At 71.6% G+C, this 56,035-nt stretch carries 55 protein-coding genes, 2 pseudogenes and 1 riboswitch (1 of these 58 only partly in view); of the genes and pseudogenes, 30 read left to right on the top strand and 27 right to left on the bottom strand.

Translation table 11 applies throughout. The features are described 5' to 3' along the window. From ABTY61_RS32930 to ABTY61_RS32905, 6 genes are all read left to right on the top strand, one after another. Positions 1-161: the end of a ribonuclease domain-containing protein gene (locus ABTY61_RS32930; RefSeq protein WP_350508801.1), read on the top strand. Its footprint begins 226 nt before the window's first position; only the last 161 of its 387 coding nucleotides appear in the window; its start codon lies off the left edge, out of view; it ends in the stop codon at positions 159-161. A gap of 201 nt (positions 162-362) precedes the next feature. After that, positions 363-713 (top strand): 5-carboxymethyl-2-hydroxymuconate Delta-isomerase, encoded by a 351-nt coding sequence (locus ABTY61_RS32925; RefSeq protein ID WP_350508800.1) that lies wholly within the window; start codon positions 363-365, stop codon positions 711-713. Positions 714-926: 213 nt separating this feature from the next. Further along, entirely contained in the window at positions 927-1,475 is a 549-nt protein-coding gene (locus ABTY61_RS32920; protein ID WP_350508799.1) for a hypothetical protein, read from the top strand. Positions 1,476-1,545: 70 nt separating this feature from the next. Further along, on the top strand, positions 1,546-2,061 hold the full coding sequence (locus ABTY61_RS32915) for a hypothetical protein (RefSeq protein WP_350508798.1): 516 nt from the start codon (positions 1,546-1,548) through the stop codon (positions 2,059-2,061). Further along, the gene (locus ABTY61_RS32910; protein WP_350508797.1) at positions 2,061-3,254 is read left to right on the top strand and encodes an MAB_1171c family putative transporter; all 1,194 of its coding nucleotides are present in this window, start codon (positions 2,061-2,063) and stop codon (positions 3,252-3,254) included. The genes ABTY61_RS32915 and ABTY61_RS32910 overlap by 1 nt, the downstream gene beginning before the upstream one ends. Positions 3,255-3,796: 542 nt before the next feature. Beyond that, positions 3,797-5,434, top strand: a complete 1,638-nt coding sequence (locus ABTY61_RS32905) for a multicopper oxidase family protein (RefSeq protein ID WP_350508796.1) — start codon at positions 3,797-3,799, stop codon at positions 5,432-5,434. Between the two features lie 238 nt (positions 5,435-5,672). On the opposite strand, the gene ABTY61_RS32900 is transcribed toward ABTY61_RS32905, so the two are convergent. Beyond that, positions 5,673-6,209: a hypothetical protein gene (locus ABTY61_RS32900; RefSeq protein WP_350508795.1), complete on the bottom strand. Its 537-nt coding sequence runs from the start codon at positions 6,207-6,209 to the stop codon at positions 5,673-5,675. A gap of 407 nt (positions 6,210-6,616) precedes the next feature. Here ABTY61_RS32900 and ABTY61_RS32895 point away from each other — a divergent pair, with 407 nt between their 5' ends. Together ABTY61_RS32895 and ABTY61_RS32890 are read left to right on the top strand one after the other, a co-directional pair. Continuing rightward, complete coding sequence (locus ABTY61_RS32895) at positions 6,617-7,096, top strand: flavin reductase family protein (RefSeq protein ID WP_350508794.1); 480 nt, start codon at positions 6,617-6,619, stop codon at positions 7,094-7,096. A 43-nt stretch (positions 7,097-7,139) separates the two neighbouring features. Then, positions 7,140-7,661: a DUF6328 family protein gene (locus ABTY61_RS32890; protein ID WP_350508793.1), complete on the top strand. Its 522-nt coding sequence runs from the start codon at positions 7,140-7,142 to the stop codon at positions 7,659-7,661. A 150-nt stretch (positions 7,662-7,811) separates the two neighbouring features. Here the strand turns inward: ABTY61_RS32890 and ABTY61_RS32885 are convergent, their stop codons facing one another. Beyond that, positions 7,812-8,729, bottom strand: a complete 918-nt coding sequence (locus ABTY61_RS32885) for a LysR family transcriptional regulator (RefSeq protein ID WP_350508792.1) — start codon at positions 8,727-8,729, stop codon at positions 7,812-7,814. A gap of 133 nt (positions 8,730-8,862) precedes the next feature. Between ABTY61_RS32885 and ABTY61_RS32880 the strand changes: the two genes are divergently transcribed. Together ABTY61_RS32880 and ABTY61_RS32875 are read left to right on the top strand one after the other, a co-directional pair. Further along, complete coding sequence (locus tag ABTY61_RS32880; RefSeq protein ID WP_350508791.1) at positions 8,863-9,696, top strand: inositol monophosphatase family protein; 834 nt, start codon at positions 8,863-8,865, stop codon at positions 9,694-9,696. 35 nt (positions 9,697-9,731) lie between these two features. Next, entirely contained in the window at positions 9,732-10,373 is a 642-nt protein-coding gene (locus ABTY61_RS32875) for an NADPH-dependent F420 reductase (protein ID WP_350508790.1), read from the top strand. Between the two features lie 379 nt (positions 10,374-10,752). Here the strand turns inward: ABTY61_RS32875 and ABTY61_RS32870 are convergent, their stop codons facing one another. Further along, on the bottom strand, positions 10,753-11,118 hold the full coding sequence (locus ABTY61_RS32870; RefSeq protein ID WP_350508789.1) for a hypothetical protein: 366 nt from the start codon (positions 11,116-11,118) through the stop codon (positions 10,753-10,755). A 122-nt stretch (positions 11,119-11,240) separates the two neighbouring features. Here ABTY61_RS32870 and ABTY61_RS32865 point away from each other — a divergent pair. Next, positions 11,241-11,330 (top strand): annotated as a pseudogene (locus ABTY61_RS32865) (IS5 family transposase); the annotation flags it as partial. Between the two features lie 224 nt (positions 11,331-11,554). Here ABTY61_RS32865 and ABTY61_RS32860 read toward each other — a convergent pair. Further along, positions 11,555-11,755, bottom strand: a complete 201-nt coding sequence (locus tag ABTY61_RS32860; RefSeq protein ID WP_350508809.1) for a cold-shock protein — start codon at positions 11,753-11,755, stop codon at positions 11,555-11,557. A 386-nt stretch (positions 11,756-12,141) separates the two neighbouring features. After that, the gene (locus ABTY61_RS32855; protein ID WP_350508788.1) at positions 12,142-12,990 is read right to left on the bottom strand and encodes a LysR family transcriptional regulator; all 849 of its coding nucleotides are present in this window, start codon (positions 12,988-12,990) and stop codon (positions 12,142-12,144) included. A gap of 157 nt (positions 12,991-13,147) precedes the next feature. On the opposite strand from ABTY61_RS32855, the gene ABTY61_RS32850 reads away from it, so the two are divergent. The 3 genes and pseudogenes from ABTY61_RS32850 to ABTY61_RS32840 form a co-directional block, all read left to right on the top strand. Beyond that, positions 13,148-13,891, top strand: coding sequence for an NADPH-dependent F420 reductase (locus ABTY61_RS32850; RefSeq protein WP_350508787.1), 744 nt, complete (start codon positions 13,148-13,150; stop codon positions 13,889-13,891). Positions 13,892-14,306: 415 nt separating this feature from the next. Then, complete coding sequence (locus tag ABTY61_RS32845; RefSeq protein WP_350508786.1) at positions 14,307-15,272, top strand: helix-turn-helix transcriptional regulator; 966 nt, start codon at positions 14,307-14,309, stop codon at positions 15,270-15,272. Between the two features lie 31 nt (positions 15,273-15,303). Next, positions 15,304-16,362, top strand: a pseudogene (locus ABTY61_RS32840) (phosphoketolase family protein); the annotation flags it as partial. Between the two features lie 74 nt (positions 16,363-16,436). Here the strand turns inward: ABTY61_RS32840 and ABTY61_RS32835 are convergent. Then, positions 16,437-16,922, bottom strand: coding sequence for an FBP domain-containing protein (locus ABTY61_RS32835; protein WP_350508785.1), 486 nt, complete (start codon positions 16,920-16,922; stop codon positions 16,437-16,439). A 71-nt stretch (positions 16,923-16,993) separates the two neighbouring features. Here ABTY61_RS32835 and ABTY61_RS32830 point away from each other — a divergent pair, with 71 nt between their 5' ends. From ABTY61_RS32830 to ABTY61_RS32820, 3 genes are all read left to right on the top strand, one after another. Further along, positions 16,994-17,605: a TetR/AcrR family transcriptional regulator gene (locus ABTY61_RS32830; protein WP_350508784.1), complete on the top strand. Its 612-nt coding sequence runs from the start codon at positions 16,994-16,996 to the stop codon at positions 17,603-17,605. Positions 17,606-18,256: 651 nt separating this feature from the next. Beyond that, positions 18,257-18,802, top strand: a complete 546-nt coding sequence (locus tag ABTY61_RS32825) for a hypothetical protein (protein ID WP_350508783.1) — start codon at positions 18,257-18,259, stop codon at positions 18,800-18,802. Between the two features lie 32 nt (positions 18,803-18,834). After that, positions 18,835-18,999 (top strand): hypothetical protein, encoded by a 165-nt coding sequence (locus ABTY61_RS32820; protein ID WP_350508782.1) that lies wholly within the window; start codon positions 18,835-18,837, stop codon positions 18,997-18,999. Positions 19,000-19,219: 220 nt separating this feature from the next. Here ABTY61_RS32820 and ABTY61_RS32815 read toward each other — a convergent pair whose 3' ends face one another. From ABTY61_RS32815 to ABTY61_RS32770, 10 genes are all read right to left on the bottom strand, one after another. Next, complete coding sequence (locus ABTY61_RS32815; RefSeq protein ID WP_350508781.1) at positions 19,220-20,794, bottom strand: MFS transporter; 1,575 nt, start codon at positions 20,792-20,794, stop codon at positions 19,220-19,222. 81 nt (positions 20,795-20,875) lie between these two features. After that, entirely contained in the window at positions 20,876-21,346 is a 471-nt protein-coding gene (locus ABTY61_RS32810) for a MarR family winged helix-turn-helix transcriptional regulator (protein ID WP_350508780.1), read from the bottom strand. Between the two features lie 41 nt (positions 21,347-21,387). Next, positions 21,388-22,029: a CoA transferase subunit B gene (locus ABTY61_RS32805; protein ID WP_350508779.1), complete on the bottom strand. Its 642-nt coding sequence runs from the start codon at positions 22,027-22,029 to the stop codon at positions 21,388-21,390. Next, positions 22,026-22,781 carry a CoA transferase subunit A gene (locus ABTY61_RS32800; RefSeq protein WP_350508778.1) on the bottom strand — a complete coding sequence of 252 codons (756 nt, stop codon included), beginning with the start codon at positions 22,779-22,781 and terminating at the stop codon, positions 22,026-22,028. Before ABTY61_RS32800 ends, ABTY61_RS32805 begins: the two co-directional genes overlap by 4 nt. A gap of 61 nt (positions 22,782-22,842) precedes the next feature. Continuing rightward, on the bottom strand, positions 22,843-23,808 hold the full coding sequence (locus tag ABTY61_RS32795) for a fumarylacetoacetate hydrolase family protein (RefSeq protein ID WP_350508777.1): 966 nt from the start codon (positions 23,806-23,808) through the stop codon (positions 22,843-22,845). A gap of 139 nt (positions 23,809-23,947) precedes the next feature. Next, the gene (locus tag ABTY61_RS32790) at positions 23,948-24,895 is read right to left on the bottom strand and encodes a VOC family protein (RefSeq protein WP_350508776.1); all 948 of its coding nucleotides are present in this window, start codon (positions 24,893-24,895) and stop codon (positions 23,948-23,950) included. Beyond that, the gene (locus ABTY61_RS32785; RefSeq protein WP_350508775.1) at positions 24,892-25,908 is read right to left on the bottom strand and encodes an amidohydrolase family protein; all 1,017 of its coding nucleotides are present in this window, start codon (positions 25,906-25,908) and stop codon (positions 24,892-24,894) included. Before ABTY61_RS32785 ends, ABTY61_RS32790 begins: the two co-directional genes overlap by 4 nt. Then, positions 25,905-27,047, bottom strand: coding sequence for an FAD-dependent oxidoreductase (locus ABTY61_RS32780; RefSeq protein WP_350508774.1), 1,143 nt, complete (start codon positions 27,045-27,047; stop codon positions 25,905-25,907). The genes ABTY61_RS32785 and ABTY61_RS32780 overlap by 4 nt, the downstream gene beginning before the upstream one ends. Before the next feature lie 155 nt (positions 27,048-27,202). Further along, on the bottom strand, positions 27,203-28,168 hold the full coding sequence (locus ABTY61_RS32775) for a cyclase family protein (protein WP_350508773.1): 966 nt from the start codon (positions 28,166-28,168) through the stop codon (positions 27,203-27,205). Further along, positions 28,165-29,166, bottom strand: coding sequence for a fumarylacetoacetate hydrolase family protein (locus ABTY61_RS32770; RefSeq protein ID WP_350508772.1), 1,002 nt, complete (start codon positions 29,164-29,166; stop codon positions 28,165-28,167). The genes ABTY61_RS32775 and ABTY61_RS32770 overlap by 4 nt, the downstream gene beginning before the upstream one ends. Positions 29,167-29,285: 119 nt before the next feature. Between ABTY61_RS32770 and ABTY61_RS32765 the strand changes: the two genes are divergently transcribed. After that, positions 29,286-30,212 (top strand): LysR family transcriptional regulator, encoded by a 927-nt coding sequence (locus ABTY61_RS32765; protein WP_350508771.1) that lies wholly within the window; start codon positions 29,286-29,288, stop codon positions 30,210-30,212. A 483-nt stretch (positions 30,213-30,695) separates the two neighbouring features. Here the strand turns inward: ABTY61_RS32765 and ABTY61_RS32760 are convergent, their stop codons facing one another. Further along, positions 30,696-31,889 carry a ricin-type beta-trefoil lectin domain protein gene (locus tag ABTY61_RS32760; RefSeq protein WP_350508770.1) on the bottom strand — a complete coding sequence of 398 codons (1,194 nt, stop codon included), beginning with the start codon at positions 31,887-31,889 and terminating at the stop codon, positions 30,696-30,698. 441 nt (positions 31,890-32,330) lie between these two features. On the opposite strand from ABTY61_RS32760, the gene ABTY61_RS32755 reads away from it, so the two are divergent. Beyond that, complete coding sequence (locus ABTY61_RS32755; protein WP_350508769.1) at positions 32,331-33,599, top strand: ATP-binding protein; 1,269 nt, start codon at positions 32,331-32,333, stop codon at positions 33,597-33,599. A gap of 242 nt (positions 33,600-33,841) precedes the next feature. Here ABTY61_RS32755 and ABTY61_RS32750 read toward each other — a convergent pair whose 3' ends face one another. Then, positions 33,842-34,960: a DUF5954 family protein gene (locus tag ABTY61_RS32750; RefSeq protein ID WP_350508768.1), complete on the bottom strand. Its 1,119-nt coding sequence runs from the start codon at positions 34,958-34,960 to the stop codon at positions 33,842-33,844. 183 nt (positions 34,961-35,143) lie between these two features. Between ABTY61_RS32750 and rpsR the strand changes: the two genes are divergently transcribed. Both rpsR and ABTY61_RS32740 read left to right on the top strand, forming a co-directional pair. Then, positions 35,144-35,398 (top strand): 30S ribosomal protein S18, encoded by a 255-nt coding sequence (rpsR, locus tag ABTY61_RS32745; RefSeq protein WP_350508808.1) that lies wholly within the window; start codon positions 35,144-35,146, stop codon positions 35,396-35,398. Next, positions 35,395-36,633, top strand: coding sequence for a GTP-binding protein (locus ABTY61_RS32740; RefSeq protein WP_350508767.1), 1,239 nt, complete (start codon positions 35,395-35,397; stop codon positions 36,631-36,633). Before rpsR ends, ABTY61_RS32740 begins: the two co-directional genes overlap by 4 nt. A 168-nt stretch (positions 36,634-36,801) precedes the next feature. Here ABTY61_RS32740 and ABTY61_RS32735 read toward each other — a convergent pair whose 3' ends face one another. Next, positions 36,802-37,533 carry an SDR family oxidoreductase gene (locus tag ABTY61_RS32735; protein ID WP_350508766.1) on the bottom strand — a complete coding sequence of 244 codons (732 nt, stop codon included), beginning with the start codon at positions 37,531-37,533 and terminating at the stop codon, positions 36,802-36,804. A gap of 95 nt (positions 37,534-37,628) precedes the next feature. Here ABTY61_RS32735 and ABTY61_RS32730 point away from each other — a divergent pair, with 95 nt between their 5' ends. The 3 genes from ABTY61_RS32730 (at position 37,629) to ABTY61_RS32720 (ending at position 41,889) form a co-directional block, all read left to right on the top strand. Continuing rightward, positions 37,629-38,480: a LysR family transcriptional regulator gene (locus ABTY61_RS32730; RefSeq protein WP_350508765.1), complete on the top strand. Its 852-nt coding sequence runs from the start codon at positions 37,629-37,631 to the stop codon at positions 38,478-38,480. A 278-nt stretch (positions 38,481-38,758) separates the two neighbouring features. Further along, a riboswitch (M-box (ykoK) riboswitch) is annotated at positions 38,759-38,935 on the top strand. A 278-nt stretch (positions 38,936-39,213) separates the two neighbouring features. Then, positions 39,214-40,008 carry an MgtC/SapB family protein gene (locus ABTY61_RS32725; protein WP_350508764.1) on the top strand — a complete coding sequence of 265 codons (795 nt, stop codon included), beginning with the start codon at positions 39,214-39,216 and terminating at the stop codon, positions 40,006-40,008. 84 nt (positions 40,009-40,092) lie between these two features. Continuing rightward, complete coding sequence (locus tag ABTY61_RS32720; protein WP_350508763.1) at positions 40,093-41,889, top strand: NRAMP family divalent metal transporter; 1,797 nt, start codon at positions 40,093-40,095, stop codon at positions 41,887-41,889. Between the two features lie 102 nt (positions 41,890-41,991). On the opposite strand, the gene ABTY61_RS32715 is transcribed toward ABTY61_RS32720, so the two are convergent. Then, positions 41,992-42,741, bottom strand: coding sequence for a TetR/AcrR family transcriptional regulator (locus tag ABTY61_RS32715; protein ID WP_350508762.1), 750 nt, complete (start codon positions 42,739-42,741; stop codon positions 41,992-41,994). A gap of 132 nt (positions 42,742-42,873) precedes the next feature. Between ABTY61_RS32715 and ABTY61_RS32710 the strand changes: the two genes are divergently transcribed. The 3 genes from ABTY61_RS32710 (at position 42,874) to ABTY61_RS32700 (ending at position 45,369) form a co-directional block, all read left to right on the top strand. Beyond that, positions 42,874-43,599 carry a hypothetical protein gene (locus ABTY61_RS32710; protein WP_350508761.1) on the top strand — a complete coding sequence of 242 codons (726 nt, stop codon included), beginning with the start codon at positions 42,874-42,876 and terminating at the stop codon, positions 43,597-43,599. Next, entirely contained in the window at positions 43,599-44,981 is a 1,383-nt protein-coding gene (locus ABTY61_RS32705) for an alkaline phosphatase family protein (protein WP_350508760.1), read from the top strand. The genes ABTY61_RS32710 and ABTY61_RS32705 overlap by 1 nt, the downstream gene beginning before the upstream one ends. A 166-nt stretch (positions 44,982-45,147) precedes the next feature. After that, positions 45,148-45,369, top strand: a complete 222-nt coding sequence (locus tag ABTY61_RS32700; RefSeq protein WP_350508759.1) for a hypothetical protein — start codon at positions 45,148-45,150, stop codon at positions 45,367-45,369. Positions 45,370-45,528: 159 nt separating this feature from the next. Here ABTY61_RS32700 and ABTY61_RS32695 read toward each other — a convergent pair whose 3' ends face one another. Further along, positions 45,529-45,822 (bottom strand): hypothetical protein, encoded by a 294-nt coding sequence (locus ABTY61_RS32695; protein WP_350508758.1) that lies wholly within the window; start codon positions 45,820-45,822, stop codon positions 45,529-45,531. 396 nt (positions 45,823-46,218) lie between these two features. Between ABTY61_RS32695 and ABTY61_RS32690 the strand changes: the two genes are divergently transcribed. Both ABTY61_RS32690 and ABTY61_RS32685 read left to right on the top strand, forming a co-directional pair. Next, complete coding sequence (locus ABTY61_RS32690) at positions 46,219-48,900, top strand: glycosyl hydrolase (RefSeq protein ID WP_350508807.1); 2,682 nt, start codon at positions 46,219-46,221, stop codon at positions 48,898-48,900. Positions 48,901-49,032: 132 nt separating this feature from the next. Beyond that, the gene (locus ABTY61_RS32685; protein WP_350508757.1) at positions 49,033-49,608 is read left to right on the top strand and encodes a helix-turn-helix domain-containing protein; all 576 of its coding nucleotides are present in this window, start codon (positions 49,033-49,035) and stop codon (positions 49,606-49,608) included. An 18-nt stretch (positions 49,609-49,626) separates the two neighbouring features. Here ABTY61_RS32685 and ABTY61_RS32680 read toward each other — a convergent pair whose 3' ends face one another. From ABTY61_RS32680 to ABTY61_RS32655, 6 genes are all read right to left on the bottom strand, one after another. Beyond that, positions 49,627-50,514 carry a dihydrodipicolinate synthase family protein gene (locus ABTY61_RS32680; RefSeq protein WP_350508756.1) on the bottom strand — a complete coding sequence of 296 codons (888 nt, stop codon included), beginning with the start codon at positions 50,512-50,514 and terminating at the stop codon, positions 49,627-49,629. Between the two features lies 1 nt (position 50,515). Beyond that, the gene (locus ABTY61_RS32675; RefSeq protein WP_350508755.1) at positions 50,516-51,316 is read right to left on the bottom strand and encodes an aldolase; all 801 of its coding nucleotides are present in this window, start codon (positions 51,314-51,316) and stop codon (positions 50,516-50,518) included. 152 nt (positions 51,317-51,468) lie between these two features. Continuing rightward, positions 51,469-51,933 carry a hypothetical protein gene (locus ABTY61_RS32670; RefSeq protein ID WP_350508754.1) on the bottom strand — a complete coding sequence of 155 codons (465 nt, stop codon included), beginning with the start codon at positions 51,931-51,933 and terminating at the stop codon, positions 51,469-51,471. Continuing rightward, positions 51,930-53,042, bottom strand: a complete 1,113-nt coding sequence (locus ABTY61_RS32665) for a molybdopterin-dependent oxidoreductase (protein WP_350508806.1) — start codon at positions 53,040-53,042, stop codon at positions 51,930-51,932. The genes ABTY61_RS32670 and ABTY61_RS32665 overlap by 4 nt, the downstream gene beginning before the upstream one ends. Before the next feature lie 195 nt (positions 53,043-53,237). Then, positions 53,238-53,699 carry a MarR family winged helix-turn-helix transcriptional regulator gene (locus ABTY61_RS32660; protein ID WP_350508753.1) on the bottom strand — a complete coding sequence of 154 codons (462 nt, stop codon included), beginning with the start codon at positions 53,697-53,699 and terminating at the stop codon, positions 53,238-53,240. 74 nt (positions 53,700-53,773) lie between these two features. Further along, positions 53,774-54,487 (bottom strand): GbsR/MarR family transcriptional regulator, encoded by a 714-nt coding sequence (locus ABTY61_RS32655; protein WP_350508752.1) that lies wholly within the window; start codon positions 54,485-54,487, stop codon positions 53,774-53,776. A 243-nt stretch (positions 54,488-54,730) separates the two neighbouring features. Between ABTY61_RS32655 and ABTY61_RS32650 the strand changes: the two genes are divergently transcribed. Continuing rightward, positions 54,731-55,951 carry a serine hydrolase domain-containing protein gene (locus tag ABTY61_RS32650; RefSeq protein WP_350508751.1) on the top strand — a complete coding sequence of 407 codons (1,221 nt, stop codon included), beginning with the start codon at positions 54,731-54,733 and terminating at the stop codon, positions 55,949-55,951. Positions 55,952-56,035 lie beyond the last annotated feature (84 nt).

Genomic DNA, 56,035 nt, shown 5'->3' with positions numbered 1-56,035 from the left:
TGCCGTCCCAGCGGTACGGCTACTACCACGAGTACACCGTGGTGACCCCGGGCGCGCCGACCCGTGGCACCCGCCGGATCGTCACCGGGCAGCGCTCGCAGGAGGACTACTACACCGGTGACCACTACGCGACCTTCCGCCTGATCGACTTCGGCTGCTGACTCCAACCGTCGTCCCGCTTCCGCTTCCGCTTCCTCTTCGGGCCCCGGCCGCGCGCCGGGGTCCGTTGCCGCTCCGGGGCGGTGCCGTCGCCGTTCCGGGGTCCCTTGCCGCTCGGTTGCCGTTCCGGGGCCGCGCCCGGCCGGGCGGGGGACCGGCGCGATAGGGTCGGCGCTGCCCACCCGTGCACCCCGGAGGACCTCGTGCCGCAGATCCTGGTCGACCACTCGGCCGAACTCGCCCTCGACCGGTCCGGCCTGGCAGCCGAACTGCACAAGGCGGTCACCGAGGTGATCGACACCACGGTGCCGGAGTGCAAGACCCTGTTCCGCCCGGCCCCGCACCACACCGTCGGTGACGGCACGAGCGGCGAGGCCGTGGTGCTGGTGGAGTTGAAGATCCTGGCGGGCCGGAGCACCGCGCAGCGGGCCGAACTCACCGCCCGGGTGCTCGAGGTGCTGCGCTCGCACGTCGCCGGGCCGGCCGCGATCGGCGTCCAGGTCACCGAACTCGACCGCGACACCTACCGGTTCGTCCACCACCCCGGCCGCTGACGCCCCACTGCGCCGCCCGCTGACGGCTCGTTGCCCGTTGCCCGTTGCCCGTTGCCCGTTGCCCGTTGCCCGGCGGCCGAGCCGGTCGACCGGCCGCTTCCCGCCGCCGGCCCGCGCCCGCCGTCCGGTGCCCGCGACCCCGCCAGCCCGGTGTCCGCTACCGGCCGGTCGAACACCGACGGTATCGTGGCAGGGTCGTGGAGGGGGACGTACATGGTGAAATCAGCAACGGGCGACGGAACGGGCGGGCCGGAGCAACCGGGGGAGCGCGCCTCGGCCATCGCCCGTCGGCTGGACCGGCTGATGGCCCGTGAGGCCGCCAGGTCGGGCGGACGGCCCCCGGCCTACCGCGAACTCGCCGACCGGATCAACCGCCTGGCGGGGCGGGACGTCATCTCCCGCGACACCGTGCGCAACCTCCACCTCGGCCTGAACCAGAAGGGCCAGGCCTGCAACCCCACCGTGGACACCCTCGACTGGCTGGGCCGGGGCTTCGGAATCGGCGCCGGCGCGAGCTACTTCCTCGACGACGCCAAGGCCGCCGTGGTCGACGAGCAGCTCGACCAGCTGGAGCGGATCGCCGAGTTGCGGCAGGCGCTCGGCAACGACGGGGTGGTCAACCTGGTCAAGCGGGCCTCCGCGCTGTCCGACGGCAGCCTGCGGGTCCTGCTCTCACTGGCCGACAACCTGCGCAAGCTGGAGCAGGACGCGGCCGACGAGGGCCCCGTCGGGCGGGAGGCGGGCCCGGCCGACGCCAACTGAGCGGGAGCACCGCACCACCACCCCCCGACCGGCTCCCGCCCGCCCCCGGCTCCGAAGGAACACCCTCGCCTTGGCCTTCCCCCGCGGCCTGCGCCGACGCTGTGAGCAGCGGCTCTCCGGCCTGAGTCTGCCCGCCCCGTTCACCGTCGAGGGCTTCCGCGCCGCCCTGGAGCGCGAGCGGGGCCGACGCATCGTCATGGAGCCGCTGCCCGCGCTCGGCCCCGACCTGCCCTGCGGGCTGTGGATCGCGCTGCCCAGCATCGACGTCGTCTACTACGAGGAACGCACCAGCCCCGCCCACCAGGACCTGATCAAGCTGCACGAGCTCGGCCACGTCCTGTGCGGCCACACCGGCACCCTCGAACTGTCCCGGCTCTCCGCGCTGCTGCCCGACCTGACGCCCGAGCTGATCGCCCAGCTGATGGGCGCGGGCCGCACCGGCTACCACACCGCCGAGGAGCAGGAGGCCGAGATGATCGCCCTGCTGCTCGCCGACCTGGTCGGCACCGCCACCGACCCGGTGTCCGACCGCCTGGCCGAGAGCCTGCTGCACCCGATACGCCAACCCCGGTGGAGGAAGTCCTGATGCGCCCGCTGTTCACCTGGCTGATGCCCTCGCTGATCTGGGGCGTCGTGCTCTGGCGGGCCCCCACGGCCTTCACCACCCGGGCCAACCGCGCGCTGTGGGCGGCCTTCACCGCGATCGCCCTCGGGCTCAGCTGCCGCCCGTCGTTCGTCGAACACGCCCTGGGCGACCTCACCGGCATCCGGGACGTCACCCAGTTGCTCAAGCACCTGGCCGGTGTCGCCGCGGCGTACTTCCTGCTGGAGTACGTCCAGGAGGTGCGCCGGCGCCCGGAGCGCCCTGGTGCCGCCCGGCTCCGGCTGCTGCTCACCGTGGTCGCGGGCGTCGCCCTGAGCCTGCTGTTCGTCTTCGCCCTCCCGCACGACGCCGACGGCGGTTTCGGCATCGACGCCCACTACGGGGACCCGGGGGTCAAGGCCTACCTGTGCGTCTTCAACACCGTCTTCGCGCTGGCCAGCGCGCGGGCGATGGTGCTGTTCTGGTCCAACCGGGCGGCCGTCCCGCGCGGGGCGCTGCGGGTCGGGGTCACCTGTCTGGCGGCGTCCGGGGCCACCGGCCTGCTGTACACGCTGTACCGGTACTGGTTCACCCTGGCCAAGGGCGACTCGACCGAGTTCGACGCCGCGGGGAAGCCGATCCCGCTCCAGGACACGGTCAGCGAGGTGCTGCCCGCGCTGATGCTGGTGCTGCTCGTCCTCGGCGTCACCATCCCGCCCGCCCGGGCGGTGTTCGGCTACCTGCGCGACCAGTACGCGCTGTGGCGGCTGCACCCGCTCTGGGCGGACGTGGTGGCCGCCGTCCCCCAGGTGGTGCTGGGTACCCCGAGCAGCCGTCTGCGGGACGTGCTGACCGTCCGTGACCGCTCGGTCGACCTCGCCCACCGGGCCTTCGCCATCCGGGACGCCGCCCTGGTGCTGCGCGAGGACGACCCCGGTCCCGGGTGCGCCCCGGCCTGCGGGGTCACCCCGGCCGCCGAGTGCGTGGCGGCGCCCGCCCCCGGCGAGGACCTCGCCCTGGTCGAGGCCCGCTGGCTGCGGGCCGCCGTCCGGCACCGGGCCCGCGACCTCCCCGCCCCGGCCCCGCCGGCGGCCCTGGCCGCGACCACCGGCGGCCGTACCCCGCGCGAGGAGATCGCCTGGATGCTCGCCGTGGCCGCCGCCTACCACCAGCTCGGCGCGAACGAAGGCGCGTGACCATGGGTGACCACGCGTAGTACTCGGCATCGGCGCAACCGTCCTACCCGACCGGCCCGTTGACGGACCGACCGACCGGTCGTCGACTCTTTTCGCCAGTCAATCCCGCCCTGGAGGTGCAGTTTTCGCCCCTCGGCGATTATGATCGTCACCGCGGTGGGGGCGACCCGCCGATGCCAGCAGGGGGGCCGGAGGATGTGCAGCACGGGCGACAGCCGAGTCGGACACGGGCGCGTCGCCGGTGCGCCGGGGGATGACGGAGGGGCCTCCCGGTGGCACCGCCGCGCCCGTGACACGGGCTGGAGCTAGCGGGTCGCAGGGCCCGTCCGGCACGTGGGTGCCGGACGGCCGGGTCCCCGGTACGGCTCGTGCTCCCGTCCCACGGGGGTGGGCGGGAGCGCGAGCCGTACCGGCACCGAGTTGCCGCGAGGGCGCCCCGGGGGTGTCGTGGATTGTCGTGGGGTTGTCAAGACGCGGCCGAACGATCAGGCTGTGCGTCCAGCTCAACCCACCCTCACGCACAATCGAACAACGGAGACCTGATGTCCCACGACATCGATTCCGCCGCCGAGTGCGATCGGCAGCGGATACGTCGCACCCGACGGCTCTTCCACGCGATGACCGCGGTGGCGGTGCTCATCTCGGCCGCGCTCGGCGCCTCCGCGATGGCGGCCCCGCCGACCGCCGCCCCGCCGCCGCCCACGACCGCCGACCAGGAACGGGGCATGCGGGCCGGCCTGCCGTTCCAGGACCCGCCCGTCGCGGACGCGGGCAGCGCCGCCGACCCGAACCTGACCATCACCCTGGACGCCGGCCGCAGCCGCTTCGACATCTCCGGCCGGGAGGTCTACGGCGCGGGCTACACCGGCAGCTTCGTCGCCCCGACCATCCACGCCGACCCGGGCGCGACCGTCACCATCCACCTGGTCAACCACCTCCCGGTGGCCACCAACCTGCACTTCCACGGGCTGCACGTCTCACCCGAGGGACAGTCCGACGACCCGTTCCTGTGCGTCCCGCCCGGGACCGGCACCACCTACCGGCTGGCGATCCCCGCCGACCACCCCCAGGGCACCTTCTGGTACCACAGCCACGCCATGGGCACCACCTGCCCGGCACCCGGCGCCCCAGGCGCGTCAGGCACGTCAGGCACGTCAGGCACGTCAGGCACGTCAGGCATGGCGGGCATGCCCGGCGACGTGGAGAACCAGATCTTCGCCGGCCTGTCCGGCGCACTGGTCATCGGCGACGACCGCACCCTGCTCCCGGCGGACCTGCGGCACGTCACCGCGCACACCCTCGTGCTCAAGGACGTCCAACTGGACCCCGGCGGGCACATCCCGCAGAACACCGGCACGACGACGATCAACTCCGACAACCCGACCGTCCGCCTGGTCAACGGCCGCCTGCGGCCGGTCCTCCCGATGCGGCCCAACGAGACCCAGCTGTGGCGCCTGGCCAACGCCGGGGCCGACATCTTCTACCAACTCCGTCTCGACGGCCACCACTTCACCGTCGTCGGCGAGGACGGCACCCCGGTCGCCCGGGTCACCACCGCGGACACCCTGCTGCTCCCCCCGGGCAAGCGCTACGACGTCCTCGTCACCGCCGGAGCCCACCCCGCCAAGGCCGCCCTGCGCACCACCGCCTACACCAACGGCCCCCAGGGCGACGCCTACCCGGACACCGAGCTCGCCACGATCAGGATCGCCGGCAACCAGCTGCGCCCCCTCCCCGAGCTCACCGGCGGTATCCCGACCGCCCCCGCCGACCTCGCCACCGCACCCGTCGCCCGACGACGCACCGTCGACCTCTCCGAGAGCGCCGACGGCAACACCTTCTACATCAACGGCCAACAGTTCGCGGGGGGCACCTCCGTCTTCGCCACCCCGGCCAAGCTCGGCACCGTCGAGGAGTGGAGCCTGGTCAACCACTCCGGCGAGGACCACCCCTTCCACCTCCACACCACCGCCTTCCAGGTCCTCGCCGTCAACGGCACCCCCCAGCCCTACACCCACCGCCAGGACACCGTCCCCGTGCCCCACGCCGTCGACGGCGCCCCCGGCACCGTCGTCATCCGGGTCGCCTTCACCGACTACCCGGGCAAGTGGATGTTCCACTGCCACATCGCCGCCCATGAGGACCACGGCATGATGAGCTACCTCGACGTGGTCCGGTAGGAGGGGTCCGACCTGCGGAAACCTCCGTAGGCCGGCTGGTTCCCGCAGGCCCTCGCCCGCGCCGGCCCACTCCGTCCAGGAACTGCGGCCGGCGGGTGGGGCAGGCCCGCACCGAGGCCGCAGGCCGTCCCCGGGATCGATCTTGGATCCTCCACATTGCGGCGGCCGCAACCACACACCACCCCGCAATGGTGTCCGAGCGCCGGTCGACGCCTCTCGCCCCGCCCTGCGCCCCCGGTCACAGGGACGGCGAGCCGCTGCCCGTGTGAGAGGTGGCGCCGCTGCCGGGGAGGACCTCCCTGCTGACCGACTGGTGCCAGCCCTTCAGCGTGCGTGTCTGGTCCCGTGCCCGCTCGATGAGGCGATCCAAGCCGTCCGGGTCCAAGCGCGGGTCGGTATCGGCGATGGCGCGCAGCGCCTGCCACAGCGCGGTCTTGCCTTCGACGCCGGCGCGCATCGCCTCCAGTTCGACCAGGTCGCTCAGCGGGGAGCGGCGCACCAGCGACCCGTTCGGCTTGAGGCGCGCGATCCGCTCGCCCGCCAGGCCCAGCCAGGTCCGGTAGTGGCGTACTGGCACCCCGAGGCCGTTCATGATCCGGACCAGGTCGTCGCGGTCTTCCTCCACATCGCGGGCCAGGCGGCGCAGGTCGGCCGCGCGGCGGCTGTCCGGATGGCTGTCGGCCATGCGCCGCGCCAGCGCGGCACCACCGAACGCACCGGTCAGGTGGTCGTTGAGGTAGACGCTCAAAGGTTCCGCCAGGAGTTGGGGAGACATCACGCGTCCTTCGGGAAGGTGGCGGGCAGTGCTGCCCGGCCTGGGCGGCCCGCGGGCGCCGGAGACGTGCAGCAGAGTGGAGGTGTTCTTCCATCGTGCCCTGCACCGTCGACGCACGCCGCCCGACGCGGCCGCCCGCGATCGGCGCGCGGCCGCCACAGGAGGCCGCCGGCCCGGGCCGCAGCCCGGAGGCGGCAGAGAGCCGGTGGACGTAACTTGCCGACATGAGCACACACGAGGCGACCAGGCCGGCGGTAGGGGCGACCACGCCGACGGTAGCGCGCGGGCTGGACGAGGTAATCGTTCCACCAGGCGCCGGCCTGGCTCTGCGGTCACCATGACGACCGGCCGTGAGGTCGCGCAACTGCCCGCGACAGCTCCCCGGCTCCGAGGGAAGTAGCAGCACCATGGGCCGATTCGATTCATTCACCGCCTTGTTGGACTACCCCGTGTATGTCGTCACCGCGACGGCTGAACGGGAGCACGCGGGGTGCCTGGTCGGCTTCGCCGGCCAGTGCTCGATCCAACCGCCCCGCTTCACCGTGTGGATCTCCAAGGCGAACCGCACCTATGCCGTCGCGTCGCGCTCCCAGGTGCTGGTGGTCCATCTGCTCCCGACGCGCCGACATGATCTCGCCGAGCTGTTCGGCGGCCGCACGGGCGATGACGTCGACAAGTTCGCGCTCGCCGCTTGGGAAGCGGGACCGTACGGAGTCCCGGTGCTGGCGGGCGTCGTGGCCTGGTTCGCCGGCCGCGTTCTCGACCGGGCGGACTGGGGCGACCACGTGGGTTTCCTCCTGGAGCCGCTCGACACCGAGGTCGCATCGAGCGGCAGCCCGCTGACCTTTCAGGACGTCAAGGACGTCGACGCCGGACACCCCGCATGACGAGAGTCGGGCGCCGGTGGCGAGACGAGACGGGAGACGACCAGTGACATCGAGCAGCCGTGAGGGAGCGTCCGGGAGCGGCCGCGACGAGACTCCGCAGGAACGGGCGGACCGGCTGTGGAGCGAGATGCTCCAAGAGGTCCGGGTGTGCCAGACCGGTGCGCAGATCCTGTTCGGGTTCCTGCTCAGCGTCGCCTTCACCCCCCGCTTCGCCGCCCTGTCCGACTTCGACAAGAACCTCTACGACGCAACCGTGGTCCTGGGCGCGATCGCCACCGGAGCGCTCGTCGCACCCGTCGCCTTCCACCGCTTCCTCGCCGGGCACGGCATGAAGCCGGAGTTGATCCACGTCGCCGGCCGACTCATCGCCACCGGCCTGGCCACCCTGGCCCTGACGATCACCGCTGCCCTCCTGCTCCTCCTGCGCACCGCCACGGGCGACGCGCCCGTGGCGTGGATCCTCAGCGCCGCGGTAATGCTCTGGTTCACCACCGCCTGGCTGATCCTGCCCCAGGTCGTGCTGAGCCGAACCGCCGCCCGTCAGCACCGCGGCACGCAACGCTGATGGCGTGGTCGGCGCGGCTTTCGGCCAAAGCGGTCAGCCGTTGACGGCCGGGGATGCTCCGGGGAGCGGCGCGGCGGGCGGTCGGGTTGCAGCCCGGGCAAAGAACCGCTCCTGCAAGGTCCGTGACATGGACGGCGAACCGGGTCCGGCTCAGCAGAAGGTGCTCGCGCAGGGCCGCACGGTCAACGCGGTTCGTGCCAGTTCGCGCAGCCAGGTGTGTGCGTGATCGGTGTCGTAGCGCTGATGCCACGACAGGTAGACCGGCGCAGAGGGCAGTTGCAGCGGTAGGGGGAGCACGACCAGGCCGAGGTCGGTCACCGCGGAGCGTGTGGTGGCCTCGGGGACGCTGACCACCAGATCGGACTCGCGCGCGAACGCCAGCGCGGCCGCTTCGGTGGGCACGGTCGCGACCACGCGGCGGGTGAGGCCGAGGCGGGCGAGGGCGTCGTCGAGGTGGTTGCCGAGGTTTCCGCGTCGCGAGACGGTGACGTGCTCGGCGGCGGCGTACTGCTCTGCGGTGACGGCTTGGGCGCCGGTGAACGGGTGCTCCGGCCGCACGGCGATGACGAGGGGGGTTTCGCCCACCTTCTCGGCACGGATGTCCGGTGCGCCGGGAGGGTTGGCGTTCGCCTCCAGGTCGACCTCGCCGCGCCGCAACTCGGGGGTGTCGGTGCTCGATTCCGCGATGAACCGCAATCGCACCCCCGGTGCCTGTGCGCGCACGGCCGCGAGCAGTGCGGGGCCGCTCAGGGCGACCAGGGAGTCGTGCCAGCGGAGGGTGAAGGTGCGCTCCAGCGTCGCCAGATCGAGTTCACGGCTCGGTGCCAGCACCCCCTGGACCTGGTGCAGCAACGCGTGCACCTGTTCCCGGACGGCGATCGCATACGGCGTCGGCGTCATCGTTCGGCCGGTGCGCACCAGGATCTGGTCCCCGGTCGTGTGCCGGATCCGGCCCAGACTCCGGCTCATCGCGGGGGCGGTGACGTGCAGGCGCGCGGCCGCACCGGCCACGCTGCCCTCCTCCAGCAGCGCGTCGAGTGCGGCGAGCAAGTTCAAATCCAGTTGCATGGGAATCATCCTAGCCGTGCCTGACATGCACTTGAGGTTAATCAACCTGCCTTCTAATCTTCGAGAGCAGGCGCAAGAAAGCACGGATTCCGCCCGCGCCACCTCATCCCTCTGCTCAGACGGGAGTACCACCATGTCCGAAACGCTTCCGACCACGGACGCCGCGACCACCGACGCTGCGGTCTCCGACGCCGACCTGCTGACACGGACCGTGATCGCCGTACGCGCCGCGGGCTCCGCGCTGCGCGAGCGCTTCGGCGACGTGACCCCCTACCGGACCCGCGACGAACTCATGCGGGCGCTCGCCGCCAACGACGACACGGCCCTGGCCATCCTGCGCCCCGCCCTCACGGAACTGCGCCCGCAGGCAGGCTGGGTGGAGGACGAGCTCGACGGCGGGGCACTGCCGCCCGGCGAGTGGTGGGTCGTGGACCCGGTCGAAGGCAACGTCAACCACCTGCACGCCCTACCGGAATGGGCGGTCACCGCCACCCTCGTGCGCGACAACCAGCCGGTCCTCACCGCGGTCCACCTGCCGCTGACCGGCGAGACCTACACCGCGCTCACCGGCGCGGGCGCCCACCTCGACGGCAGGCCCCTGCACGTCTCCCACACCACCGACCTCGGCCTGAGCATCGTGGCCACCAGCCAGGCCCGGCCGGACGAGGACGAGACGATCGTGCGACGCGTCGGCTCCTCGATCACCGCGATGCTCCGCGACGCGCTCGTCGTACGCACCGCCGTGCCCGCCACCCTGCACCTGGTGAACGTGGCCGCCGGCAAGGCCGACGCTTTCTGGCAGTTCGCCGGCGCCCGCGCGGACCTGCTCCCCGGCGCACTGCTCGTCACCGAGGCCGGCGGACGGATCTCCGACGCCCAGGGTCGCCCCTGGACCCCGCAGAGCAACAGCTTCCTGGCCGCCGCACCCGGCATCCACACCGAAGCCGCATCGACCCTCTCGCGCTGACCCCCCACCAGAACCCACCCAGAGGAACGAACCCCATGAACGACATCGCCATGAACGACATCCCCATGAACGACATCGCCACACTCGACATCGCCGTACTCGGAAACGGCCGCGTCGGCGGCAACCTGGCCGCCGCCCTCACCCGGGCGGGGCATCAGGTGACCGTGGCGGACCGCACGCCGGGCGCCGCCGCCGACGCCGCCCGGGCAGCCCGGGTCGTCATCAACGCCACCCCGGGCGCCGGCTCACTGGAACGTCTCACCGCCCTGCGCGCCGAACTACAGGGCAAGATCCTCGTCGACGTCTCCAACGCCACCACCGACGGACCGGACGGACTGCCCGCCGACCTGCTCCACCCCGGCTCCAGCCTCGCCGAGCAGCTCCAGGCAGCGCTCCCCGAAACCAGCGTTGTCAAGACGCTCAACACCATGCTCTTCCCGGTGATGACCGCACCGTCCACGCTCACCCAGCCGCCGACCGCGTTCCTCTCCGGCGACGACCCGCAGGCCAAGCAGACCGTCCGCGCACTGCTCACCGGCCTCGGCTGGCGCACGGAGTGGATCACCGACCTCGGCGGAATCCGGACCGCCCGCGCAACAGAAGCCGCGATCCTGTTCGTCCCCCACGTGATCCGGTCCAGCGGGTTCACCCCCTTCGCGATCTCGGTCGCCCGCTGAACAGAACCTGGGAGGGTGCCCACCGTGTCGCTCGACCCCCGGATCGACGCCCTGCTCAAGCAGTTGGCCGAAAGAGGCGGACCCGCACCGGAGAACCTGACGGTCAGCCAGAACCGCTCCTTCGCGAGCGGCCCCGCCACCTTCGCGGTGGCCCCGAAGCGGTCGGCAGCGTGCACGACCAAACGCCTTCTGGGCAGCAACGCCGCAAGGGCCGCCGCCGACCGGGGGACCGGTTGTGATGTGTCGCCCCGGTCGGCGGGAGCCTCGGGTCGATTTCCTCAGCCGGCGGGATCATCCAGGCCATCGGCCTGTGCACCACCTGCCCGACAAGCCGAAAGGGCCCGCCGGTTGAGGCGACGGACCGCCACGGAGATCGAGGCTAGAGGCCCGCAGGCGCCACGACAGAAAGAAACGTCGCCGCACGGGACAAGCCGACAGGGGTAGAAAGGCCGATCGGAATCTGAACTTCATTCCCGACCGCCGTACTTACGGTGACCGGTTCATCCGTCAGATTGGTCACGGTGGCGGTGGTGGCGCCCTGCGGGATGGCATTGGTGTCCGTCTGCGGTGCGCTCAGGTTGTCAAACGTGTCCTCGTCCAGCACGGATACGTTTGGACCGGTGAACTGGACCTGGACCACGCCAACGTCGGCGTGGGCGGTTCCGGCGGTGGAGAGCGCGATCCCGGTGGCCAGCAGCGGTGCGGTGGCGAGCGCGAGGGCGCGGGTGAGGAAAGTGCGTGTCATGAGTCGGGAGTCCTTTCCGATCATGGGGAGCGACTGCGAGAGTGCTCTCTGAGCCGAGTGTGGGGTGGTTCGGTCATCGGCACAACTTCTCGGGGTCATCCGCGTCCTCGTGGACGTCGATCGCCGCCCATCCCCACATCGCCAAGGCCTGGGTCGGCAGCGGCTACCGCACCAAAGCGATCGACCACGGCGCCGGCCTCGGTATCGATGTCCCACGTCGTTCATATGGTTCTCGTCGAGGATGTAACCGGGCTACGAATGAACAGTTCGGCCGTGCCCACTGCCGGCCCGTCAAGTCCCCTTGCGCCACGCCGTGATCATCGCAATTCAAGATCAACTTTTGCGCAGACCCTGGTGCCGCGTCGGACAACCTCCGCCCTCTGCTTGCAGTGACCGATTGGGGTGTCGAAGGTGAGGCCGTGTACCGGCCGAGGGGTCAGAGCCGGTCGGCCAGGAGGCGGATGCGGTCGGCCTGGGGGCCCTTCGGACCCGGGGAGATCTCGAACTCGACGCGCTGCCCCTCGGTCAACTCGCGGAAACCAGGGACTTCGATCTCGGAGTAATGAGCGAAGACCTCGGGGCCCTGCTCGTCCGGTGTGATGAAGCCATAGCCCTTCTCCTTGTCGAACCACTTCACCGTGCCGGTGCTTCGATGCGGGCCGACCCGATCCTGTGGTGCGGTGGCGGGTGCAGGTGAGGGCGTGCGCGGAGGCAGGAGACTTTGCAGCTTGGCGGCGCGTCTGGTGAACTCCGCGGCGAGGTCGCCCAGTGCGGCGATCTCCTGCCGAATGCGCTCGACGTCCGCCGCCGAGAGCGGTGCGTGCTCCCGCGCGTCGCGCTCCGCCGCGTCCTGCTTGTCACCTTTGGACGGCCAGAACCCCATGTCCCCTCCATGAACTCAGGTCAGCGGACCACTGGCCGTCAATCTAGGGCCCATGTGATGTTGTGATCAATGCTGCGATCTCGCGCCTGCCTGAAGGCGCGATCCGGTAGGAAGCTGTCCGTGACGCGCCCACACAGGCGCTAGTCGCCGAACGCGGCCACGTACGACGCCACCCACGGATCCGGTGTGGCGAGCGAGGTCACGACGTGGCCGTCGACGGTCATCAGCGGATCGAACGGAACCTGTAGCAACCGGTCGGGCAGCGACCCGGCGAATTGCTCGGCCGGGATCAGCGTCCAGGCCTGCCCGCCTCGGCTCACCTCGAACGCCGCGTTGAGCAGGTCCCCGGCGGGCGGGCGCGACGGGGCCGTGGGCAGGGCGGCGAGGATCGCGTCGTGCAGCGGCGGGTCACTGTCCCGGGCGGGCAGGTGGAGGCTGTGCGGGTCGAGGTCGTGCAGGCTTACCGTGGCCTTGCCGGCCGCCGGGTGTTCGCGGGAGATCACCGCGTGCAGAGGCTCGGACCAGGCGGGCGTCACCGTCAGCGTCGTGGATGCCAGGGTGCCGCGAACCAGCGCCAGATCCAGCTCGCCGTCGCGGACGGCGTCGAGGCGTGCGGTCACCGGGAGGACGACCAGTCTCGGCTCGGCGCGGCGTTCGCTCTCGCGCAGGCGGGCCAGAGCGCGGTCCAGTCGCGGGGTCACGCAGGAGGCCACCCCGATCCGCAGTCCGGCCACCGAATCCCCGGCCACCACCCGTACCCGCGCCGCGGCGGCCAGGGCCTCCCGGGCGGCAGCGAGAACGCGTTCGCCGGCCGGGGTGAGCCGGACCCGCCGTGAGGTGCGCTCAAGCAGGCGAACGCCGAGCTCGCGCTCCAGCCGGGCGATCTGCTGACTGACCGCCGGCTGCACGATCTGCAGCCGCTCGGCCGCACGGCCGAAGTGCAACTCCTCGGCGACGGTCACGAAGTATCGCAGCGCTCGCAGCTCCACACCGTCGAACCTATCACGCGATGTGATCGCTGCAGGGAGCCTCTGATCATTGTTCACACAGGTCAACCCGGCTGTGATGGGTCATGAGCAGCCCGCCGCAGCGAGTCCGGACGCCGGATGTCGCAGCGCGTGGGCAGACCTGAACGGAGAAAGACACGTGAGTACCTCGACCCTCGGCATTATCGGCACCGGCGCGGTCGGCGCAGCGCTCGCCCGCCGCGCCGTCGACGCCGGCCTCGACGTCGTGCTGAGCAACTCGCGCGGCCCGCAGACCCTGGCCGGCCTGGTCGCCGACCTCGGTCCGCGGGCGCACGCGGCCACCCCGGCCGAGGCGGCGCTGGCCGCCGAACTGGTCATCGCGGCCGTGCCATTGACCGCCCACAAGCAACTGCCCCACGCGGAACTCGCCGGCAAGACCGTGATCGACCCGATGAACTACGCCCTGCTGAAGCCCGAATGGAGGATTCCGGAACTCGACAGCAACGAGCTGACCTCCAGCGAGCTGGTCCAGCGCCACCTCGCCGGAGCCCGGGTGGTCAAGGCACTGCACAACATCGGCCCCAGGCAACTGCTGGACCTGTTCCGGCCCGCCGGCGCCCACGATCGCACCGCGCTGCCGCTGTCCGGCGACGACCCGGCAGCCAGGGAAGAGGCCGCCGGCCTCCTGGACGTCCTCGGCTTCGACACGGTGGACCTCGGCACACTGGCGGAGAGCTGGCGCAGCGAACCCAATACCCCGCTCTACGCCATCCCGTACGTGGGACAGCCACCGGCCGGCCTCACCACCGTGCCGGACGTAGTGGCCTGGGCCCAGGCAGCGTCGGGCGTGCCCGTACCCGCCGCCCGCGTCAAGGAACTGGCTGCCGCCGCGGTCCGTGGGCCCGCAGGATTCCGGATGTAGCGCACTCGGCCAGGTGCCTCGTGTGCGCTCACGCTCCGAAATGCCTTCGGCATCACGGAACTCGACGAGAGCCGCACCGTCGGTACGCACGTTCACCGTTGGCCTTTCTTCCCCTGGTCGCGGGTTCGGGACCGGCCGGTTCTCCCGGTGTGCCGATTCCCCCGATCAGGGGTGCAAGGCTTGCCTGTGCTCGACCTGTCCGTTTCCGAAGGCGGAGGAGATGGGATTCCGCGGGAACTTCCTGCGGCCCCACGCGTGCTGCTGCTACAGGTTCCTGCAAGGATCCATGACCTTGGTCCCGCCGGTGGGGAGGCGAATTCCTCTAGGGTGTCGCGGCTCGTCCTTGGATCATCTTTGGGTAGCCGTTTACCTTGATCAGAGGGCTGCTCCGTTCCGTCTAGCTTCCGGGGATCCGGTGGAAAACAACGCCCTCGCCGCACTCGGCATCAGCGAGCACGAAGAATCGGTGTACCGGCTGGTCCTGCGCTCGCCCGGCATCGCGATCACCGCGATCGCCCTCGACCGTGGAATCGGCTACGACGTCGCGGAGGCGGCCGTCATCCGGCTGCAGAAACTCGGCATGGTGACCGCGACCGGCCAGAGCGTGGTCACCGGCACCGACCCGAGGGCCGCTGTCGAACGCCTGGCACGGCTTCGGATCCACGGGCTGCAGAGCGAGATCCGACAGGTGGCCTCCTCTCGTCACCTGGTGGACGGGCTGCTGGAGGACCAGAGGGCCGGAGGCCGGGGGAGATCCGAGGAGCTCCAGCGCGTCGAAGGCCTCGACCAGGTCATCGAATGCGTCGACGAGCTGTCCTTCTACACGCGTGAGGAGCGGCTGACCACGCATCCGGGGCCGATCCTCGCGGCCGCTCTCGACGAGGTCAGGTCCCGGGACCTGAAGTACCTGCGGCGCGGGCTGCGGATGCGGACCATCCTGCACACGAGTGCGCTGGTCTGCCAGGAGGTCGACCGCTTCGCCGGGGAGCTGGAGCGGGCGGGCGCCGAGGTCCGCAGTGTGGCAGGCCGGCTGGAGCGGATGGTGATCTTCGATCGTCGTACCGCCCTGGTGGCGATCGACCCCGACGACATCACCCGCGGCGCGCTGGTCATCCGCCAACCGGCGCTGCTGGCCAACCTCCTGGCCCTCTTCGAGCGCCGTTGGGCGCAGTCCTTCGGAGTGGGGGGAGAGCTCCCGAGCGACATCGAACGGCGAGTCCTCCGCGTCATGGCCCGCGTCGACAAGGACGAGGCCGGGGCCCGGGAGTTGGGGATGTCCCTGCGTGCCTATCGCGGCCACGTCGCAGCGCTGATGCGCCGGCTCGGGGCGTCGAACCGTTTCCAGGCGGCTCTGGCGGCGCGGGACCGGAACTGGGTCTGACGAACCCGCCGTGAGCCCGGGGCCTTGGGGCGGCCCGGACGAGACCGCCTCGAACCGGCTGCAGGAGGTCTACACCGTCACCGGGAAGGCGAGATCCTCTCCGAGCACACCTGCCAGGGCTGGCTGGAGGGCTATCTGCTGACCGGCCGCCACGGCCTGTTCTCCTGCTACGAGGCGTTCGTCCACATCGTCGACTCGATGGTCCACCAGCACATCAAGTGGCTGCGCACCACCCGTGCACTGCCCTGGCGCGCGCCGATCGCCTCGCTCGACTACCTGCTGACCTCGCACGTCTGGCGCCAGGACCACAACGGCTTCTCCCACCAGGACCCGGGCTTCGTCGACCACGTCCTCAACAAGAGCCCCGAAGCCGTGCGCGTGTACTTCCCGCCGGACGCCAACACCCTGCTCGTCACCGCCGACCACGTGCTGCGCAGCCGCGACTACGTCAACGTCGTGGTCGCCGGCAAGCAGCCCTGCTTCGACTGGCTCACCCTGGACGAGGCGCGGGCCCACTGCGCCCGCGGCGCCGGCGTATGGGAGTGGGCCGGCACCGATGACGGCGCCCGCGAGCCGGACGTCGTCCTGGCCTGCGCCGGTGACGTGCCGACCCAGGAGGTGCTGGCCGCAGCGGACCTGTTCCGCCGTCACCTGCCGGACCTGCGCGTGCGGGTGGTCAACGTGGGTGGTGGACCTGGCGCGGCTGATGCCCGCGGAGGAACACCCGCACGGCATGTCGGACGCCGAGTTCGACGCCCTGTTCACACGTGACCACCCGGTGATCCTCGCCTACCACGGCTACCCGTGGCTGATCCACCGCCTGGCCTACCGCTGGGCTGTCCACCCGCAGCTGCACGTGCGCGGCTACAAGAAGTCCGGCGCGACCACCACCCCGTTCGACATGGTGGTGCGCAACGACGTCGACCGGTTCCGCCTGGTCATGGACGTCATCGACCGCGTCCCGGGCCTGGCGGTGCGCACGGCGGCCGTCCGCCAGCAGATGGTCGACCGGCGCCGCCGCCACCACGACTGGATCCGTGAACACGGCACCGACCTGCCCGAGGTCACGGACTGGACGTGGCAGCACTGACCGCCGGGCGGGCGCCCGGCGTGCGGTACTCCCGCACCGGCCGGGGGCGGGGTCCCGGGGAGACCCCGCCCCGGTCAGGCGGTGACCTTGGCGACGAAGGCGGCCAGGTTGGCCACCGTGCGCCGGATCTTCTCCTCCACGGTGAGCGACTCGTGGAGCCGGACCCCGACCTCCCGCTTGCCGCGCACGTAGAGCGAGCAGGCGAGGTCGGTGCACATGTACGCGCCGACGGAGTTGCCCTGCTTCCCGGCCTTCCCGGCCAGCGGTGCGACCAGCAGTGAGACGCCCCCGCTGTGCGTGGTGACGCAGAGTGAGCAGATGCTGCGCCTGGCCTGCCAGGAGGCGGCGCTCGAGGAGCGCAGCGCGACCGCCACGGTCCGGCCGTCCAACTCGGCCGCGAGGTAGGCGCGATCGGGCGCCTGCGGATCGCGCCAGCCGAGGAAGTCCAGGTCGTCCCAGGCCAGTTCGGTCAGGTCGCGGGGTACGTGCAGACGCTTCGCCTCGCCCTTGCTGCAGTTCACGAAGGCGGAACGGATCTCTTGCTCGGTCATCGGCTTCATAGGGAGCAACGTAAATTACCTAGGAGGATTAGGCAAACGTATAATGGGCCCAGGCGACGGAAGGGAAGCAGATGGCACGCGTAGGACTGAACACGGAACGACTCACCCGGGCAGGTGCGGAACTGGCCGACGAAGTCGGCTTCGACAAGGTCACCGTCTCGGCACTGGCCCGGCACTTCGGCGTCAAGGACGCGAGCCTGTACTCGCACGTCAAGAACTCCCAGGACCTCAAGACCAGGATCGCCCTGCTCGCCCTGGAGGAACTCGCCGACCGGGTCGCCGCCGCCCTGGCCGGACGGGCCGGCAAGGACGCCCTGGTGGCCTTCGCCAACGCCTACCGCGACTACGCCCGCGAACACCCCGGCCGCTACGCCGCCGCACAGCTCGAACTCGACTACGAGACCGCGCTGGGCAGCGCTGCCGTCCGGCACTCGCAGATGACCCGCGCGATCCTGCGCGGCTACGACCTCGCGGAGCCCGACGAGACCGACGCCGTCCGCCTGCTCGGCAGCACCTTCCACGGCTACGTGGCCCTGGAGCGGGCCGGGAGCTTCCAGCACACCCCGCGCACCACCGAGCAGACCTGGTCGCGGGTCCTGGACGCCCTCGACGCCCTGCTGCGCAACTGGCCGAAGCGGGTGAGCACCCAGGAGTGCGCCACCGGGCTGAGCGTGGAGCCGTGAACGGTGCGCCGCAGGTGGCACCCGGCGGTGTGGCGGAGCAGTTCGTGGCGCGCCGGGTGACCGAGGCGTCGCAGCAGGTCGCGCGCGTTGGTGTACGCGTTGTCGTCCAGGCCGGGCCCGGGCGCCCAGGGGCAGGCGTCGTGATGCCCGTCGGGGCCGAGCACGCCGCGGATCGACCAGTGCCCGCGGTGCCGGTCGTAGGGGGCGTGGAGGACCGGAAGCGGGCGAATTCCGGGAGCGTCTCGGCGCCGGCCGCGTACGACCCCGTGCTGCACACCGGACGTCGAAGCGGGGCGGGAGGGGGCGCGATCACCTGTAGGTGATCGACGCGATCCTGTGGAGACGGGAGCAGTCTTCGGGCGACGGCCCGCAGGCTGCACGAACCTGCGGGGCGCGGCGTGGGCTTGCAGGAAGTTCCGGGGAGTGGCGGGACCAATTTGCCCGGGCCGCGGATAGATTCCTCGAGTCGCGATCTTCTTCCGTCGGAGGCCCCGGTCAAAGGCGCCTCACGGATGTCACTTCCGGTGACTCTTCCACGGATGATCAGGCGACCTTCCGGGTCCGGGTACTGACAGTTCCGCGGGTACTCGGGGTCCGGCATTCATGGATCCCGGGCCGGGGCTGGATCCCAGTCGATGAAAGGAACAGAAAATGATCGTTTCCCTGCTTCGCCTGTCGTTCTTGAAGCGACTTTCCATGGCCGGTGTCGCGGCAGTGACGGCGGGTGCCGTCCTGACGACGGTGGCGCCGACGGCCTCCGCCGCCCCGGCCGTACCGGCGCCGTACAGGGGCGCCGCCGCCGTGGCCTCGCCGCAGCCGGGGGCCGTTCTTGACCAGGGGCTGGTCGATCGCCTGGTGGCCGATATCAGGGCGGCCAAGGGCAGCCTTGCCACGGGGGAGAGTGCCGTGGTCCACAGTGACGGGACGTCGGTCCTCACCCTCACCAGGGAGGTTGACGGCAGCTTCGTCCTGGCCGGGACCACCGCCGGTGCCGCTCCTGGGGTCCGTGGGTTCTGTCACTGGAGTGCGATGGCCGCGGTGTACACCATCGGGGCGGCCGCTTTTGCGGCCGCCGCAGCCCTCGGCGGGATCACAGTGGTGGGGATCGCGATATCCGCCGAGGCGGCCAATGCGCTCTCCATTGCGCTGGCGACCGGCGGCGGGGTTTCAGGCCTCGTGTCCGAATTCGTTTGCTGACCCGGCCTGCATACGGCTCACGAGGGAGTCACATGAGGTTCGTCATCATCCTGATTTCGTCAGTTCAGATTGCCGTAGCGTTGGCAGCGGCCGTCAAGAAGAAGCGATCCGATTCCTATCCGAGCTGGTATCCCATGGCGCTGATGGCCATGTGTGGCGGCTTGCTGCTGGCCCTGGCCGCGGAACAGTGGCTCTGATGTGACCCGCAGCTCCATCGACCCGGCCGCGTGCCACAGCGAACCCACCGTGTGGATGGCGACGCCGGCCGTCATGATCGCCGCGGCGGCCCGGCCGGGCAGCCAGCAGGTGCAGGGGAGACGGACCAGGAAGCCTGGGACTGCTGCGGCCGTGCCGGTCGGCGGCACGGGACCTCCTCAGGTGTCCCGTGCCGCCGCCGGGCGGTTGGCCCACCGGCTGTCAGTGGTGGGCGGCTTCGGTGGTGCGGCGGATTCCTGCTACGGCGACGATCGCGCCGAGCAGGCACAGGATGCCGGTGGTCAGTGCCGCGGTGTGGACGCCGTTCATGAAGGCGTGTCCGCTGCCCTCGACGACGGCCGACCTGAGCTGCGTGGGCATGCTGTTGGAGACCGGTGCGATCCCCATCGCGACCGCGTCCTTAGCCGCGTCCAGGTGTTGGGCCGTCGCTGCGGGGACTCCGGCCGTGGTGAGTTGGGTGGCCAGGGTGCTGCTGACGCGGCTGCTGATCAGGGATATGAGGACGGATGTGCCCAGGGCGCCGCCGATCTGCAGGGCGGTGGCCTGCAGTCCGCCGGCCACGCCGGCGTCCTTGACCGGGGCGCTGCCCACGATGGCGTCGGAGGAGGCGGCCATCACCATGCCCACGCCCAGCCCCAGGGCGATGAACGGAGGCCACATCGCCGTGTAGGAGGAGTGGATGCCCCAGGTGAGCATGCCGAAGGCTGCGCATGCCTGGAGCAGCATCCCGGCGGGCATGGTCAGGCGGGCGCCGTAGCGCTCGGTGAGCTTGGCGCCCAGGGGTGAGGCGACGACGGAGGCCAGGCTCAGCGGCAGGGTGCGCACGCCGGCCTGGACCGGGGTCATGCCGCGGACGTTCTGCAGGTAGAGCATGACGAAGAAGATGACGCCGAGCAGGGCGAAGAAGTTGATGGCGGTGATGGCGGTGCCGATGCTCAGGGCGGGGCTGCGGAACAGGCGCATCGGCAGCAGGGGGTGTTCGATGCGGGTCTCGTACCAGCAGAACAGGGCCAGGACGACCAGGCCGGCGGCGAGGGTGCCAAGGGTGGTGGCGGAGGACCAGCCCCAGGTCTCGCCCTTGACGACGCCGAAGACCAGGATCAGCATGCCCAGCGCCAGCAGCAGGACTCCGGGGACGTCGAAGCGGTGGTGGCCGGTGGAGTTCTTGGACTGGGGCAGGACGAGGGCGCTGAAGGCGAGGGCGATGAGGCCGATGGGGGCGTTGATGTAGAACACGGACTGCCAGTTGACGTGTTCGACGAGCAGTCCGCCGAGGATGGGGCCGAGCGCGGTGGAGACCGAGGAGACCATGGCCCAGATGCCGACGGCCATGCCGAACTTCCTGGGCGGGAAGACGGCGCGCAGCAGGCCGAGGGTGTTGGGCATGAGCAGGGCGCCGAAGAAGCCCTGCAGTGCGCGGAAGGCGATGACGCCTTCGATGGAGCCGCTCAGGCCGATCGCGACGGAGGAGGCCGTGAAGCCGGCGACGCCGATCATGTAGAAGGTGCGGCGGCCGAACCGGTCGCCGAGCTTGCCACCGAGGATCAGTGCGGCGGCCAGGGCCAGCAGGTAGGCGTTGGTGACCCATTGGAGGTCGGCGGTGGTGGCGTGAAGGCTCCGGCCGATCTCGGGATTGGCGATGGAGACCACGCTGCCGTCCAGGCCGACCATGAACAGGCCGAAGGCCACGGCTGTCAGAGTCAGCCAGGGGTTGGCGCGGCGGCCGTGCGGAGGGCTTTCGGGCAGGGTGGAGCGGTCCACGGTGGTGGAGGACATGACGGTGCCGTGTTTCTCAAGGGAGGGATGGTGAGGCGGCGGCGCTCCCGCGTGGTGCGGGGGCCGGCCTGGTGGTCCTGCTCAGTCGGTTGCGCTGATGCGGTTCGGCAGCGTGGCGAGAGCGGACAGCACCGAGCCGATGGCTGCGATGTCCCCGTCGGACAGGTGGCGAAGCGCGTCGGCGACGTAGCCCTGGACGAGGTGTTCCAGGACGGCGACCCGGCGCAGGGCCTCGGTGGTCAGGTGCAGGTGGGCGATGCGCTTGTCGGCGCCGTCTTGGCGCCGTTCCAGCAGTCCTTCGTCGACCAGTTGGGTGACCAGGGCGCTGACGTTGTTCGGCTTGATGAGCAGGGCCTCGGCGGCGTCGCGCACGGTGATGCCGCTGTGTTCGCCGACCAGCCGCAGCAGTGCCAGCTGGTTCTTCGAGGGCTCCGCGTGGGGGAAGTCCAGGGCCAGACGCCGGTCCAGGGCACGGTTCAGCGCGGGCAGGACGCCGGCGAGCCCGGAGGCTACTGAGCTGATGTCCGTCGCGGACGCGCTGGTGGGAGGCACCCCCACATTTTAGGTATGCCTACATACCTATGTCAACATAGCTATCTGGTGCGCTGGTCCCGCAGTGCCGCGGCCGTTGCCGCGGTGATGTCCGCGGCGCTCACCCCGGGTGCGGTCTCGACCAGGGCCAGGCCCTGGTCGGTCACGTCGAGAACGCCCAGGTCGGTGATGATGCGGTCGACGCAGCGGCGGCCGGTGAGCGGCAGGGTGCAGGTCTCGACGATCTTGGGGCTGCCGTCCCTGGCGGTGTGCTCCATGATGACGATGACGCGCCGTGCGCCGTGGACCAGGTCCATGGCTCCGCCCATGCCCTTGACCAGCTTTCCCGGGACGGCCCAGTTGGCCAGGTCCCCGGTGGCCGAGACCTGCATGGCGCCCAGGACGGCGGTGTCGATGTGGCCGCCGCGGATCATGCCGAAGGACAGGGCGGAGTCGAAGAACGAGGCGCCGGGCAGGACCGTGACGGTCTCCTTGCCGGCGTTGATCAGGTCCGGGTCCACCTGGGCTTCGGTGGGGTAGGGGCCGGTGCCCAGGATGCCGTTCTCCGAGTGCAGGACGACGTGCACCGATCGCGGAAGGTGGCCGGGGATCAGGGTCGGCAGGCCGATGCCGAGGTTCACGTAGGACCCGTCGGCCAGTTCGGTGGCCGCGCGGGCGGCCATCTGCTCGCGGTTCCAGCTCACGGGCGCACCGTCCTCTTCTCGATCTGCTTGTCGCCGGCCTGCTCGGCGGTCAAGGCGACCACGCGCTGGACGAAGACGCCGGGCAGGTGGACCGTGTCGGGGTCCAGGTCGCCGGGTTCGACGAGTTCTTCGACCTCGGCGATGGTGATGCGTCCGGCCATCGCGGCCAGGGGGTTGAAGTTGGCGGCGGCCTTGCGGAAGACCAGGTTGCCGTGCCGGTCACCGCGCCAGGCGCGTACCAGGGCGTAGTCGGTGGTGATGGCGTGCTCCAGGACGTAGTCGCGGTCGCCGAAGAAGCGGGTCTCCTTGGGTGAGGAGGCGACCGCCACGGTGCCGTCGGTGGCGTAGCGCAGCGGCAGTCCGCCCTCGGCGATCTGGGTGCCCACGCCCGCGGGGGTGTAGAAGGCGGGGATGCCGCAGCCGCCGGCGCGCAGCCGCTCGGCCAGCGTCCCCTGGGGTACCAGTTCCACCTCCAGTTCCCCGGACAGGTACTGGCGGGCGAACTCCTTGTTCTCCCCGACGTAGCTGCCGGTCACCCGCACGATCCTGCCCGCGGCCAGCAGCACGCCCAGGCCCTGTCCGTCGACGCCGCAGTTGTTCGACACGACCGTCAGCGCGCCGGCGCCCTGGGTGTGCAGGGCGGTGATGAGGGTGCCGGGGATTCCGCTGAGTCCGAAGCCGCCGACGGACAGTGACGCTCCGTCGGGGATGTCGGCCACGGCCGCGGCGGCGTCGGGGCTGACCTTGTCCATGCTGGGTACTGCCTTTCTGTACGGTGCGCCGCGCGGCGAGGGAACCCGGGGTGGCCCGGTGCTACGGGCGGGTGCGCGGACGCGGGCGGGCCGGCGGCACCGGCACCGGGGCCGGGCCGGGGACCACGGTGTTGGAGACCGTGCCGATGCCCTCCACGGTGAGGGTGACGCGGTCGCCGGGGCGCAGTGGCGGTGGGGTCTGCCGGCCGTTGACGCCCCACAGTTCTGCCAGGCAGCCGCCGTTGCCGCAGGTGCCCGATCCCAGGACGTCGCCGGGGCGAACCGTGGTGCCGCGGGAGGCGTAGGCGACCATGTCCTCGAAGGTCCAGCTCATGTTGGACAGCAGGTCGCGGCCGACGACTTCGCCGTTGACCTCGGCGGTCAGGGCCAGGCGCAGGAAGCCGTCGGCGTCGCGGTGGGGCTCCAGTTCGTCGGCGGTCACCAGGTAGGGGCCCAGGGTGGTGGCGGTGTCCTTGCCCTTGCAGGGGCCGAGCCCGACCTTCATCTCGGCGGACTGCAGGTCGCGGGCGGACCAGTCGTTGAAGACGGTGTAGCCCACGATGTGGTGGCGGGCCTGTTCGGGGGTCAGGTCGTGGCCTTCGCGGCCGATGACGGCGCCGACCTCGAGTTCGAAGTCGAGGACGTGGCTGCCGGGGGGCATGGGGATGTCGTCGTGGGGGCCGGTGACGGCGTAGGGGTTGCCGAAGTAGAACGTCGGTGCGGCGTACCACTGGGCGGGCACCCCCGCAGCGTTGTCGATGGAGCGGCGGACGCCCTCGACGTGCTCCTCGAAGGTGACGAAGTCGCGCATGGTGGGCGGTTGCAGCGGTGCGAGCAGGCGCACCTCGCTCACGTGCACGGCCCCCGGCCCGTCGGCGGCGGCTGCGCCTGCGTCGTGCAGGGCGCGGGGGCCGCTGCGGATCAGGTCGAGCAGGGTGCCGGGGCCGGTGACGGGGTGCAGGAAGCCGTCGTCCTCGACCACGCCGACGCCCTCGCGGCCCTGGTGGACGTAGCTGGCGAAACGCATGGGGGTCCTCCAGGGGCGGGGGGCTGGCGGGAGAGCGGGGTGCCGGGGGTGCGGCGGGGAGTCAGGGCGTTGACCCGCTGCCCGGTGGTCGACCGGGCTGCCACACCCCCGGGGATCAGGGGGCTGGAGCGGTGGGGGCTCAGACCGGCGGGGCGACGAAGACGCCATGGTCGACGTCGTTGAAGGACTCGCGGGCGACCAGTTCGTTCATGGGGTTGGCGGTGCCCCACTGGTCGGTGACCTCGGGCTGGGAGAAGTCGTAGACGTGCGGGTGCCAGCTGTCCTCGTCCAGCTGCTCCAGCTCGGTGGTGTACTCGACGGTGTTGCCGTGCGGGTCCAGGAAGTAGCTGAAGGTGTTGCCGCCGGCCAGGTGGCGTCCGGGGCCCCAGACCTTGGTGGTGCCGTGCCGCATCACCCGGCCCGAGCCGCGCATGTACTCGTCCAGGCCGCGCAGTTCGAACGAGACGTGGTGCAGGGAGGTGTGCGGTCCCTTGGCGATGGCCATGGAGTGGTGCTGGCTGCTGATCCGCATGAAGTGCATGACCTCGCCCATGTGCGGGGAGGACAGGGTGTCGGACAGGGCGAAGCCCAGGTGCTGCTCGTACCACTGCCGGGTGCGGTCCATGTCCGGGGAGTTGAGGACGACGTGCGACAGGCGGACCGGGATCGACTCCTTCTCCTCGATCCGGCGGTGGACGCGTGCCGCGACGTCGGCGGAGACCTCGATGGTGCGGCCGTCGACGTCGAAGAAGCGGAAGCCGTAGCCGCCGCCGGGGGTGGTGACCTTGCCGGGCTGGGAGATCAGCTGCACGCCGCCGGCGAGCAGCCGCTCGGCCAGGGTGTCGACGTCGGCGGGGGTCGCTGCGCCGTAGGAGACCAGGTCCAGGCGCTTCTCTTCGGCCTGGCGCAGCCGCACCACGTACTGCTCGGGTGAGCCCTCGGCGGCGAGGAAGGAGATGCCGGAGTCCTCGGCGACCTTGGTCAGGCCCCAGACGCCGGCGTAGAAGTCGAGCTGCTTGTCGTAGTCGGGCACGGCCAGGTCCACGTGCCGCAGGTGGGTGAGCAGGCGTCCGGTGGGAACGGTCATCGCGGTACTCCTTCGGTCAGGCGCAGCAGGGCTGCGGCGTTGGCGCCGCGCACGGCGTCGAAGTCGGTGGCGGTCAGGTCGGCGGAGCGCAGCGCGCCGAGGGGGTCTTCGGTGCCCATGTCGAAGGGGAAGTCGGAGCCGAGCAGGACGCGGTCGGCTCCGGCGGTGCGGATCAGCTCTCGCAGGACGGCGGGGTCGTGGACCAGAGAGTCGAACCACAGGCGGCGCAGGTAGCTGCTGGGCGGCTGTTCGCAGGAGCGGGCGTCGGGGCGGGTGCGCCAGGCGTGGTCGGAGCGGCCGATGTGGGTGGGCAGGTAGCCGCCGCCGTGGGCGGCGATGATCCGCAGGCCGGGGTGGCGGTCAAGGACGCCGGAGAAGATCAGGTGCGACAGGGCGACGGCGTTCTCGGTGGGCTGGCCGACGGTGTTGGACAGGTACCACTGGTCCAGTCGCTCGTCGAGGGTGCACCCGAAGGGGTGCAGGAACAGCACCGCCTCGGTCTCCTGCGCCCAGGCCCAGAACGGTTCGTAGGCCGGGTCGGACAGTTCGCGTCCCGGCGCGTGGGAGGAGATCTCCACCCCGCGCAGGCCCAGGCCCAGGGCGTGGTCCAGGGCGTGCAGCGCCAGTTCCGGGTGCTGCATGGGCACGAGTCCCAGTCCCAGGAGCCGTTCGGGGGCCTGGGCGCAGTGGGCTGCGGTCGCACTGTTGGCGGTCTCGTAGAGCCGGCGGGCCAGGTCCTGGTCGGCCCAGTAGTGGTAGTGCGAGGGAGAGGGCGAGACGAGCTGGACGTCGACGCCCTGCTGGTCCATGGCGGCAAGACGGGCCTTGACGTCGGTGAGCCTGGGGATGCGGTCGCGCACCATCGGACCGCTGACAGCCAGCGAGGCGGCGCCGTTGCGCCGGGCATCGAGCTCCTTCGCGGCGGCCAGCCCGGGGGCGTCCGCGACCAGCGCCTCCACCTTCGGCAGCAGCAGGTGCGCGTGGACGTCGACAGTGGGAGCGGAGGTGGTCACGGGAGCTCCTTGAGAACGGTCATGGTGCGGGCCATCAGTGCGGGCACGTCGGCGTCGCGCACCCCGTCGAGCTGCCACTGGCCGATCTGCACGGAGGCGTCGACGACCATCCGCACACGCGGCATGCGCCGGTCGCGGTAGGCGGTGAGCAGCGCGTCGTCCCAGGTGTCGGCTCCGGCCAGCAGTTCGGCCAGGACCGAGGCGTCCTCCAGGGACATGGCCGCGCCCTGGGCGATGGTGGGCGGACAGCCGTGGGCGGCGTCGCCGACCAGGACGACCCGGCCGCGGTGCCAGTCGCCCTCGACCAGGTGCCGGTCGAACCAGGTGTAGTTGATCTGCGAGGAGTCGGTGATGGAGTCGCGGATCGCGTCCCAGTGACCGCCGTAGCCTGCGGCGAGCTTGCGCATCTCCTCGGCGTAGGTGGCCGGGTCGATGCCGGCGCGGTCGCGGTTGGGTTCGACCAGGTAGGCGTACAGGGTGGTCTCGCTGGTGGGGCAGAATCCGGCGATGAACGCCGGTCCGCCGTAGGCCAGGTGCGTACGGGTGACCTCGGCCGGGCGCGGGGCCGGGGTGCGCCAGATGCCCATACCGGTGGGTACCGGCTTCTCGGTGATGCCGATCATGGTGCGGGTACTGGAGCTGATGCCGTCGGCCGCGGCGACCAGGTCGTAGCGGCCGGTGCTGCCGTCGCTGAACACGACCTGGACACCGTCCTGATCCTGCGTCAGTTCCTCGACCGTCAGGCCAAGGCGCACGCCGGTGCCGGCGGCGCGCACCGCCTCGGTGAGGATCTCCTGCAGGGCGGGGCGCTGCATGCCCAAGGTGGCGGGCAGGTCCTCACCGCCGGTGTGCGCGTCCTGCTGCGTGAACAGGACGGTGCCGTCGGGGGTGGTGATCGAGACGCCGTCGGTGCTGTAGCCGCGTGCGCGCACCTGCTCCCACACGCCGATCTCGCGCAGCACCCGCAGGGCGTTGCCCTGCAGGGTGATGCCGGAGCCGTACACGTTCCAGTCGGCCATGGCCTCGACCATGTCGACGGCCAGGCCCGCTTTGCGCAGCAGGGCGGCCAGGGCGCAGCCGGCGGTGCCGCCGCCGACTACCAGGATCGTGCGGGGGTCTGCTCTGCGGGGGCTGGTCATGGGGGTAACTCCCTGGGGTGGGGCCGCACGGCTTCGGGCGGCAGGGGGTCTGACGGGGGGCGAGGCGGGGCCGAGGTGTGCGGGAAGGGAGGGCCGGGTGGGCGACGGAGCTGTCCATGGCAGCGCCCACCCGGCCAGTTCGGGGAGGAGGAGGGCTACTTGACGGCTATGGGGTTGACCGGGGAGCCGACCGCGCCGGTGATCGGCAGCGGAGCGGCGGTGAGCCAGAACTCGTACACGCCGTCGGCCGCGCAGTGCTCGGCCAGCGCGTCCGGGTCCCACATCTCGCCGATCAGCAGCCCCATGTTGGGGATGGCGACCTGGTGCAGCGGCTGGAACGCCACATCGAACTCGTTGGGCCGCACCTCGAAGCCCCACGTGTCGGTGGCGATGGCCGCGATCTCGGTGCGGTGCAGCCAGCCCGCGGTGGTGAACGACAGGCCCGGGGCCGGTCCTCCCGCGTACTCGCCCCAGCCGTTGCGCCGGGCCCGGCTCAGTTGCCCGGTGCGCACCACCACGATGTCGCCGCGTCCCACCCGCACGCCGTGGGCTTCGGCGGTAGCGGTCAGGTGTTCCTGGGTGACGGCGAATCCGTCGGGCAGTTCGCCGCGCGCGTCGCCGACCACCCGGCCCACGTCCAGCAGCACTCCGCGCCCGGCGACATGGGGGGCCATGTGCTCGATGCCGGTGACCAGGTCACCGTCGCTGGTGACGACCGTCTCGGCAGGGCGGCCGTTCCATGCCTTGCCGTGGTCGAAGATGTGGCCCAGGCCGTCCCACTGGGTGGAGCACTGCAGCGGCATGGCGATCACGTCGTCCGCGCCGCCGATGCCGTGCGGGAAGCCCTGGTTGCCCAGCGCCGCGTCGGTTCCGGTGTCCAGCATGGTGTGGACCGGGTTGGTGCGTCGCCGCCAGCCCTTCTGCGGGCCGTTCATGTCGAAGCTCTGCGACAGCGAGAAGCTGACACCGTGCCGGACCAGCGCGGCGCCCTCGCGGCGCTTGGCCTCGTCCAGGAAATTCAGCGTGCCCAGGACGTCGTCCTTGCCCCAGCGGTCCCAGTTGGAGTGCGCCTTGGCGGCACGCTCGATCTCCGCCTCCGGGGCGGTGCGGTCCAGGGTCACGGCGTCGCCTGCGCGGGCTCGGCGGTGCAGCGGGTGCGCTGGGCGCCCAGGCCGGTGATCGAGCCGTCCATGACGTCGCCCTCGCGCAGCAGCCGGCCCCAGTGGATGCCGTTGCCGGCCGGGCTTCCGGTGAGCACCACGTCGCCCGGCAGCAGCACCGCGCTCTGCGAGATGTAGGAGATGAGCCGGGCCACGCCGAAGAGCATGTCCTTGGTCGACTCGTCCTGCATGGCCTCGCCGTTGAGCTTCAGGGTGACCTGCAGGTCCGAGGGGTCGGCGACGAACGCGGACGGCACCAGGTAGGGGCCCAGCGGCGTGAAGCCGGGGGCGTTCTTGCAGCGCAGCCAGTCGGTGCCGATGGCCGGCATGTCGCGGCGGAAGACCGTCGCCCGGTCGGTCAGGTCGTTGGCGATGGTGTAGCCGGCGACGTGGTCCAGGGCCTGGTCGGTGCCGACGCGGTGCGCGGTGCGACCGATGATCACGGCAAGCTCCAGCTCCCAGTCCGGCTTGCTGCTCCAGGCGGGCAGTACTACCTCGTCGTAGGGGCCGGTTATCGCGCTGGGCAGCCCGATGAACACGTACGGCAGGTCCTCGGCGGCGCGGCGGTCCATCAGGGCCGCGATCTCGGCGCGGGCCTGCTCCTCGGTGCGGGGGTCGTCCGCTGCCCGGTGGGCCACTTCGAGGTCGATGACGTGCCGGCGATAGTTGGCCCCGGATTGGAAGACCTGACGCGGGGCGACGGGGGCGTGCACGCGCAGTGCGTCCAGGGCCTGCCAGTCCTGCGCGGGGTCGGCGGCCAGTGCCGCCAGCTCGGCCAGGCTCGCGGCCCAGTCCTCCAGCAGTGCGCGCACATCGCCCGGAGCACCGGCCAGTGCCGCGCGCAGGTCCAGCACCCGGTCACGCACGACCAGGCCGGGGAACGCGCCGCCGCCGGGGGCCTCGAACGTGCCGACGGCGAAGGGGACGTCGAGCACGGAGGGTTGCTGGGATGTTGCCACGGGGTTTCCTTCCGGTGTGTTGCGTCTACTGTTGCCCTGCCCGAGCAATCAGGGAAATCAATGTTGCTTATGCTGGTGATCCAGCGGGTGGATACCATTGAGTGGATGGAGACGACCCGGTGAACCTGTCGCGACTCGACCTCAACCTCGTGCCGGCCCTGCGCGCCCTGCTGGAGGAGCGCAACGTCACCAGGGCCGGCCAGCGAGTGGGGCTGAGCCAGCCCGCGATGAGCGCCGCCCTGGCCCGGCTGCGCCGCCACTTCGGCGACGACCTGCTCACCCGCGTCGGCAACGGCTACGAGCTCACCCCGCTGGGCACCGTGCTGCGCGACAGCAGCTCCACCGCCTGCGACCTGCTGGAACGCGTCTTCAGCAGCCAGGCCGTGTTCGACCCCGCCACCGAGACCCGCGAGTTCACCCTGCTGGCATCCGACTACGGAGCAGCCGTCTTCGGCACCGCCCTGACCCGGATGCTGCACCAGGACGCCCCTGGCGTGCGGGTCACCTTCCAGCAGAGCAGCCCGGCCGTCGTGGAGAGCACCGCGGCAACACTGAGCACTGTCGACGGCCTGCTGCTGCCGCACGGCATCATCGATGGGTTCCCCGCCGTCGAGCTGTTCGAGGACCGCTGGGTGTGCATCGTCGCCGAGAACAACCCGCAGGTCGGCGAGCAGCTCACCCTCGACGACCTCGCCACCCTCCCGTGGGCGGTCTACCAGCGCCCCTACGACGCGCCCGCGGCACGGCAGTTGAGCATGCTGGGGATCAGCCCGCGGGTGGAGGTGTCCGTGCAGACGTTCCAGCTCCTGCCCTACATGGTCGAGGGCACCGGCCGCGTCGCGATGATCCAGGAGCGGCTGGCCACCCGCATGGCCGGCACGGCCGCCGTCCGCGTCCTGCCCTGCCCCTTCCAGGCGGTGCCGGTGCGCGAGGCCATGTGGTGGCACCCCCTGCACACCCAGGACGCGGCCCACAGCTGGCTACGCGAAGCCGTCGCCCGGACTGGCGCCGAGGTCGGCGACCACGCCGCCGCGGCGCGGCCCTGACCTCAGGCCGCCGGGGGGTCCTGCGCGTCGCGGGCGGTCGCCGCCGGCTTGCGCTGGTGCATCACGACGCTCTGCGCGGAGAGGTGGGGTGCGGTCATCATCGACTGCCCTTCTGGAGTGGGGAATCCGACGCAGAAGGCGTGAGGGCGCGCCATACCCGGGCCATCGAGCGGACAACTGCCGCACGCGGCCCACTGGTCGGTGGATGCGGCATCACCCTGCGGCACAGAAGCCCTGATGGGAACCGGTCAGCGCGTCCAAGCCCGCGATGTCCGAAATCCAGGCAGTGGATGCCCTCGGTCCACCGACGGTGCCGGGCGGCTCACCGCCGGCCGTGCTCCGGCGGCCAGCCGGTGTACGCCTCGGCGAGGTAGGCCCTTGGCACCGGTCGGGGGGACAGTGTGTGCCGCGTCCCCACGAGCCGGGGCGCGGACCCACCCGGTTGGTGGGTCCGCGCCCTGGGCCGTACGGTCGTGGACCGCGTCAGGCGGGCTTGTGCCACTGCTGGTTGGTGTTGCCGTTGCAGGTCCAGAGCTCCAGCTCGGTGCCGGCCGTGCTGCTCCCGCCGGTGGCGTCGAGGCAGCGGTGGGAACTCGGGTTGACCAGGGTGCCGTTGGTCAGGGCCCACTGCTGTCCGGGTGAGCCGTTGCAGGTGGAGAGCACGACCGGGGTGCCGTTGGCGGTGCCGGAGCCGAGGGCGGTCATGCACTTGAACAGGGCGTGGACGGTGCCGTCGTCGGCCAGCACCCAGTTCTGGTTGTTCGACCACTGGCCGCAGGGCCACAGTTCCAGCCGGGTGCCGTCGGCGCTGGATCCGCCGGTGATGTCCACGCACTGGCCGCCGATGCCGGTGATGGAGCCGGACGGGCTGTTGCCGATGGCGTCGCGGTGGGTGCTGCCTCCGGTCACCGGGGTGACGCCGGCCTGCTTGGCGCAGGTGCTGCTGACCGAGGTGCTGGTGACGGTGGCGTGGACGGTCGAACCGTTGGCCGCGTCGACTCCGGTGGGTGCGGTGAACAGGGCCGCGGAGTAGGGCTCGTCGGCGCAGGTCGCCGCGTTGTTGTTCCAGTCGAAGTACTCGACCCAGTCGACCATGCCCTTCGCCTGGATCAGCCCGGAGCCGACCTGGAGGGTGCCGAGCACGAACGAGGTCCCGGCGGTGGTGTCGGTGATCTTCGCCTGGTACCAGCCGGGGGATGCGGGCGTGATGTCGTAGCGGTAGTGGTGGCCCGCGGTGAAGCCCGCGTTGAGGCGGCAGGTGTAGCCGCCGCCTCCGCTCTCGGTGAAGGTCTGGCAGTAGGTGCCGCTGTCGCCGGGCTGCGCGCCGGTCGAGCCCCACAGCGAGAACAGGAACATGCCGGGATCGGTGCGGTGCCGTTGCATGCCGATGTAGCCGGAGACGCCGTTGGTGAACCCGAACTGGTGCGACCAGAAGACGTTGCCCCGTCCGGGGTCGGACTGCACCGTGGTGCCGAAGGTGACCGAGCTCAGGGACGAAGTCGCGGCGGGGAAGCCGTAGTAGCTGTACGAGCCGGGGGTCGAGCCCGCGGCGGCCGCCGGACCGGCGAGTCCCAGGGCGGCGATCAGCAGGGAGAGGGTCGCGCCGAGTGCTCGCGCGATGAGCCCGGTGGGTCTGGTGGGTCCGGTGGGTCTGGTGGGTCCGGTGCGGAAGCGCAAAGGGTCCTCCTCGGTGGAGCGGCGGTGCAGGGCAGTGGCGGGGGAATGGCAGGGGAATGCCGGTGACGCGGAATGTCGCGAACGGGCCCGGAAGGCTCGTCCGGGGGGTGGGTGTCGAACGCGGTCCGCCGGGCTGCAGAAACGTCCGGCGGAACATCGCACCGGGCGGGACGGGAATGGGGAATTCCGCTCCACCCGTCGGGAAGTGTACGCACGATGCCGCGCCTCGGGTGGTACGCGCGCCGGACGAATTCACCTTCGCTGCAAGGTGATTGTGCGATTTCATGCGCCGCCCGGTCGGGCCGGTTCCGTGCGGCACGGGCGCCCTGTCCGGCTCCTGGCCCGTGCCGTCCGCGTCCGGCCGGCAGCCCCCGTGCTGCGGCCGCACCGGAGTCGGCCCATGATGGAAGTCCGGGGGCGTGCGAGGGTCGAGAGCGATAGATGGCTGTATGGCATGTCCGGGACTTCACGCCGGACGACCTCGAGGCGGTGGTCCGGCTCGACGCGGAGAGCGCCACCACGGACCATGCCGCCGTCTTCCGCCTGTCCGATGTCGTCGCCGCCCTGCAGGCGCGTGATCCGAGCGTCGTGGTGGTGGCCGACGGGCATCTCGTGGGCGCGGCGGTGGGCCGGGTGGACGGGGACCGGGCCTGGGTGCTGCGCATCGCCCTGCACCCCGGCTGGCGGAACCTGGGCATCGGCACCGCGCTGCTGTCCGCACTGGAGCGCCGACTGCGGGACGCCGGTGCCAGGATCGTCGCAGCGGTGCTGCCCGAGGAGGAGACCGGTGCCACCGCGCTGGTCAACTCCGGATTCCACCCCCAGCGCGGGCTGACGTACTTCGAGAAGTCGGAGGTCGTCAGCACCCAGGGTCCTGCGGTCCTGGCGATGCTGGGCGCGGTGATGCCCGACGCCCGCCTCTGGGAGCGGCTCACGGGCATGGCCGACGAGAAGCGGCTCATCGAACGGCGGCTTGTGCTGCCCCTGGCCAACCCCGAGCTGGCGGACGCCCACGGAGTGGAACCGGCCCGCGCGGTCGTGCTGTTCGGGCCGCCGGGCACCGGCAAGAGCACGTTCGCCAAGGCCGTGGCCGGTCGGCTCGGCTGGCCGTTCATCGAGCTCTTCCCCTCCCGGCTCGGGTCCGAGGACGGGCTGGCCAGCGGACTCGGCCGCCGCTTCGAGGAAGTGGCGCAGCTCGACCACGTGCTGCTCTTCATCGACGAGGTCGAGGAGGTCGCCGGTACGCGCAGCCTCGCCGCCCCCGCGTCGGTCGGCGTGGTCAACGAACTCCTCAAGTCGATCGTGCGGTTCCGTGACCACGACGGCCGGCTCCTCGTCTGCGCCACCAACTCGGTGGCCGCCCTGGACCCGGCGTTCCTGCGCCACGGCCGGTTCGACTACGTCCTGCCGGTCGGGCCGCCCGACTTCGCGGCCCGCGAGGCGCTGTGGGTCGGCTACACGGCGAAGACGGGCACCGCCGCCGACCCGGCGGCCCTCGCCGAAGCCAGCGAGGGCTTCACTCCCGCCGACATCCGGCAGGTCGCCATGACGGTCGCCCAGGACACCTTCGAGCACACCCTCGACACGGGGGAGCGGACCCAACCCGGGACCCAGGACTATCTGGACGCCATCCGCCGCACCCGGCCGACCGTCTCCGAGGAGATGGCCCGGGAGTTCGCCGACCAGGCGGTCCGTTACGGCCGGGTGTGAGCGGTCGCCCAGGCCGCCCAGGCTGTCCGTGCAGCCCGTGCCGTCCGTGCAGCCCGTGCCGTCCGTGCCGTTCCGCCACACCCGTCCGATGGGCCGGGGGCCTCCCCGACCGGCACCGGCACCGGCGGCGGCTCGGCGATCCCCTCAGGGCTCGGCCAGACACCCCTGCACGGCTCGCGCCAGGAGCGGGGCGAGCTGGTCCGCCGACCCGCCCGGTCGACTGCCGGTGGTCCGCCCGGGCGTTACGCCTCGTCGTCCTCGAGGCGCGGGAGGGGCTTGCCGCGTCGGTCCATCTCGGCCTCGAAGAGGCGCTGGAACTCCTGCGCGGACTCGTCCAGGACGATCGGGGCGTCCTCGTCGGGGACGATTCCCTGCGCTCGCAGCTTCTGGTCGAGCACCATGACCGGGTCCTCGGGATCGGGGTCGAAGGGGCGGGGCCCCTCTGGCCCGTCCGGGCCGAACCGGACCGCCCGCTCCACCCGGATGATCCGCAGGAGGCTTTCCTCGACGGTGAGTTCGCAGCTCTGTTCGGCTTCGAGCCGGTCCGCCGCCTCCGCGTAGCGGGCCCGCTGCCGGGGGGTCAGCCGGCGCTCGACCGGCTCGGCCACCCGCAGGCGCATCGACAGGATGTCCCGGGCCCGGAAGGGGGTGGGGGCGTCCATCATGCCGCTCGGACGCCACTGGCCGTGCACCCGTTCCGCGACGGTGAAGGCGGGTGGCAACAGCACCAGGCCCGGGTGGGAGAGGGCCGACCGCCGGGCGTCCTCGCGGACCTCGGGTGCGAACGCGCCTTCGGCGGGCCGTAGTTGGAGGAGGTCGGTCTTGAGGATGCCCTCGGACACCCCGGTCGGCAGGGCGGGGTCCATGACGAATCCGTCGGCCGGGTCGTGGCCGTCGGCGATGTCGCGCTTCAGATGGTCGTCGGGGTCGCTGGAGCGTGGTGGCTCCGGGCCGTCCGGACCGCTGCGGATGTAGCGTTCGGCCCGCACCACGCGGTAGCGGACGTCCAGTTCGACCTCGTCGATCTTCTCCCACTCCAACTGCTCGGCCACTGCCAGGTACCGCTGCTGCGCCTGGGTGTCGCCGGACTTCCCCGCGGCGGCGGCCTGTTCGCGGCAGATCATGCCGAGGTCCTCGCGGGCCGACTGCGGATGGACCTCGACGATCGAGAAGCACAGTTCCCAGCCGCCGGTCGGCCGCTCCCGGGCGACACCGAAGACCGGGCTGCCGGCCGACAGGATCCGCGGATACCTCTCGCGGGCCGTCCAGGCCTCGACATCCGCGATCTCCGGCACCGGGCCGCCCGGGGCGGCCATCCTGATGGCGAGGTATTGAGGAACGTCATCAGCGAAGTTCACCATGCGCACATGATGCAACCGGTCGGTGACGGGGCGCAGCCGAACAGCCGGTTCGTTCACTCCGAAGAGAGTGTAATGGTTTTCGTTTTCATCTACTGCTAGTGTCGGCTCGACCTTCGCGGCGCTCGGCCCCCTCACCGCCTGACGCACGCGACTCGCACCGGAAGCAGGGAAGCCGTGACCAAGATCGCCCCCGCCCGTCGGGACCGCAAAGCCCGCCCCAATCCTCTGCACGAAGCGCGGATCACGTACATCGACTACAAGGACACCAACCTCCTGCGGAAGTTCGTCTCCGACCGCGGCAAGATCCGCAGCCGTCGGGTCACCCGACTCACCGTCCAGCAGCAGAAGGCGATGGCGCGGGCCATCAAGAACGCCCGCGAGATGGCACTGCTGCCGTACGTCTCCGGTGGCCAGACCAGCGCGAAGGCGGGCCGGTGAGCGGCCGCCTCCCGGTCACCGTGCTGTCCGGGTTCCTCGGCGCGGGCAAGACCACGCTGCTCAACCACCTGCTGAACAACCGGGAAGGCCTGCGGGTCGCGGTCATCGTCAACGACATGAGCGAGGTCAACATCGACGCCGCCCTGGTCCGCGAGGGCGGTGGCGCGCTCTCCCGGACCGAGGAGCGCCTGGTCGAGATGACCAACGGCTGCATCTGCTGCACCCTGCGCGACGACCTGCTGGAGGAGGTCGACCGGCTCGCCCGGGCCGGGCGCTTCGACTACCTACTGATCGAGTCCAGCGGCATCTCCGAGCCGATGCCCGTCGCGGCCACCTTCGCCTTCGCCCGCGACGACGGCGCCACCCTGGCCGACGTGGCCCGCCTGGACACCATGGTCACCGTGGTCGACGCCGCGAACTTCCTGCCCGAACTGCGCGGCGGCGACGAGCTGACCGCGCGCGGCCTCGACCAGTACGAGGACGACGAACGCACCGTCAGCGACCTGCTGATGGACCAGGTCGAGTTCGCCGACGTCCTGGTCCTGAACAAGACCGACCTGGTCACGGCCGCGGAGGCCGACCGGCTCGCCGCCACACTCGGCCGGCTCAACCCGGCGGCCCGGATCGTCCGTGCGACCGGCGGCAAGGTCCCGCCCGCCGAACTCCTGGGCACCGGCCTCTTCGATCCGGCCAAGGCACAGGAGGCTCCGGGCTGGGTCGCCGAGCTCAACGGCGACCACGTGCCGGAGACCGAGGAGTACGGCATCACCAGCCTGGTCTTCCGCGCCGAACGGCCGTTCCATCCCGGCCGGCTCTGGGAGTTGGTGAGCGAGCGGCTCGACGCGGGGGAGTTCGGCACCGTGCTGCGCTCGAAGGGCTTCTTCTGGCTGGCCTCCCGGCCGGCCGTCACCGGCCTGTGGTCCCAGGCCGGTTCGGTCGCCCGCTTCGAACCCTCCGGCCTGCGTCCGGCCACGCCCCTGGTGACGTATCCAGCCGCTCTGACCGACGCCACAGCGCTGACCGGCCTCGGCGACGAGCAGCCGCACAGCGGCCAGGAGCTGGTCTTCATCGGCACCGGCCTGCGCACGGACGAGCTGCGCGCCGCGCTCACCCGCTGCCTGCTGGACGGCGCCGAGCACGCGGCCGGGCCGCACGTCTGGACGGCGTTCGAGGACCCGTTCCCCGCCTGGGACGAGTACGCGCTCCAGCTGGAGCACGACCACTCCCACGCGTGACCGTCACCGCCGGCCGCAGGCGAGAAGCATGACGAACGGCCCGGACCTCATGGGCGGTCCGAATGAACCCCGCCGGCACCGGCGGGCACGGGGGCAGCCGCCCCGACGGCCGGGGGCCCCTGGAAACCGCCCTGACGGTGCGGGCCCCCGGCCGTCGGGGAGCGGCCGTCACCAGGGCACCGGGCCGGCGTCCTCGAAGAACCGGCCGGTCGGGCCGTCGTCGGGCAGGGTGGCGAGTTTGACGGCGATCGCCGCGCCCTGTTCGGGGGTGCGAACGCCGCGGAAGCCGTTGAGGTCGGTCGCGACGTAGCCCGGGCAGGCGGCGTTGATCAGGATGTTCGTGCCGCTCAGTTCCCGGACGTACTGGAGGGTGACGGCGTTCAGGAAGGTCTTCGACGGCGCGTAGGCCACGGCCACCGGACCGATCGACTGCTCGCCGACGGTCGCCGACTGCCGGGTGAGGGAGCCGACACTGCTGGACATGTTGACGATTCGCGGCGAGGCGGAGCGGCGCAGCAGCGGCAGCATCGCGTTGGTGACGCGGATGACGCCGATCACGTTGGTCTCCACGACCGTTCGGATGATGGCGGGGTCGACCCGGGTGGGCTCCTGCGGCATGCCGCCGGTGATGGCGGCGTTGTTGACGAGCACGTCGAGGCGCCCGGCCCGGTCCTCGATCAGCTGTGCGGCGGCGGTCACACCGGCGTCGTCGGTCACGTCCAGCGGGACGCCGAACGCGTCGACGCCGGCCGCGCGCAGTTTCTCCACCGCGGCCCGGCGGCGCTGGTCGTCGCGGGCGCCGACGCCGACGCTCCAGCCGAGGGCGCCCAGGCTCGCGGCGATCTCGTAGCCGATTCCCTTGTTCGCGCCGGTGACCAGCGCAATCGTTCGTTCGCTCATGGGAACCATGCTGCTCCCGGCCACGGGGGGAGGTCCAAGACCGATCGGGTGGGCACCGATACCGTGCGGGTATCGATCAGGGGTAGCGTGGCCGCATGGAGACCCGGGAACTGCGGTATTTCGTCGCTGTCGCTGAGGAGCTGCACTTCGGGCGCGCCGCGCAGCGCCTGGGGATCGCACAGCCGCCCCTGTCACGGGCGATCCAGCAGCTCGAACGCCGGCTCGGGGCCGCGCTGCTGGACCGGACCAGCCGCACCGTCAGGCTGACCGAGGCCGGCTCGGTGCTGCTGGTCGAGGGCCGGGCGGCGCTGGAGGCGGTCGACGCCGCCGAGCGCCGGACCCGCCGCGCCGCGCTCCCCGCGACCGGCGGTCCCGGCCTGGTCCTGGTCACGAAGGCCAACGCGTCCAGCGCACTGCTGGCGAGACTGCTCGACGCGTACGCCGCCGAACCGGGCGCGGTCCCCGTGGAGGTCATCCTGTGCGGCCCGGCCGAGCAGGGCCGGTTCCTGCGCGAGGGCCGGGCCGATGTGGCGCTGCTGCACCGGCCGTTCGACTCGACGGCCGGGCTGCACACCGAGGAGCTCGGTACGGAGGGCCAGGTGGCGGTGCTGCCGGCCGGGCATCCGCTCACCCTCCGGGCCCATCTGCACCTGGCCGACCTCACCGGGCTGCCGGGCCTGCCCCTGCCGCGCTGGCCCGGCCCCGACGGCAGCTATCCGCCCGGTCCCGGTCCCCAAGTCCGCGACCACGCGCAGTTGTTGCAGCTCATCGCGCTCGGCCGGGCCTGCGCGGTCTCACCGGAGTCGTGCCGGGCCCAACTGCACGGTGACCTCGCCGCCGTGCCCGTGCTGGACGCGCCGAAGGTCACCACGGTGATCGCCTGGCCGCCGCACAGCCGGTCCAGAGCCGTCGCCGACCTCGTCCGCACGGCGACAGGTCTCCCGTAGCCCACCGCGAGTCCGCCGCGCCCGGCCGGGTTTGGGTCGGCCCGGCCCGGCCCGGTGCAGGCCGGCGAACCTGCCGCCCGGATCAGGGCAGTCGGCGACGGGGACGTCGACCTGGTCCGATCCGTCGTCAGATCCATCCGAACCGGGCGTCATCAGGGCTTTCCGTCATGGCGCAGGCTGTCCGCCGCCGCCGTCGTTCGTACGGGTCCCGGGTGTCAAGGTTGAGTAAAGGTGGTCGGCACACGGATCCACAGGGTCTACGCTTGGCGAGGTTTGAACAGGCACCTCGTTCGGTGAGGCGTCTTCACGGACACAGGCCACTGACCCGACGACGTCGAGAGACGCCCAGGTTCAGGACAGATCTTCCCGACCTAAGGGTTGATCCCAAGTGGCTTCCCCCGCACCAGGGGGATCACGCCGTGAAGTGCCAAAGCTCTGACGAGTTGGGGTGTACCGGTCGCTTTCGCGCGCCGGGACGCTCCTTGCCGTGTCGATGCGGCGCACACTCGGTGCGTCCCCGGCCGGGAGGAGGCGAGAACATGGACTGCGACAGTCCGGGCCATAGTCGCCCCTGCTCCCGCATGCTCTCGTACGCCTCCGGCATGCGGTAACAGCCCTTCCTGCACGTCTATGTGACGCATCTTCGGTTCCGCACGGCCTCATGCCGCCGCGGGCCGCTGTGGTGTGCCCCGAACCCGTCCGCCCGCCGGCCTCTCGCCCGAGGAGGTGCCTCGTGCACGCCCTGACCACCGTCGACTTCGTGATCCGCCTCGCCACCGGCGTGGCCTGCGGGGCACTGATCGGCATGGAACGCCAGTGGCGGGCCCGGATGGCCGGCCTGCGCACCAATGCCCTGGTCGCCGCCGGCGCCACCCTGTTCGTCCTGTACAGCGAGGCCGTCGGCGACACCGGCAGCCCCACCCGGGTCGCCTCCTACGTCGTCTCCGGCGTGGGCTTCCTCGGCGGCGGCGTGATCCTGCGCGACGGCGCCGACGTGCGCGGCCTCAACACCGCCGCCACGCTGTGGTGTTCGGCCGCCGTCGGGGTGCTGGCCGGCTCCGGCAAGTTCGAACTGGCCGTGCTCGGCAGCCTGACCGTGCTCGCCGTCCACCTGATCCTGCGGCCGGCCGCCCGCCTGCTCGACCACGCCCCGGCGGCCGGCATCTCCCCGGGCGGCGGCCACGCCCCGGCCGGCGCCGGCGACCCGGACCCGACCACCCGCGCCACCGTCCACCTGGAGTGCGAGCGGGGCACCGAGATCCACATCCGGGCCCTCCTCCTCCAGGCCCTCGCCGCCTCCGGGCTCTCGCCCACCGGGCTGCGCGCCCGCCGTACGGGGGCCGCCGCGGCCGCGGGCCGGGGGAGCGAGGAGACCACCAGCCTGCGCGCCACCGTCACCATCACCGGAGACGCCGCCTGCGCGTCGGAGCAGGTGGTCGCCCGCCTCTCGCTGGAGCCGGGCGTCAGAGACCTGCACTGGCACCTGGACGACGAGCACGACGACGCCGAACGGCACGCGCTCGCCTGACCCGGCACCCCCGCCCGAGGCCGTACCCGGCCGCAGAAGCGCTGCGCCGACACGGCCGCCCAGACCCCTCAGAGGAGAAGCGCGTTGACCTTCCACGCCACCCGACCGGCCTCGAGCCGGGTGCCCGGCCCCGGTGAGTCGACGACCACGCCGGAGCCCGCCGCAGCGGCGACGGTGGACACCGCTCACGTCGGTGACATCGTCGGCGCACTCGGCACGATCAGCCGGCACGACCCCGGCCGACGCGGTTCGCTGGGGCAGCGCATCAGGGCCCTGCTGGTCATCATGGGCCCGGGCCTGATCGTGATGGTCGGTGACAACGACGCCGGTGGCGTGGCGACGTACGCCCAGGCGGGCCAGACCTACGGCATGAAGCTGCTGTGGACACTGGCCCTGCTGATCCCGGTGCTCTACGTCAACCAGGAGATGGTGGTCCGCCTCGGTGCGGTCACCGGGGTCGGTCACGCCCGGCTGATCTTCCAGCGCTTCGGCCGGTTCTGGGGGATGTTCAGCGTCGGCGACCTGTTCCTGGTCAATGCGCTCACCCTGGTCACCGAGTTCATCGGGGTGTCCCAGGCGCTGGACCACTTCGGCATCCCGCAGTACATCTCGGTGCCGCTCGCGGCGGTCCTGCTGTTCGCCGTCGTGGCCGGCGGATCGTTCCGGCGCTGGGAGCGGTTCCTGTTCGCGCTGATCGCCCTCAACGTGATCGTGCTCCCGATGGCGCTGCTCGCGCACCCGAAGCTGGACGAGACCGCGGCGGGCATCGTGCCGCAGTTCCCCGGCGGCCTCGACTCGGCCCTGCTGCTGATGATCATCGCCGTGGTGGGGACCACCGTCGCCCCCTGGCAGCTGTTCTTCCAGCAGTCCAACGTGGTCGACAAGCGGATCACCCCGCGCTGGATCCGCTATGCCCGCGCCGACCTGCGGATCGGCATCGCGGTGGTGACGGTGGGCGCCGCCGCCATCATGGCCACCGCCGCGTTCGTCTTCCAGGGCACCGGCCTCTCCGGCGGGTTCACCGACGCCGGAGCGGTCGCCGACGGCCTCGGGCAGCACGGCGGCCCGACGCTCGGCGTCCTGTTCGCGATCGTGCTGCTCGACGCCTCGCTGATCGGCGCCAACGCCGTCGGCCTCGCCACCACCTACACCCTCGGCGACACCTTCGAGCGGCGGCACTCCCTGCACTGGAAGCTCCGCGAGGCGCCGCTCTTCTACCTCGGCTACGCGGTCCTGATCGGCATCGCCGCCGTGATCACGCTCACCGCCGACGCGCACGTCCAAGGCCTGATCACCCAGGGCGTCCAGGCCCTGGCGGGTGTCCTGCTGCCCTCGGCCACCGTCTTCCTGGTGCTGCTGTGCAACGACCGCCCGGTGCTCGGGCCGTGGGTCAACACCACCCGGCAGAACGTCGTCGCGGGCGTCATCGTCTGGGTCCTGGTGCTGCTCTCGCTGGCCCTCACGGCCGCGACGTTCTTCCCCGGGCTGACGGCCGTCCAGTTGGGCTGGGGCTTCGCGGCGGGCGCGTTCGTCGGCCTGGTCGGTGGCGTCCTCATCGTGCTCCACGCCCAGTACACGGAGCAGGCGGCCCGGATCGAGGCCTTCACGGCGCGCCACACCAAGAGCGACGCGTACGGCGGCACCACCAGCGAGGCCTGGCTGATGCAGGTCCAGCACCCGGACGGCTCGTCACTCAGCAGGACGGAGCGCAAGGCGGCCCTGGAACAGGACCGGACCCGCTGGCGCACCCCCGCCCTCGACACCCTGCCCCGACCGCAGTTCTCCGCCCTGCGCAAGGCCGGTCTGCTCACCCTGCGCGGCTACCTGCTCCTCGCGGTGATCCTGGTGATCGTCAAGACCGTCCAGCTGTACACGGGCTGACCCGCTCGTTCCGGCTCCTTCGGCCGGCTGCGCTCCGTGCGCCGGTGGCTACCCGTGGCTATCGGGGCACGGGGGGCGGACGTGCGCACCTCGGCCGGGGTGTCAGTGGCCGAGGCGGTCCAGGAGGACGTCCAGGCCGGTGGCGAACTCGGTCTCCGCGTCGTGGTCCATCAGCAGCGGGGCGAGGGTGCGCAGGAGGGGGTACTGGGCGGCCGGGAGGCGGTGCAGGCCGAGCCGGAGCAGGGGTTCGGGGTCGTCGGGGTTGTCGATCACCTGCCGCTTGTCCACCAGGAGGTAGCCGATCGCCCAGCCGACCACGGTGCGGTAGAGCCGCAGGGTGGCGCGGTCGTCGAGGCCGGCCTGGTGCAGCAGGGTCAGGACGAGCTCGTTGAGCTGGAGCATGGAGGCCGGGCGGCGGGCCAGCGGGAGGCTGAGCGGGCGGGTGGCCACCAGGGGGAAGATCGCGGGGTGGGCGTCGGCGGCCTGGTGGAAGGCGCGGGCGACGTGTTGCAGCCGTGCCCGCCAGTCGCCGCCCGGTCCGTCGACGGGCCGGGCCGGCCCCGTGGAGACCGCCTGGATCCGCTCGTTCACCTCCGCGTAGAAGGCCTCCACCATGCCGTCGAGGAGCGCCTGCTTGCCGTCGGCGTAGCGGTAGAGCGCCATCGGCTCCACGTCCAGGTCGACGGCGAGGCTGCGCATGGTGAGCGCGGCCAGGCCCTCGCGGTCGACCAGCGCGACCGCTGCGCGCAGCACCAGCGGCCGGCTCAGCCGGCCCCGGGCGGACGGCTTCGGCGCGGTCCGGCCGGGGCGACGGGGGCCGTCCGCAGGGTCGGGGGTCGAGTCGGTTTCCACGCGTGCCTCCCGGGATGCCCTGGGCCTCTTGACGTCCGCCGTTGCGCGGCAGAGGCTGTAAGTATACAAGCGACATTTACGACACATACGTACCATCTACGCATACAGCGCGTGTCGACATCGGGAGGAGCAATGTCCACCATCAAGATCGAAGTGACCAATGAGAGCACCGTGCTCACCGACACAGAGGTGAGCGCCGTGGTCCCCGCCCTACAGACCCAGGTCCACCGGGACTTCGCCCCGGCCTGGGGGATCGACGCGGACCTGTCGTTCGTCGCGTCGAGCGCACTCTCCGACAATGCCTGGTGGCTGGTCGTCCTGGACAACTCCGACCAGGCCGGCGCCCTCGGGTACCACGACCTGACGGCGAACTTCCTGCCGATCGGCAAGGTCTTCGCCGGCACCGACAAGCAGTACGGCGAGAACTGGACCGTGACGGCCAGCCACGAGCTGCTGGAGATGATCGGCGACCCGGATATCAACCAGGTGATCTTCAATCAACCGACGGCCAACAAAGGGGTGTTGTACGCCATGGAGGTGTGCGACGCGTGCGAGGACGACAGCTTCGCGTACGACATCTCCGGCACCAAGGTCAGCGACTTCGTCTACCCGGCGTGGTTCCAGCCGAGCCGCGCGGCGAACGGTGCCCAGTTCGACTACGGCAACGCCATCAAGCAGCCGCTCGAACTCCTCACCGGCGGCTACATCGGCGTCTTCGACGTCTCGGCCGGCACCGGATGGACCCAGAAGACCGCCGCCCTCACCGCCGCCTACCACAGCCGGGCGCACGTCGGCAGCCGTCGTGAACGGCGCCGGATCCCGCGCGACCAGTGGCTGCCGAGCAAGCGGAGAAGTTGATGTCGGGCGACGACGGACTCCAGAGGGTCGAGCACCTGGTGATGCTGATGCTGGAGAACCGCTCCTTCGACCACATGCTGGGGTTCCTGTACACGGACCAGGGCAACGTCTCGCCCACCGGTCAGGCGTACGAGGGCTTGACCGGGCAGGAGAGCAACCCGGACCAGAACGGCAAACTCGTCACGGTCCGCCGCATCCAGGCGACGGACCCCCACCCGTACTTCATGCCGGGGGCGAACCCGGGGGAGGGGTACGGTCCGACCAATGAGCAGCTCTTCGGCACGATCGACCCGCCGACGCCGCCGGCGGCCGGGATGCAGGGGTTCGTGACGAACTTCGCCGGCGTCCTGGACCAGCCTCCCCGGCCGAACCACACCGTCCTTCCCGGCACCGTCCCGGGCGACATCATGAACTGCTTCACCCCGGAGACGCTGCCGGTGCTCTCCGCGCTCGCCCGCGGCTACGCGGTGTGCGACCACTGGTACAGCTCCGCACCCACCGAGACCCTGCCGAACCGGGCGTTCTCCTGCGCGGCGACCAGTCAGGGGCACCTGGACGACCACACCCACAACTTCACCTGCCCCAGCATCTTCGGCCGGCTCGCCACTGCCAAGGTGTCCTGGCGGGCCTTCGGCTACCAGGAGGCACCGTTGGTCTCCGGGAACTTCCCCGACATCCACGGCGCCTCCGCCGACCACTTCGGAGTCTTCACCGACTTCCAGGCCGCGGCCGCGGCCGGGACCCTGCCCTCCTTCACCTTCCTCGAACCCAGTTGGGGCCCCACTGGCAACAGCGAACACCCCATCTGCGACGTCGCGTTGGGCGAGCAGCTGATCCAGGACGTCTACCGGGCCCTGCGCGACGGACCTGCCTGGGGCCAGACCCTGTTCGTCATCACCTACGACGAACACGGCGGCTGCTACGACCACGTCCCGCCCCCCGCCACCAGCACTCCGCCCGGCGACGGCACCATCGGCGAACAGGGCTTCGACTTCAAGCGCTTCGGTGTGCGGGTGCCGACCGTGCTGGTCTCCCCGCTGATCGCCCCCGGCACCGTCTTCCGCTCACCCGACGCCGCGGCGCCGCTGGACCACACCAGCATCCTGCGCACCCTCGAACGGCGCTGGTCGCTGCCGGCCCTCACCGCCCGCGACGCCGCGGCCGGCGACGTCGGGCCCGTACTCACCCTCACCACCCCGCGCACCGACGACGTCCTCGCGGGCGTCACGGCACCGGCCGCGGCAGCCGTCAACCCCGCGGCCGACGACGTCTCCCACCTCCAGGAGGTCTTCGCGGACCTCGTCGCCCGCCGGCTCATCCCGCCCGGTGCGACCGCCGCCGCGACCGCCGCCGCGACCGTCGGCCCGCCTTCCGGAGGGTGATCCTCCCGCCGATCCGGCCCGACGACGAGGCGCCCCCCGCCCTCCGGGGGGCGCTCGCCGTGCCGCGCACAACTGCCCTTCCGGCCGGCCTGTTTGGCGATCGGGCGGCGCGGGCATCGCCAGCCCGGAAGTACCGTGCGCCACGGGCGGAAGTGAGGTGGGACGGATGGCCGGCGAGGAATCGCAGCAGCCCTTCGCGACGTTCTGCGGGAACTGCAACTGCGGGTGCCCCCAGGTGTTCCTGGATCAGGAGGCGCCCGCGGACCGGCGAGTGAGGATCACGGACGACTTCGGTCAGCAGATCCGGATGAGCGAGGACCAGTTCCGTGACCTGGTGCGCCAGGCGAAGGAAGGGCTGCTGGACCTCGCCGGGGCCTCGGCCGGCTGACCGGGCCCGGGCCGGGGACCGTCGCCGAGGTGGTGACCTGCGCCCACGTGAGTGCCGACCGCTGGGCCGGTAGCTCGACCCGAGGGGCCCGGCGGTGCGCCGGGCCCTTGAACCATGACCAGGCCCGGCTGCGGAATCCCACGCCGGCCGGCCGCCGTGTCAGTGCGCCGGTCGGGTGGGCGCGCCGGGGGCGCCGTGGTCGAGGTCGGTCGGGTTCTCCACGTCGACGGACCGGGTCGGGGCGGGTGACGGGGTGGCGGCCGCGGGCGGGGGCGTGGTGGTGCTGCCCGGGGCGGTCGGGGTCGTCGGCGAAGGCGGTGCCGTGACGGCGGTGGTGGCCGGAGACGGGCTGGAGGGCTGGTCGCTTCCGCCCTGGTCCGCGGCGCAGGCCGAGACGGTGCCGAGCGCGGTGAGGACGAGGACGGCGATGGCCGCGGGTCTGGGTCGGTGCATGGGTGTGAGGTCTCCCGGGTTCCGGCGGACGGTGCGGCGATGAGAGGTCAGCGGTGGCTGCGCGGTTCCAGACGTGCGTGCGGGCCCAAGCCGCCGTCTTCGATCATTTCGAGGAAGAGCTGTGGAAGAGTATGTGCGGATGTGTTGGACATCGGATGCGAACGATGGCGGATCGTCAACCCCGATCGGTGAAAGGCGAGTTGTGACCCACCGAGTGTTCCGATGCTTTTAACTGATTTCACAGAATTGGTTTTAATCATTCGTTACGCAGATCCCCTTCACGCAGTGCCATGGCACCGACCAGGCTTCGCACTGATCTGCCGGGCGTGCGACCGTGCGCCCCGGCCGCCCAGGGGAGGACGCACCGTGCCGAACAGGCAACGACGACGGCTGCTCATGAGCGCCGTCACGCTCACCGCGCTCGGCCTGACCACCACTCAGGCCATGGCCGCACCCGTCGCACAGCCCGGAGCCCAGCCGAACCCGGTGCAGCGCCTGGCCGAGGCCGGCCGGCAGCACGCCCAGCAGGTCGGCGGCAAGGCGGCGGCCGGACACACCTTCTCCGCCAAGGCCGAGGCCGGCCGGGACGGCGGCGACGGCGGCGGCGACGAGGCGGAGAACTCCGCCGAGGGCACCGCCCAGTACACCGAGGCCCGCACCGCCCCCGGCGTGGTCGCCCCCGGCGCCTACGGCGCCGCCTGGGCGCAGTTGCAGTCGCTGCCGCACACCGGCGGGTCCTGGGACCACGTGACGAACAAGCCGTACAACGGCGACGACCCGCGCTACCGCGACGTCAACTCCAACTCCAGCGGCGGCGCCGGCTTCGTCACCGGCCGGATCACCGGCATCGCGGCCGACGACGACGGATACGTGTACGCGGGCGGCGCCAACGGCGGCGTCTACCGCTCGCGCACCGGCGGCGGCCACTGGGAGGCCATCGCCGACAAGCTGCCCACGCTGTCGACCGGCACCCTGAACCTCGACGGGGGCGGGCGGCTCTGGTACGCCACCGGTGAGTCCAACACCGGGGCGACCTCGTACGTCGGCACCGGCGTGTACGTGCTGTCCGATCCGAAGCACGGCAAGTTCCAGCCGGGCGACCGGGTGGGCGGCGCCGAGCTGGAGTCCACCACGATCCACCAGCTGCGCTTCGCCGGGGACAAGGTGTGGGCGGCCACCAACCGGGGTGTCTGGAGCCATTCCACGACCACGCTCTCCGGGCCCTGGACGCTGGAGTTCGCGCCCAACCCGGACTACCTGCCCGGTGGTTCGAAGGCGGCGGACCCGAGCGCGCCGTACAAGAACATCGCCAACGACGTCGCGATCGACCCCAGGGACCCGTCGAAGGTGGTCCTGGCGGTCGGCTGGCGCGGCGGGGACACCTACAACGGCTTCTACAGCAATGCGGCGGACGGGAGTTGGCAGCGCGTCGCCTCGCTGGGCGACCTGCCGACGGACGCCGCGAACGTCGGCAACGTGACCTTCGCGCGCTCGGCGGACGGCTCGCGCTACTACGCGATCGACCAGTCGCCGGACGTCGCGGCGCACAACCCGGACACCGGGCTCAAGGGCATCTACGTCTCCAAGTCCGGCTCGCCGTCGGGCCCGTGGACGCTGATCGCGGACAAGGACAAGCTCAAGGGCTCCGGCTCCGCCCTCCAGGACGCGGGCTACCAGCCCGGCATCCAGTCCTGGTACAACCAGTTCCTCCAGGTCGACCCGGCCAACCCGGACCACGTCTGGGCGGGCCTGGAGGAGGTCTTCGAGACCACCGACGGCGGCGCCAAGTGGGCCACCATCGCGCCGTACTGGAACAACCCGTTCCCGTGCTGGAGCATCGACCCCACCAAGCAGACCGGCGACTGCTCGCCGACCACCCACTCCGACCAGCACGCCGTGGCCATCGGCAGCTACCAGGGCAAGGCCGGCGTCTACGTCGGCAACGACGGCGGCATCTACACCCGTCCGGTCGACGGCCAGCTGGACGCGGGCGGCCACGCCAAGGACTGGAAGTCCCTCAACGACGGCACGATCGACACCCTGCAGTACTACTCGGTCGGCGTCGGCAAGGACCTCGCGGACAAGTCCGGCCGGGGCGTCATCGTCAGCGGCGGCCTCCAGGACAACGGCGAGTCGATCCTGCGGGCCCACGACAAGGTGATGGGCTCCAACTTCGGCGGTGACGGCGGCGACACCCTGGTCGACCCGGCGAACGGCTGCGACATCGCCCAGGAGTACGTCTACCTGGACATGTGGGTCACCCAGAACTGCGCGGTCAACGACGGCAGTTGGACGAAGGACCCGAGCAAGGCCACCTCCTACGAGGTCGCCCCGCCCGACAAGGCCGCCAACGCCGCACGCTTCATCGCGCCGATGACCGCGGACCCCAAGGACGCCAACACCTGGATCGCCGGCGGCCGGCACGTCTGGGTGCAGCACAAGGGCTACGCGATCCGCAGCGGCAGCGAGTGGACCAGCGCCTACGACCTGGGCGCAGGGCACGTCGCCACCGCGGTCGCCACCGTCAACGGCACGGTCTACGCGGGCTGGTGCGGCCCCTGCAACAACCAGGGCTTCAGTCGCGGCATCGCGGTCGGCAACACCGACGGCACCGGCTGGCACCAGCTCAACCTGCCCGTCGACGGCGCCCTGCCCAACCGGTACGTCTCCTCCTTCGCGGTGGACGAGCAGGACGCCCAGCACGTCTTCGTGGCGTTCAGCGGCTTCTCCCGCAGCTGGACCGAGGGCCCGGGTGCCGGGATCGGCCACCTCTTCGAGACCCGCGACGGCGGCACCACCTGGACCGACGTCTCGGCCAACCTGCCCGACGTCCCCGCCACCTCGATCAAGCTGCTCCCCAACGGCGGCCTCGCCCTCGGTACCGACCTGGCCGCCTTCTACCGCGCGCCCGGCACCACCGACTTCAGGGTCCTCGGCCGCAACCTGCCCACCACCTCGGTGCAGCAGCTCAAGATCGGCCCCGACGGCAGGCTCTACGCCGCCACCTTCGGCCGCGGCATCTGGTCCTTCGACCTGCACCGCCTCGGCCACGGCCGGTACGACGAGACGGAGGACTGACCCCTCCCGCCGCCGCCTCGCCCCACTCCCGCCGACGACACCGCCGCGGCCGGCAGCCGGTGTGCTGCCGGTCGCGGCCGGAGCCGCTGGTGGGATGATGGGTGGGACGGATCCGCAGGTGAGGGGTGGCGCATGGGCAGCAGGTTGCGGGTGCTGAGGCAGCAGAACCGGCTGAGCCTTGATGCGTTGGCGGAGCAGGTCGGGGTGACCAAGAGCTATCTGTCCAAGGTCGAGCGGGGCCTGAGCGACCCGTCGATCTCGACCGCGCTCAAGTTGGCGCACGCGCTCAAGGTCGATGTGGGGCGGCTGTTCTCGGACGAGGTCGAGCCGGAGTTGGTGACGGTGGTCCGCGCGGGGGAGCGCACGCCGATCGCGGCCGGAGCGGGGCCCGGTGCGCCGCATTACGAGGGCATCGCGACCGGGCTCAGCGGCAAGCGGATGGTGCCGTTCGTGATGTACCCGCCGACGGATGCCGCCGGGTCGCCGTTCAAGTCGCACGCGGGGGAGGAGTTCTTCTTCGTGCACGCGGGCACGGTGGAGCTGGAGTTCCCCGAGCGGACGGTCGAGCTCGGCCCCGGCGACAGCGTGTACTTCAACTCCTCGGTGCCGCACCGGTGTCGGAGCACCGGTGCGGAGCCGGCCCACATCCTCGTGGTGATCCACGACGACGAGGCCGGCACCGCGGACCGGGTGCCCAGCCTGCCCTGAGCCCGGCCCTCGGCCGGGTCAGTCGGCGGCGTCCGCCAGCAGCTGCGCGAGCTCGGCGCGCTGCTCGTCGTCCAGCGGCCGCAGGGGCGGGCGGGGCTCGCCGACGTCCAGGCCGAGCAGGGCCAGGCCCGCCTTGACCGTCGGCGGCAGGCCGCCGCGCATCAGGAACTGCAGGACGGGCAGCTGGCGGTAGAACACCTCGCGGGCCGCGTCCAGGTCCCCGGTGCGCACTGCCCGGTACAGCTCCAGGGGGAGTTCGGGGATCAGGCAGGGCGCGGCCGTGCACCAGCCGCTGGCGCCGGCCGCGAAGGCCGCCAGCGCGAGCGGGTTGGAGCCGTTGTAGAACGGCAGGGCGCCGTCGGAGAGTTGGGTGAGGCGGTGCATCCGCTGGAGGTCGCCGCTGCTCTCCTTGACCATGGTGATGTTGTCGACCTCCCGGACCAGCCGGTGGATGAGCTCCGGCGGGAGGTCGACCCCGGCCGTCTTGGGGTTGTTGTAGATCATGATCGGGATGCCGATCGCGTCGGCGACGGCGGTGTAGTGCCAGGTGATCTCCTGCTCGTCCAGTTTCCAGTAGGAGAGCGGCAGGAGCATCACGACGTCGGCGCCGGCCTGTTCGGCGAACCGGGCGCGGCGTACGGCGCTGCGGGTGGTGAGGTCGGCGATGCCGACGACGGTCGGGACGCGGCCGGCGACGGCGGCGACGGATGCCTCGGCGACGGCGTACCACTCCTGGTCGTCGAGGTACGCGCTCTCGCCGGTGGAGCCGAGCGGGGCGACGGCGTGGCAGCCGCCGGCGACCAGGCGGTCGATGAGCGCGGTGAGTCGATCGAGGTCGGGGCTGCCGTCGGCGCGGGAGAACGGGGTCACCGGGTAGCCGATGATCCCTTCGAGCGTGGTGGCCATGTCAGGACTCCTTCCGGGGGGTGAGCGCGTCGCCGTGGCCGGCGCGCAGGGCGCGGCGGGCGTAGTAGGCGAAGTTCGCCTGGCCGCGCTTGGGGGTGGAGATCCAGTCGTGGGCCTCCCGGGCGAGCAGGCCGGGGATTTCCTGGATCTTCCCGGCCGCGCTCGCCAGCAGCTGGAGCTTCGCGGCCCGCTCGAAGAGCAGGGCGAGGGTGCAGGCCTCCTCGACCGTGCCGGTGGCGACGAGTTGGCCGTGGTGGGCGAGCAGCAGAGCGCGCTTGTCGCCGAGGGCGGCGGAGATGATCTCGCCCTCCTCGTTGCCGACCGGGATGCCGGGCCAAGTCTCCAGGAACGCGCAGTCGTCGTACAGCGGGCACATGTCCATGTGGGAGACGACGAGCGGGGTCTCCAGCATGGACAGCGCGGAGATGTGCAGGGGGTGGGTGTGGATGACGCAGTTGACGTCGGGTCGGGCGCGGTAGACCCAACTGTGGAAGCGGTTGGCCGGGTTGGCCATCCCGTCGCCCTCCAGGACGGTGAGGTCCTCGTCGACGAGGAGGAGGTTGTCCTCGGTGACCTCGTCGAAGCCGAGGCCCAGCCGCTGGGTGTAGTAGGTGCCGGGGCGTTCGGCGCGGGCGGTGATCTGCCCGGCGAGGCCGGAGTCGTGCCCGGCGTCGAACAGGATGCGGCAGGTGAGGGCGAGTTTCTGCCGTACCGTCCAGTCGTTGTCGGGGATCGCGGTGCGCATCCGGTGGTGGGCGAGTTCCACCAGCTCGGACTTGCCGGCCTCGAAGGTGTCGGTCATGGCCGTGGGTTCTCCTCGGTGGCGTGAGGTGAAGCGGTGGTGCCCGGGCACGGCGGCTTGGACTCGACTGCGCCGTGCCCGGGCTGACACATCGTTCACTCTAGGACACGAGGTGTCCTTCGTCCATGAGGCGAATGCGGGCGGACTCGGGCTCAGCTGCCGGACCGGGCCCGGCGCCATCGTCGGGCGAGGGCGATCAGCGAGGCGAGCACCGCGGTGACGGCCAGCGGGAGCAGCCAGTTGCGTAGGTACGGCAGTGGCAGCACCGTCGGGTTGCCGGAGTCCCGGCCCGCCCGGAGGACGGCGGGCAGCCCGACGGCGGTCAGCGCCGAGGCCACGATCAGCCAGCCGCGCAGCACCGGCCGCAGCACCGGCCGCCGCGCCGAGCCGCGCGCCGCACCCCGCGCCCGGCCGGCTGCGGCCAGGGCGGTGCCCGCCAAGCAGGCCAGCGGCAGCCACAGGCCGTCATGGACGGCCAGGGCGCCGACGGCCCACCACAGCACCCCCGCCGGCTCGGTCACGAAGGCGTCGTCGAGCAGCCCGTACAGGCCGACGCCGGTCAGCACGAGCCCCGCCACCAGCGCGGCCCCGCGCAGCCAGGCCGAGAGCGCCGTCATCCCAGCACCTCGATCCGCGCGACCCACTTGGTCTGGAGCACACCGGGCCGGTTCGGTGCGATGATCCGCGCCGGGAAGCCGTGGTCCGGGCTGAGCTCCTCGCCGTCCACCCGCAGTGCCAGCAGGGTGAGCGGGTCGGCGGCGTACGAGGCGGGCAGTTCCGTCACCCGGTACGGCCCCTCGGCCTCCAGTGAGGTGATCCGTACGGCCGAGCCCGCCGGTGCCCCGGCCCGGGCCAGCAGGTCGGCCACCCGGACCCCGCCCCACCGGGCGCTGACGCTCCAGCCCTCCACACAGGCGATCGGCAACACGGCCTCGTACTGCGGCAGTTCACGCAGGCCGGCCAGGTCGAGCCGGAACGGCCGGGGGCCGTCGACCACCAGCCGCCAGTCGGCGGGCACCGTGACCGTCCCGGCCTGGGCGGCCGTACGGTTGACCGGCAGGCCGCTCGGGCCGGAGCCCGGCCGGCGCGGGGCCAGCAGGTCCAGCGACCGCAGCCAGGGCACGGTCTGCCCGGCGGTGGTGAGCGTCACCGCGCCGACGGCCGCCCCCACCGCGACCAGGAATCCCCGGCGCCCGGCCACCGGCGCCTGCGGACGGCGCCAGTGCCGGGCGATCAGCGGCGCCTTGACGGCCAGGTGGAGCAGCAGGCCGCCGGTCGCCAGCCAGCCCAGCCAGAAGTGGGTCTGGCGGAACGGGAACGGCCAGGGGTACCACTGGAGGGTGTTCAGCAGCCCGGTGAAGAGCTCCAGCAGCAGAGCCGCGACCAGGACTGCGATGCTCAGCCGCTCCAGGGCGTGGAGCACGCTGCGGGCCGGCGGCCAGGCGAACAGCCGGGGGTAGACCGTCCACAGCTTCGCGCCGGTCAGCGGGATGGCGGCGATGCCGCTGATCACGTGCATCCCCTGGGTGATCCGGTAGCCGTTCACCGGGCGGGAGGGCAGCCGGGCCGCCGCCCAGTGCGGCGGCTCCTGGAGGAAGTGGCTGGTCAGGCCGGTCAGGAAGCAGAGCAGCAGGGCTGCCCCCAGCCACCGGCCCAGCACGACGGCGGTGCGCGGCTCGTGCAGCGGCGAGGTGAACGCGCCCTCGCGGAACGGGCCGCGGCGCAGGAACGCGGGCGGGGGAGGGAGCGGGAGGGCGAGGCGGCGCCGGGCGCCGGGAGGCTTGGAATCCACCCGTCCATCGAAGCGCGCCGAGCCTGCCGGGAGGGGCTGCGGCGTCCTTACGGATTGCGAACGGCGGTTGGTGGCACCCGCTGCTGCCCGGGCCCGCTGACCCTCTCCATCAACGGCTGTGCCCGGCCGTCACGCGGGCCTCGCGGTGATGTTGGCGGTGACGCGCTGCAGCACGGAGACCGACGTCGCGTACTCCTCCTCCGTGATGTCGCCGAGGAACTCCGCGCGCGCCCGGGCCATGTGTTCCCGCGCCGTTGCCAGGCCCGCGCGGCCCTGCCCGGTGAGGGTCAGCCGGTCGTCCGCGCCGATGCAGAGCCAGCCCCGGTGGACAAGGGCGTCGGCGGCGTCGACCACCACCCGGGTGTCCATGCCGTAGGGCACGGCCACGGCGCGGATCTCCTCCCTGGTGAGGCCGTGCTCGGCGCGGACGATGTTGTTGAGCGCCCACCACTGGGGCTGGGTCACGTCGATGCGTGCCAGGGTGGCTTGCGAGTGCCGCAGAATCGCCTCGCTGGCGCCCCAGGCGACCAGGGCGATGGGCGGCTGGGCGGGCGCGGCGGTGGTGTTCTGCGGGGTGTTTGCGGTCGTCATGATCGCCAGGCTAGAAGCTCAAGCGCGGTAGAGGTCAAGGCCGTGGCGCCGGCGCCGCGGGAGAGCCCGCCGGCTCAGGACCTGCCGGCGGTGGAGCGGCGCAGCTCCACCGCCCGGACCAGGTCGGCACCGATCTCCGCGAGGAAGTCCGCGGCCGTGTCGAGGCGCTGCCCGGCCGGGGTGGCGGCGCCCAGCAGGTCGGCGCCGCTGCGGGCGAACTCGGCCAGCAGGGCGTTGCGTTGGGCGCTGGCCAGCAGCGAGCGGTACCAGACGTCACCGTTGATGGTGTACTGCTCGCGGCGGCCGTTCCGCCCGTCCCGCTCGCGCTGGATCAGGTTCTGCTCCTCCAGGTAGCCGACCGCCTTGGAGACCGAGGCCGGGCTGACGGCGAGCCGCTGCACCAGTTCGGCCGAGCCGAGGCTACCGCTGTCGGTGACGTAGAGGCAGCTGAGCACCCGGGCCGCCATGCGGGGCAGGCCGAGGTGCACCAGCAGGTCGGCCAGCCGGTTCGCGAAGTCGGCGATGGCCGCCGGGTCGCGCCCGTCCGGGACGGCCACGGCGCCGCCGGCCGGGCGGGCGAGGCCCGGCCGCCGTCGGGCCCGGCGGGCGGTGGCGCGCTGGGCGGTCTCCGCGCGGTAGCGGCCGGGCCCGCCGTTGCGGGCGATCTCCCGGGTCACCGTGGAGGTGGGGCGGGCGATCAGCCGGGCGATCGCGGCGTAGTCGAGGCCCTCGGCGAGACCGGTGGCGATCGCGAGACGGTCCTGCGGGCTCAGCCTGGCACCTGGCACGGGTGGCTCCTCTCCTCGGGCACTCGGGTACTCGGGAACTCGCGCCCTTGGGGTGAGTATCCGGATGCAGGGGCGACGGTTGCAACCGCGTTTGCATTCGTCGGCATCGTCATTGCAATGATTGACCGTCACTGACCTGCGGTGATAGTGCGGTTCAGGCAATCGGATATTGAGGGATCCCCGAACTCGGCCGTACGTTTCTCACCGACGACGAAAGCCCGAGCCACCAGGGGGACCCAGACCATGAAGACCACCACTCGCACCGCCCTCGCCGCCGTTGTGGCCGCTGCCCTGCTCTCCGCCACCGCCCCGGCAGCCCTGGCCGCCGACCGCGAGCACAGCGGCCACGGCCATGGCGGCCACGGCGACCACCAGGGCTTGCAGGCCGCGCTCGACCAGGCGGTCACCGGCGCAGGCCTGCCGGGGGTGACGGCCGAGGTGCGCGACAACGGCTCCACTTGGTGGGGGCAGTCCGGCACCGCAGATCTGAGCACCGGTCAGAAGCTTCGCCCGCAGGACCGGTTCCGGATCGGCAGCACCACCAAGACCTTCGTGGCCACCGCGCTGCTCCAGCTGGAGGCCGAAGGCCGGCTGAGCATCGACGACAGCGTCGAGCGGTGGCTGCCCGGGGTCGTCGACAGCAACGGCTACGACGGGTCGGCGATCACCATCCGCCAGCTGCTCAACCACACCAGCGGGGTCGCCAACATCGCCATGTCCGACGTGGCCCAGCGGGACTTCCAGGGCGAGGCCTTCCTCCAGCACCGGTTCGACCACTTCACCCCGCAGGAGTTGGTCGAGCTCGGGATCAGTGTCAAGCCCCGGTTCGCGCCCGGTACCAGCTGGGAGTACTCCGACACCAACTACGTGCTGGCCGGCATGATCATCGAGCAGGCCACCGGCCACAGCCTCGCGCAGGAGATCGCCGACCGCTTCGCCAAGCCGCTGCACCTCAAGAGCACCTACGAGCCGGCCTCCGACGACACCGGCATCCGGGGCCCGCACGGGCGGTTCTACTCGAAGCTCGGCACGTTCAACGACCCGAAGCTGCCCGTCTACGACGTCACCGAGCTCAGCCCGTCCTGGGGCTACGGCTCGGGGGACATGATCTCCACGGTGGGGGACCTCGGCACCTTCTTCCAGGCGCTGCTGGGCGGGCGCCTGCTGCCGCCCGCACAGATGGGCGAGATGTTCACCATGAAGGACCCGAGCACCGGCGCGGGGTGGATCCCGAACTCCCACTACGGCCTGGGAGTTGCGTCCGTCAGCCTGTCGTGCGGCGAGGTGTGGGGGATGGGCGGCGCGATCAACGGCTCGTGGTCCTACACGTTCGGGAGCCGCGATGGCCGGCACATGATGTCGACCCAGGTCAACGGCGACTGGGCGAACGGTGAGGCGTGGGGACCGATCTCGGTCTTCACGAAGGAGCTGGAAGCCGAGTTCTGCGGCGAGGCGAAGAACTGAGGGGAACCCGTACAGAGTCGTGATGTACGGCACCGGCCCGTCGCTCATCAGGAGCGACGGGCCGGTGCCGGGTCAGACCTCGCG

Source organism: Kitasatospora sp. NPDC096128 (genome assembly GCF_040303105.1).
In the GTDB taxonomy this organism is placed as follows: domain Bacteria; phylum Actinomycetota; class Actinomycetes; order Streptomycetales; family Streptomycetaceae; genus Kitasatospora.
Note: the sequence above shows the minus strand (reverse complement) of the source record. Positions and strands in the feature narration are given on the sequence as shown.

Coding starts and splice junctions, on each gene's coding strand:
- ABTY61_RS32920 (WP_350508799.1), top strand. CDS start 927: ATGGTGAAATCAGCAACGGGCGACGGAACGGGCGGGCCGGAGCAACCG.
- ABTY61_RS32910 (WP_350508797.1), top strand. CDS start 2,061: ATGCGCCCGCTGTTCACCTGGCTGATGCCCTCGCTGATCTGGGGCGTC.
- ABTY61_RS32905 (WP_350508796.1), top strand. CDS start 3,797: ATGTCCCACGACATCGATTCCGCCGCCGAGTGCGATCGGCAGCGGATA.
- ABTY61_RS32900 (WP_350508795.1), bottom strand. CDS start 6,209: ATGTCTCCCCAACTCCTGGCGGAACCTTTGAGCGTCTACCTCAACGAC.
- ABTY61_RS32895 (WP_350508794.1), top strand. CDS start 6,617: ATGGGCCGATTCGATTCATTCACCGCCTTGTTGGACTACCCCGTGTAT.
- ABTY61_RS32885 (WP_350508792.1), bottom strand. CDS start 8,729: ATGCAACTGGATTTGAACTTGCTCGCCGCACTCGACGCGCTGCTGGAG.
- ABTY61_RS32880 (WP_350508791.1), top strand. CDS start 8,863: ATGTCCGAAACGCTTCCGACCACGGACGCCGCGACCACCGACGCTGCG.
- ABTY61_RS32875 (WP_350508790.1), top strand. CDS start 9,732: ATGAACGACATCGCCATGAACGACATCCCCATGAACGACATCGCCACA.
- ABTY61_RS32870 (WP_350508789.1), bottom strand. CDS start 11,118: ATGACACGCACTTTCCTCACCCGCGCCCTCGCGCTCGCCACCGCACCG.
- ABTY61_RS32835 (WP_350508785.1), bottom strand. CDS start 16,922: ATGAAGCCGATGACCGAGCAAGAGATCCGTTCCGCCTTCGTGAACTGC.
- ABTY61_RS32830 (WP_350508784.1), top strand. CDS start 16,994: ATGGCACGCGTAGGACTGAACACGGAACGACTCACCCGGGCAGGTGCG.
- ABTY61_RS32825 (WP_350508783.1), top strand. CDS start 18,257: ATGATCGTTTCCCTGCTTCGCCTGTCGTTCTTGAAGCGACTTTCCATG.
- ABTY61_RS32820 (WP_350508782.1), top strand. CDS start 18,835: ATGAGGTTCGTCATCATCCTGATTTCGTCAGTTCAGATTGCCGTAGCG.
- ABTY61_RS32815 (WP_350508781.1), bottom strand. CDS start 20,794: ATGTCCTCCACCACCGTGGACCGCTCCACCCTGCCCGAAAGCCCTCCG.
- ABTY61_RS32800 (WP_350508778.1), bottom strand. CDS start 22,781: ATGGACAAGGTCAGCCCCGACGCCGCCGCGGCCGTGGCCGACATCCCC.
- ABTY61_RS32795 (WP_350508777.1), bottom strand. CDS start 23,808: ATGCGTTTCGCCAGCTACGTCCACCAGGGCCGCGAGGGCGTCGGCGTG.
- ABTY61_RS32790 (WP_350508776.1), bottom strand. CDS start 24,895: ATGACCGTTCCCACCGGACGCCTGCTCACCCACCTGCGGCACGTGGAC.
- ABTY61_RS32780 (WP_350508774.1), bottom strand. CDS start 27,047: ATGACCAGCCCCCGCAGAGCAGACCCCCGCACGATCCTGGTAGTCGGC.
- ABTY61_RS32755 (WP_350508769.1), top strand. CDS start 32,331: ATGGCTGTATGGCATGTCCGGGACTTCACGCCGGACGACCTCGAGGCG.
- ABTY61_RS32750 (WP_350508768.1), bottom strand. CDS start 34,960: ATGGTGAACTTCGCTGATGACGTTCCTCAATACCTCGCCATCAGGATG.
- ABTY61_RS32735 (WP_350508766.1), bottom strand. CDS start 37,533: ATGAGCGAACGAACGATTGCGCTGGTCACCGGCGCGAACAAGGGAATC.
- ABTY61_RS32730 (WP_350508765.1), top strand. CDS start 37,629: ATGGAGACCCGGGAACTGCGGTATTTCGTCGCTGTCGCTGAGGAGCTG.
- ABTY61_RS32710 (WP_350508761.1), top strand. CDS start 42,874: ATGTCCACCATCAAGATCGAAGTGACCAATGAGAGCACCGTGCTCACC.
- ABTY61_RS32705 (WP_350508760.1), top strand. CDS start 43,599: ATGTCGGGCGACGACGGACTCCAGAGGGTCGAGCACCTGGTGATGCTG.
- ABTY61_RS32700 (WP_350508759.1), top strand. CDS start 45,148: ATGGCCGGCGAGGAATCGCAGCAGCCCTTCGCGACGTTCTGCGGGAAC.
- ABTY61_RS32695 (WP_350508758.1), bottom strand. CDS start 45,822: ATGCACCGACCCAGACCCGCGGCCATCGCCGTCCTCGTCCTCACCGCG.
- ABTY61_RS32690 (WP_350508807.1), top strand. CDS start 46,219: ATGAGCGCCGTCACGCTCACCGCGCTCGGCCTGACCACCACTCAGGCC.
- ABTY61_RS32685 (WP_350508757.1), top strand. CDS start 49,033: ATGGGCAGCAGGTTGCGGGTGCTGAGGCAGCAGAACCGGCTGAGCCTT.
- ABTY61_RS32680 (WP_350508756.1), bottom strand. CDS start 50,514: ATGGCCACCACGCTCGAAGGGATCATCGGCTACCCGGTGACCCCGTTC.
- ABTY61_RS32675 (WP_350508755.1), bottom strand. CDS start 51,316: ATGACCGACACCTTCGAGGCCGGCAAGTCCGAGCTGGTGGAACTCGCC.
- ABTY61_RS32670 (WP_350508754.1), bottom strand. CDS start 51,933: ATGACGGCGCTCTCGGCCTGGCTGCGCGGGGCCGCGCTGGTGGCGGGG.
- ABTY61_RS32660 (WP_350508753.1), bottom strand. CDS start 53,699: ATGACGACCGCAAACACCCCGCAGAACACCACCGCCGCGCCCGCCCAG.
- ABTY61_RS32650 (WP_350508751.1), top strand. CDS start 54,731: ATGAAGACCACCACTCGCACCGCCCTCGCCGCCGTTGTGGCCGCTGCC.